The 56,921-nt window shown below is 71.8% G+C and carries 48 protein-coding genes (2 of these 48 running past the window's edge); 28 read left to right on the top strand and 20 right to left on the bottom strand.

Annotated elements, in window-relative coordinates:
• Positions 1-396, top strand: partial view of a hypothetical protein gene (locus ACWDLG_RS26095; protein ID WP_449924934.1) — the 3' portion only. It extends 150 nt beyond the left edge of the window; only the last 396 of its 546 coding nucleotides appear in the window; its start codon lies off the left edge, out of view; its stop codon occupies positions 394-396.
• Positions 397-544: 148 nt separating this feature from the next.
• Here ACWDLG_RS26095 and ACWDLG_RS26090 read toward each other — a convergent pair whose 3' ends face one another.
• From ACWDLG_RS26090 to ACWDLG_RS26070, 5 genes are all read right to left on the bottom strand, one after another.
• A complete protein-coding gene (locus ACWDLG_RS26090; protein WP_449924434.1) occupies positions 545-1,591 on the bottom strand; it encodes a protein-L-isoaspartate O-methyltransferase family protein in 1,047 nt (348 codons plus the stop codon).
• Positions 1,588-2,067, bottom strand: coding sequence for a lasso peptide biosynthesis B2 protein (locus ACWDLG_RS26085; protein ID WP_449924431.1), 480 nt, complete (start codon positions 2,065-2,067; stop codon positions 1,588-1,590). The genes ACWDLG_RS26090 and ACWDLG_RS26085 overlap by 4 nt, the downstream gene beginning before the upstream one ends.
• Entirely contained in the window at positions 2,058-2,354 is a 297-nt protein-coding gene (locus ACWDLG_RS26080) for a PqqD family peptide modification chaperone (protein WP_449924429.1), read from the bottom strand. The genes ACWDLG_RS26085 and ACWDLG_RS26080 overlap by 10 nt, the downstream gene beginning before the upstream one ends.
• The gene (locus tag ACWDLG_RS26075) at positions 2,351-4,150 is read right to left on the bottom strand and encodes an albusnodin/ikarugamycin family macrolactam cyclase (protein ID WP_449924426.1); all 1,800 of its coding nucleotides are present in this window, start codon (positions 4,148-4,150) and stop codon (positions 2,351-2,353) included. Before ACWDLG_RS26075 ends, ACWDLG_RS26080 begins: the two co-directional genes overlap by 4 nt.
• Before the next feature lie 74 nt (positions 4,151-4,224).
• On the bottom strand, positions 4,225-4,344 hold the full coding sequence (locus ACWDLG_RS26070) for a lasso RiPP family leader peptide-containing protein (RefSeq protein WP_449924424.1): 120 nt from the start codon (positions 4,342-4,344) through the stop codon (positions 4,225-4,227).
• Positions 4,345-4,691: 347 nt separating this feature from the next.
• On the opposite strand from ACWDLG_RS26070, the gene ACWDLG_RS26065 reads away from it, so the two are divergent.
• Positions 4,692-6,044: a helix-turn-helix domain-containing protein gene (locus ACWDLG_RS26065; protein ID WP_449924422.1), complete on the top strand. Its 1,353-nt coding sequence runs from the start codon at positions 4,692-4,694 to the stop codon at positions 6,042-6,044.
• A gap of 299 nt (positions 6,045-6,343) precedes the next feature.
• Complete coding sequence (locus tag ACWDLG_RS26060; RefSeq protein ID WP_449924419.1) at positions 6,344-6,643, top strand: hypothetical protein; 300 nt, start codon at positions 6,344-6,346, stop codon at positions 6,641-6,643.
• A gap of 71 nt (positions 6,644-6,714) precedes the next feature.
• On the opposite strand, the gene ACWDLG_RS26055 is transcribed toward ACWDLG_RS26060, so the two are convergent.
• Positions 6,715-8,778 carry a phosphocholine-specific phospholipase C gene (locus ACWDLG_RS26055; protein ID WP_449924417.1) on the bottom strand — a complete coding sequence of 688 codons (2,064 nt, stop codon included), beginning with the start codon at positions 8,776-8,778 and terminating at the stop codon, positions 6,715-6,717.
• 133 nt (positions 8,779-8,911) lie between these two features.
• Positions 8,912-9,928 carry a hypothetical protein gene (locus ACWDLG_RS26050; protein WP_449924414.1) on the bottom strand — a complete coding sequence of 339 codons (1,017 nt, stop codon included), beginning with the start codon at positions 9,926-9,928 and terminating at the stop codon, positions 8,912-8,914.
• Between the two features lie 78 nt (positions 9,929-10,006).
• On the opposite strand from ACWDLG_RS26050, the gene ACWDLG_RS26045 reads away from it, so the two are divergent.
• From ACWDLG_RS26045 to ACWDLG_RS26025, 5 genes are all read left to right on the top strand, one after another.
• The gene (locus ACWDLG_RS26045; protein ID WP_449924411.1) at positions 10,007-10,912 is read left to right on the top strand and encodes an LLM class F420-dependent oxidoreductase; all 906 of its coding nucleotides are present in this window, start codon (positions 10,007-10,009) and stop codon (positions 10,910-10,912) included.
• Positions 10,913-10,997: 85 nt separating this feature from the next.
• Positions 10,998-12,401: a 3' terminal RNA ribose 2'-O-methyltransferase Hen1 gene (locus ACWDLG_RS26040; protein WP_449924408.1), complete on the top strand. Its 1,404-nt coding sequence runs from the start codon at positions 10,998-11,000 to the stop codon at positions 12,399-12,401.
• The gene (locus ACWDLG_RS26035) at positions 12,391-14,889 is read left to right on the top strand and encodes a polynucleotide kinase-phosphatase (RefSeq protein WP_449924405.1); all 2,499 of its coding nucleotides are present in this window, start codon (positions 12,391-12,393) and stop codon (positions 14,887-14,889) included. Before ACWDLG_RS26040 ends, ACWDLG_RS26035 begins: the two co-directional genes overlap by 11 nt.
• 80 nt (positions 14,890-14,969) lie before the next feature.
• Complete coding sequence (locus ACWDLG_RS26030; RefSeq protein WP_449924402.1) at positions 14,970-16,373, top strand: sugar porter family MFS transporter; 1,404 nt, start codon at positions 14,970-14,972, stop codon at positions 16,371-16,373.
• 171 nt (positions 16,374-16,544) lie between these two features.
• Positions 16,545-17,120 (top strand): histidine phosphatase family protein, encoded by a 576-nt coding sequence (locus ACWDLG_RS26025; RefSeq protein ID WP_449924399.1) that lies wholly within the window; start codon positions 16,545-16,547, stop codon positions 17,118-17,120.
• 16 nt (positions 17,121-17,136) lie between these two features.
• Here the strand turns inward: ACWDLG_RS26025 and ACWDLG_RS26020 are convergent, their stop codons facing one another.
• Together ACWDLG_RS26020 and ACWDLG_RS26015 are read right to left on the bottom strand one after the other, a co-directional pair.
• A complete protein-coding gene (locus tag ACWDLG_RS26020) occupies positions 17,137-17,352 on the bottom strand; it encodes a hypothetical protein (RefSeq protein ID WP_449924396.1) in 216 nt (71 codons plus the stop codon).
• Between the two features lie 366 nt (positions 17,353-17,718).
• The gene (locus tag ACWDLG_RS26015; protein ID WP_449924394.1) at positions 17,719-18,066 is read right to left on the bottom strand and encodes a hypothetical protein; all 348 of its coding nucleotides are present in this window, start codon (positions 18,064-18,066) and stop codon (positions 17,719-17,721) included.
• A 524-nt stretch (positions 18,067-18,590) separates the two neighbouring features.
• Here ACWDLG_RS26015 and ACWDLG_RS26010 point away from each other — a divergent pair.
• Genes ACWDLG_RS26010 through ACWDLG_RS26000 form a run of 3 tightly spaced genes read left to right on the top strand, consistent with a single transcriptional unit; the run spans position 18,591 to position 20,401 of the window.
• Positions 18,591-18,776, top strand: a complete 186-nt coding sequence (locus ACWDLG_RS26010) for a hypothetical protein (RefSeq protein WP_449924391.1) — start codon at positions 18,591-18,593, stop codon at positions 18,774-18,776.
• A gap of 24 nt (positions 18,777-18,800) precedes the next feature.
• A complete protein-coding gene (locus ACWDLG_RS26005) occupies positions 18,801-19,775 on the top strand; it encodes a GlxA family transcriptional regulator (RefSeq protein ID WP_449924388.1) in 975 nt (324 codons plus the stop codon).
• A 2-nt stretch (positions 19,776-19,777) separates the two neighbouring features.
• On the top strand, positions 19,778-20,401 hold the full coding sequence (locus ACWDLG_RS26000; protein WP_449924385.1) for a DJ-1/PfpI family protein: 624 nt from the start codon (positions 19,778-19,780) through the stop codon (positions 20,399-20,401).
• 248 nt (positions 20,402-20,649) lie between these two features.
• Here ACWDLG_RS26000 and ACWDLG_RS25995 read toward each other — a convergent pair whose 3' ends face one another.
• From ACWDLG_RS25995 to ACWDLG_RS25985, 3 genes are all read right to left on the bottom strand, one after another.
• A complete protein-coding gene (locus ACWDLG_RS25995; RefSeq protein ID WP_449924383.1) occupies positions 20,650-21,846 on the bottom strand; it encodes a cytochrome P450 in 1,197 nt (398 codons plus the stop codon).
• Between the two features lie 183 nt (positions 21,847-22,029).
• Complete coding sequence (locus ACWDLG_RS25990; RefSeq protein WP_449924380.1) at positions 22,030-22,629, bottom strand: DUF1707 domain-containing protein; 600 nt, start codon at positions 22,627-22,629, stop codon at positions 22,030-22,032.
• 318 nt (positions 22,630-22,947) lie between these two features.
• Positions 22,948-23,682 carry a PadR family transcriptional regulator gene (locus ACWDLG_RS25985; protein ID WP_449924378.1) on the bottom strand — a complete coding sequence of 245 codons (735 nt, stop codon included), beginning with the start codon at positions 23,680-23,682 and terminating at the stop codon, positions 22,948-22,950.
• Between the two features lie 401 nt (positions 23,683-24,083).
• On the opposite strand from ACWDLG_RS25985, the gene ACWDLG_RS25980 reads away from it, so the two are divergent.
• Together ACWDLG_RS25980 and acnA are read left to right on the top strand one after the other, a co-directional pair.
• Positions 24,084-24,809, top strand: a complete 726-nt coding sequence (locus tag ACWDLG_RS25980) for a metal-dependent hydrolase (RefSeq protein WP_449924375.1) — start codon at positions 24,084-24,086, stop codon at positions 24,807-24,809.
• Between the two features lie 146 nt (positions 24,810-24,955).
• Positions 24,956-27,733, top strand: coding sequence for an aconitate hydratase AcnA (acnA, locus tag ACWDLG_RS25975; RefSeq protein ID WP_449924932.1), 2,778 nt, complete (start codon positions 24,956-24,958; stop codon positions 27,731-27,733).
• A gap of 441 nt (positions 27,734-28,174) precedes the next feature.
• Here acnA and ACWDLG_RS25970 read toward each other — a convergent pair whose 3' ends face one another.
• Entirely contained in the window at positions 28,175-28,900 is a 726-nt protein-coding gene (locus tag ACWDLG_RS25970; RefSeq protein ID WP_449924372.1) for a neutral zinc metallopeptidase, read from the bottom strand.
• Positions 28,901-29,118: 218 nt separating this feature from the next.
• Between ACWDLG_RS25970 and ACWDLG_RS25965 the strand changes: the two genes are divergently transcribed.
• The 5 genes from ACWDLG_RS25965 to ACWDLG_RS25945 all read left to right on the top strand — a co-directional run bounded on the left by ACWDLG_RS25965 (position 29,119) and on the right by ACWDLG_RS25945 (position 34,509).
• Positions 29,119-29,844, top strand: a complete 726-nt coding sequence (locus tag ACWDLG_RS25965; protein ID WP_449924369.1) for a TSUP family transporter — start codon at positions 29,119-29,121, stop codon at positions 29,842-29,844.
• Positions 29,845-30,021: 177 nt separating this feature from the next.
• Positions 30,022-31,149, top strand: a complete 1,128-nt coding sequence (locus ACWDLG_RS25960; protein WP_354904423.1) for a sugar ABC transporter substrate-binding protein — start codon at positions 30,022-30,024, stop codon at positions 31,147-31,149.
• A gap of 71 nt (positions 31,150-31,220) precedes the next feature.
• Positions 31,221-31,985 carry an ATP-binding cassette domain-containing protein gene (locus ACWDLG_RS25955; protein ID WP_354904420.1) on the top strand — a complete coding sequence of 255 codons (765 nt, stop codon included), beginning with the start codon at positions 31,221-31,223 and terminating at the stop codon, positions 31,983-31,985.
• Positions 31,982-33,256: a sugar ABC transporter permease gene (locus ACWDLG_RS25950; RefSeq protein ID WP_449924364.1), complete on the top strand. Its 1,275-nt coding sequence runs from the start codon at positions 31,982-31,984 to the stop codon at positions 33,254-33,256. The genes ACWDLG_RS25955 and ACWDLG_RS25950 overlap by 4 nt, the downstream gene beginning before the upstream one ends.
• A 35-nt stretch (positions 33,257-33,291) precedes the next feature.
• Positions 33,292-34,509: an ROK family transcriptional regulator gene (locus ACWDLG_RS25945; RefSeq protein WP_449924361.1), complete on the top strand. Its 1,218-nt coding sequence runs from the start codon at positions 33,292-33,294 to the stop codon at positions 34,507-34,509.
• A 113-nt stretch (positions 34,510-34,622) separates the two neighbouring features.
• Here ACWDLG_RS25945 and ACWDLG_RS25940 read toward each other — a convergent pair whose 3' ends face one another.
• Both ACWDLG_RS25940 and ACWDLG_RS25935 read right to left on the bottom strand, forming a co-directional pair.
• Entirely contained in the window at positions 34,623-35,393 is a 771-nt protein-coding gene (locus tag ACWDLG_RS25940; protein WP_354904413.1) for a neutral zinc metallopeptidase, read from the bottom strand.
• Positions 35,394-35,462: 69 nt separating this feature from the next.
• The gene (locus ACWDLG_RS25935; protein ID WP_449924357.1) at positions 35,463-36,269 is read right to left on the bottom strand and encodes a neutral zinc metallopeptidase; all 807 of its coding nucleotides are present in this window, start codon (positions 36,267-36,269) and stop codon (positions 35,463-35,465) included.
• Between the two features lie 154 nt (positions 36,270-36,423).
• Here ACWDLG_RS25935 and dxs point away from each other — a divergent pair, with 154 nt between their 5' ends.
• Entirely contained in the window at positions 36,424-38,313 is a 1,890-nt protein-coding gene (gene dxs, locus ACWDLG_RS25930; RefSeq protein WP_449924354.1) for a 1-deoxy-D-xylulose-5-phosphate synthase, read from the top strand.
• Here the strand turns inward: dxs and ACWDLG_RS25925 are convergent.
• On the bottom strand, positions 38,255-38,896 hold the full coding sequence (locus ACWDLG_RS25925; protein ID WP_449924351.1) for a DedA family protein: 642 nt from the start codon (positions 38,894-38,896) through the stop codon (positions 38,255-38,257). The genes dxs and ACWDLG_RS25925 overlap by 59 nt on opposite strands.
• A 205-nt stretch (positions 38,897-39,101) precedes the next feature.
• Here ACWDLG_RS25925 and ACWDLG_RS25920 point away from each other — a divergent pair, with 205 nt between their 5' ends.
• The 3 genes from ACWDLG_RS25920 (at position 39,102) to ACWDLG_RS25910 (ending at position 45,118) form a co-directional block, all read left to right on the top strand.
• On the top strand, positions 39,102-40,571 hold the full coding sequence (locus ACWDLG_RS25920; RefSeq protein WP_449924349.1) for an amino acid permease: 1,470 nt from the start codon (positions 39,102-39,104) through the stop codon (positions 40,569-40,571).
• Between the two features lie 129 nt (positions 40,572-40,700).
• Complete coding sequence (locus ACWDLG_RS25915) at positions 40,701-44,312, top strand: NPCBM/NEW2 domain-containing protein (RefSeq protein ID WP_449924346.1); 3,612 nt, start codon at positions 40,701-40,703, stop codon at positions 44,310-44,312.
• Positions 44,313-44,413: 101 nt separating this feature from the next.
• Positions 44,414-45,118 (top strand): hypothetical protein, encoded by a 705-nt coding sequence (locus ACWDLG_RS25910; RefSeq protein ID WP_449924343.1) that lies wholly within the window; start codon positions 44,414-44,416, stop codon positions 45,116-45,118.
• A gap of 24 nt (positions 45,119-45,142) precedes the next feature.
• Here ACWDLG_RS25910 and ACWDLG_RS25905 read toward each other — a convergent pair whose 3' ends face one another.
• The 4 genes from ACWDLG_RS25905 to ACWDLG_RS25890 are packed head-to-tail and all read right to left on the bottom strand — an operon-like array spanning position 45,143 to position 49,491.
• Positions 45,143-47,203, bottom strand: coding sequence for a 3-hydroxyacyl-CoA dehydrogenase NAD-binding domain-containing protein (locus tag ACWDLG_RS25905; protein ID WP_449924340.1), 2,061 nt, complete (start codon positions 47,201-47,203; stop codon positions 45,143-45,145).
• Complete coding sequence (locus ACWDLG_RS25900) at positions 47,200-48,423, bottom strand: thiolase family protein (RefSeq protein ID WP_449924338.1); 1,224 nt, start codon at positions 48,421-48,423, stop codon at positions 47,200-47,202. The genes ACWDLG_RS25905 and ACWDLG_RS25900 overlap by 4 nt, the downstream gene beginning before the upstream one ends.
• Position 48,424: 1 nt before the next feature.
• Positions 48,425-49,141 (bottom strand): hypothetical protein, encoded by a 717-nt coding sequence (locus tag ACWDLG_RS25895; protein WP_449924335.1) that lies wholly within the window; start codon positions 49,139-49,141, stop codon positions 48,425-48,427.
• A gap of 35 nt (positions 49,142-49,176) precedes the next feature.
• Positions 49,177-49,491 carry an ArsR/SmtB family transcription factor gene (locus ACWDLG_RS25890; RefSeq protein ID WP_354904395.1) on the bottom strand — a complete coding sequence of 105 codons (315 nt, stop codon included), beginning with the start codon at positions 49,489-49,491 and terminating at the stop codon, positions 49,177-49,179.
• A 157-nt stretch (positions 49,492-49,648) separates the two neighbouring features.
• Here ACWDLG_RS25890 and ACWDLG_RS25885 point away from each other — a divergent pair, with 157 nt between their 5' ends.
• The 6 genes from ACWDLG_RS25885 to ACWDLG_RS25860 form a co-directional block, all read left to right on the top strand.
• Positions 49,649-51,034 carry an FAD-dependent monooxygenase gene (locus ACWDLG_RS25885; protein ID WP_449924331.1) on the top strand — a complete coding sequence of 462 codons (1,386 nt, stop codon included), beginning with the start codon at positions 49,649-49,651 and terminating at the stop codon, positions 51,032-51,034.
• 72 nt (positions 51,035-51,106) lie between these two features.
• Positions 51,107-52,033, top strand: coding sequence for a hypothetical protein (locus ACWDLG_RS25880; protein WP_449924328.1), 927 nt, complete (start codon positions 51,107-51,109; stop codon positions 52,031-52,033).
• A 113-nt stretch (positions 52,034-52,146) separates the two neighbouring features.
• The gene (locus tag ACWDLG_RS25875; protein ID WP_449924325.1) at positions 52,147-53,139 is read left to right on the top strand and encodes a LacI family DNA-binding transcriptional regulator; all 993 of its coding nucleotides are present in this window, start codon (positions 52,147-52,149) and stop codon (positions 53,137-53,139) included.
• On the top strand, positions 53,136-53,924 hold the full coding sequence (locus ACWDLG_RS25870) for a sugar phosphate isomerase/epimerase family protein (protein ID WP_449924322.1): 789 nt from the start codon (positions 53,136-53,138) through the stop codon (positions 53,922-53,924). Before ACWDLG_RS25875 ends, ACWDLG_RS25870 begins: the two co-directional genes overlap by 4 nt.
• Positions 53,921-54,811, top strand: a complete 891-nt coding sequence (locus ACWDLG_RS25865; protein ID WP_449924319.1) for an alkaline phosphatase family protein — start codon at positions 53,921-53,923, stop codon at positions 54,809-54,811. The genes ACWDLG_RS25870 and ACWDLG_RS25865 overlap by 4 nt, the downstream gene beginning before the upstream one ends.
• 1,215 nt (positions 54,812-56,026) lie before the next feature.
• Positions 56,027-56,921, top strand: partial view of a PEP/pyruvate-binding domain-containing protein gene (locus tag ACWDLG_RS25860; RefSeq protein WP_449924316.1) — the 5' end (the start) only. The gene runs 1,760 nt beyond the window's last position; only the first 895 of its 2,655 coding nucleotides appear in the window; it begins with the start codon at positions 56,027-56,029; its stop codon lies beyond the right edge, outside the window.

Raw genomic sequence — 56,921 nt, 5'->3', positions numbered from 1 at the left:
CCCGCGTTTCCGGTGTGGGCCATGACCGGCGACGACGGCCAGGTAGTCGGGGTGACCAGCCTCTACGAGGAGAGTTCGCCACTGCTGTGGCCAGACCCGTCCGAGCGGTCAGAGCCGTCGCTGTTCCTGGCCACCACGATCACCGACCCGAGCCTGAACGGTCGGCGGCCCGGCAGCCTGATCGCGTGGTGGGCGCTGCACCGGGCCGCCGCCCAGGGCCGCACGTGGGTGAGACGCGGCACCGGCCCATACCCCGGCCTTGTGGCCTACTACCGCGACGTGCAGGGCTGGACCGTCGTCCGCACCGTCGAGCACCAGGGCGTGACCGCCTACGCCCTCCAGCGGCGCGCCAAACCGCAACTGCAGCTCGCCGAGCTCGGCCTGGCGCTCAGCTGAACGCCTACGCCGTCTGTTCGGCCGCCAGACCTCGAACAGCGAGCGCCGCACCGAGCCATGACCGCTGTCCAAGCCCTCGGTGAGTCAATCCGATGACGAAGAAGGAGGCCGCCCATAGGCAGCCCCCTTCTCCTGCAGCAGACGTCCTCTATGCATCCGTAGTGGGAAGCGCCGCGCGTGCCTCCCAGCCGTGGTCGCCGGGCACGAGCGTCACATCGAGGCGGTCCACCCCGGGCCGGCCAACTTCCTGCCAGACTGCCAGGTAGTCCCGAAGTTTCGCCAGCGCAGGCGAGTCGGGCCCGTTGGCGCGCATCTGCCAGGAGTCGGTCAGGACTGCGGCGTTACGGCCGCTGCTGAACCCGAAACCGCTCATCCAGTCCGGCGCGCCCGTGCCCCAGGTGGTGAGGTTGGAGGCGCCAGCCCCGTGGTCACGGGCCGCGCAGTACGCGCGGGCGTCGACCCACGCCTTGGCAGCTTCCGCCCCGTCCAGGCCCACGTCGAACGCCTCGACGTGGGCGGGGCTGTTGAGCAGGGCGAGCGCGGCTGCGGGGTCATCGCTGCCGCGCCAGGCGACCGACACATAGGAGGCGCCGTCGGTGGCGTCCACGTAGAACAAGGGCGTGCCGAGGGTGGTGTTCACCTCGCTGCCCATGTCGACATACACGGCGCTGCTGAGCGCCGCATCGGTCACCTGGTGGCGGTCGTCGACGGTGGCGCGCAGGTGCCCGACCACGCGGGCGACCGGCGCGATGTAGATCGGGGTTGAGATGATCCCGCCTGGGCGTACCTGCTTGAGCCACGCGCCGGGAAGGTGCGTCGGCGTGCACCAGCCGATGATCACGTCGAAGGGCGCCAGGTCGGGCGCTGCCGCGTGTCCGTCGCCGCACAGCACCTGAACGGGGCAGCCGCGCTCGGCGTGCAGGAGGCGGGCGCGTTCGACGAGGGCCGAGTCGATGTCGATCGACACGACATGCCCGGCCGGGCCGACGAGGGCGGCCAGCAGCGCGCCGGTGTAGCCGGTGCCGGTGCCCACCTCGAGGATCCGTTTGCCTGCGAGGTCGGTGCCGATGCGGAGGATGTCACGCTCGATCGCGGCCTGTGCGGTGGTCTGCGGCGGCCGGCCGTGCACGGGGTGGTCGGTGTAGAAGTCGCGCGGAACCGTGGCGACGGCGGCGGATAGAACGTCAGCGTTCATCGGTCTCCCAGGTTTTCGCAGTTCAACAGGTGTCCGACGGCCACGGTAGTGTGCAGTGGCCTGTCAGGCTGGATGGGTTCGCCAAGCAGACCCAAGCAGGTCTGGGTCCATGCGTGGCAGGCGGCCGGCGCGAACCGGCAGCCGATCCGCCAGCTGGCGTGGTAGCCGAGCACAGCGGCGGCCAGGTAGCTGGCGAGGCTGTTTTCCAGGCAGGCGGCACGCCCCGGCCACCGGGCCGTGGCCCAGTCACGGCCGGCGGCCAGCTGGGCGGCCGCTCCGGCGGCCGGGTGGCGGCGCATCAGCCTGGCCGCCGCGCGGGCGCAGGCCAGCACGGCGCGCAGCGGCAGAAGGCGTAGCAGCATGACGGCAGCGACCAGGCAGGCGGCCGCCAGCGCGAGATGGGCCGCTGCGCGGAAGGTGCGGGCGGTCTGCCGGTCGCCGACCGGCTGGATCATGCGGACGGTCGTCACCGCCACCACCACCTCCACCCGTGGCGGCGAGGCCGGACCAGGAGCCGGGCCGCGTCCAGCTGGCGGACGAGGCCGCCTACGTCGGCGTAAGCCTGCTTGGCCGGGATGCCCCAGCGGTGCATCAGCTCCTGGGTTGCTGCGTCGATGTCGCCGCGGGCCAGGTGGGGCCAGCAGGCCACGGCGGCCGGGGTGAGCACGTGCCAGCGACCTCGACGGCGCACGTCGAGCAGCATGCCGCCCTCCTCGGTGATGGTGGCGTGAACGTGGCTGGAAACGTGGAGGAGGCGTGTCATCGGGCCCCCTGGAGTACGGCGCTGCCGGGCGGCTGCAGCTGGTGGCGGGCGAGCCACAGCTCTGCCGACAGGAGCAGTTCGAGCGCCGCCATCCGGCCGGGCACGCCGGCGGCCAGCAGCGCCACGTCGGCGGCGGCTCGCCGGTGGTCGATCAGGCCGGCGTCGACGAGCCGGGAGGAGGCGAGCACGTCGCGGATGTTGTCGTGGTTGGTGGCCACCCCCGCGTAGGCGTTCTGGGCGAGGCTGCCTTTCGTGGCCCGGCTGAGGATCTCGGCCGGCACCATGCCGGTGAGGGCGGCGGCCAGCAGCGGCTTCGGGCTGGTGCGCGATAGCCGCTCCCAGGCGGGCCGTGCCAGCGCGGCGCGCACGACCTGGTTGTCCAGCATGGGCGCGTGCAGGTGGACGCCCGCCTGCCGTACCGCTTGAGCGTACTGGGCGTGGTAGCCGCCGTATTCGACGACGTCGCAGCGCAGCCGGTAGGCGGCCTGCGCGGCGCCGGACAGGCGCGGCGCGGCGTCGGCGGCCTGCATCAGCGCCTGGCCGACGTCGAGGGCGGCATCACGGGTGAACCAGGCAGCGATGCCAGGTGACAGCAGCCAGCCCGAATGGTGGCCCCGACGGCCGGACATCGCGTAGGAGCATTGAGCCGCGGAGACGATCGAGTGGCTGAGACGGCGCAGCGCGCCCGGGTAGCCGCAGGACGCGTCGGCCAGACCCGCCCGCACGGCAGCGGCGACGGGCCGGTGGCGGAGGCGGGCGCGGGCAGTGGTCTCGGCCAGCCACCACCGCCACTGCCCGGCTCGGGCGAGGTCGGCCAGCGCGTAGGCCGGCGGGGCGAACAGAGTGTCGCCGCCGCCGCCCGTCAGATGCGCGTCGGAGCCGTCGGCGGCGATCACCTGTAGGTATTCGGCGTGCACCGCCCAGCGGGCCGCGTCCGCGTACGGCAGGTCGGTGGCCGGCACCCGGTCCAGGTGGTCGAACCAGCGTGCGCTGCCGGGCACGACCCGGTGGAGGACGCCGGGCAGCGCGTCGACGGCGCGCTGTGCGTACATCAGGTCGTCGTTGTCGGCCAGGTACGGGTGATGGGTGAACGCGGGCAGGCGGCGCGGGCTGGCGTGCGCGGCAGCCGCCGCCACGCAGGTCGAGTCGACGCCCCCGGACAGGTCGGCGGACAGCCGCGGATGTGCGGCCGCACGGGCTTCGACGCTGCTGGTCAAGGCGTGCCGCAGCTCATACCGGGCGTCGGCGGGGTCGTGGCTGGCGCAAGTGGCCGGCTCGTAGTCGACGACCGCCCCGGTGGGAAGTTCAAGCAGCCGGCCGGCCGGCACCCGCGCCACGCCTCGGTACACGGTGGTGTGGCCGGCCAGTTCCGGCACGGTCGGCGCGGCCATCCACGCGATCACGCTGGTGAGGTCGATGTCGGCGCCGGTGTGGGCGGCGAGCAGGCCCGCCTCGGCGGCCCACACGATATCGTCGCCGCGCCGCGCGTAGTAGACGGGCCGGACGCCCGCCACATCGCCGATGACGACCGTCTTGACCCCGTCGGTCGCGGCCACCCAGTAGGAGCCGGGCCAGCCGGTCAGCTCACGCCACCGGCCCGCCCGTACCGCCACGAGCGCGGCGTCCAGCTGGCGTTGGCTGGCGTAGCAGTCGCCCGCCACCGCCAGCCACGTACGGCCCGCCTGCGCCGTACGGCACGTGCCGGGCCCATCGACCCATACCGGGTGAGGCGCCTCCCACAGCGATCGTCCCGACCCGGGCTTGTCCTGGCTGCCGCTCGTCCCGGCCAGCCCCATGTCTCCTCCTACGTCCCTCAGATAAGGGCGGGGGCGAGCTGCCCAACGACAGCCCGCCCCCTTGGGCTCGCTACCTAGGAGAAGTAGCGGTTGTTGTCCTGGCTGTCCTCGGCGTACTGGCCGAGCGTGACGGCCTGCACGTCACCGAGCTCGACGACGGCGGGCGGCTGGTAGGCCTGGTCGGTGGTCTGCATTCTGGTTCTCCCTTCGGTGTGGATCTTCCGGTGTGGCGGGGCCGGGCGAGGCTCAGCCGGTCACTTTCCGGTGTGGTTGGGGCACGGGACCTTGATCGGCTTGCCGTTCTCGTCGGTCGTGGTGATGAACCCCGAACCGTCGCAGGTCCTGCATGAAGACATGACGATCTCCACTTCTGTCGGGACATGGCGGAACGGTGATGTCGACGTGATCCGGGTGCGATCACTGACCGGCCGGTTTACGCTCCGGCTATCCGCCCGTACGGATCGTCACCTGGCGGGAGCCGGGCCGCCCAGAGGTCTGGTGTTGCCGCAACACCGCAGCAACACGGCGAGGAGCTGGTCAGATGGACGAGCACCACAGCATGACGGCACACATGTGGGGTACGGCGTTGCGGCACCTGCGCAACCAAGCCGGCCTGTCACAGCGGGAGCTGGGCAAGCTGGCGCTCTACGACCACACGCGCATCTCCCGGGCGGAGAAGGGCGAGATCCTCCCGCCGGCTGACCAGGTGCGCGCCCTCGATGCCGCGCTGGAAGCGGGAGGGATGCTATTGGCCCTCAGTGACGCCGCCCGGGGATGGCAGTGCCTCCCATTCGCCGCGAGCGCCGCTGGCATACACGACGGCGAACCGGTCATGCTGGACATGCAGACACCGGACGGAAGGAGCGTGCGGGTGACCCTCTCGCGACGCCAGTTCACCCAACTGCTCGCCAGCGGAGCGCTCGCCTCCGTTGTGCCAGGCCTCGGCGACCCTGACCAGACCCAGCGCATCGCCCGCGCGATCGAGCAGCCCGCCCGCGTCGACGGCGAGGTCATCGACTACTTCCGCCGCGTCCTCGCCGAGCACTACACCGCCGACAAGATACTCGGCCCCCGCTCACTTCTTCGGCCCGTGCTGGCCCAGATCGACGTGCTCGACGAGCTGCGCCGCGGTGCCGGCGCCCGGCACGCCGAACCGCTGCTGCAGGTCCTGGCCCAGTACGCCGAGATGGCCGGCTGGCTGCACCAGGATCTCGGAGAGCTCAACACCGCCATGGACTGGACCCGGCGGGCGGCCGAGTGGGCGCAGTGCGCTGGCGACACCCAGATGAGCGCCTACATGCTGGTCCGCCAGTCCAACATCTCCGTCCTGACCGACGACTACGCCGCCGTCGTCCACCTGGCGGCTGCCGCCCGCCGCCGCCCGGCTGAACTGGAACCCAAGTTGAACGCACTGGCCGCCCAGCAGCAGGCCCGCGGCCTGGTGATGCTCGGCGAGCACGACGACTGCTTCGCCCTGCTGGACGAGGCCGGCGAGACTCTGCGCGACCATCCACAGGTCACCCACCCGCACGTGCCCGTCTACCTGCACCACTACGACTGGGACACGCTGCAGGAGCAGTCCGCGGTCTGCTACCGGGCCGCCGGCCGCGCCGACACCGCCGTCACCATCCTCGAAGACCAGATCGGCAGGCTGCCCGCGACCCTCGCCCGCGACCGCGGTCACCTGACTGCGAAGCTGGCCGTCGCGGTCGCCCAGTCGGAGCAGGATCCGGGCCGGGCCGCGCACCTCGGGCACGAGGCGCTCGGCGTCGCCCGCCAGACCGGATCGGCGCGCATCCAGCGGGAGCTGCGCACCCTGGACGCCGAACTGCTGGAGCGGTGGCCGAACGATAGCCAGGCTGCCACCTTCCATGAGGCGCTCGTCAGCGCCTAACACCTGCGCCCCGCCGATCAGGGCGGGCGTTCCCTTCAGCAGGGAAGCCCTGAAGGCGACGAACGCCCCACCGGTCAGGGCAAGGCATTCGTATCTCAGCGCTCCAGGCATGCCCGCCGCCTCTCAGCGCAGGCTGCCACCTTCCATGAGGCGCTGGTCGGGCGGGAAACGTGGAAGGTGGCTCCCCCGTGGTACGGGTGGCACGCGAGGCGCGCGTTCCCTCGGTAAAGAGGCTGACCTGACGGAGGGTGGTCGTGTAATAACGGATGGTCAGGTTCTCCACGAAAGGATCCGCGACCATGCGCCTCATCGCCCTCGCCGCGTCCACCCTGCTCACCGCCGGCCTGCTGTGCCTTCCCGGTCCGGCGGCCGCGGCCGTCCCGTCCGGCAACGCGCCGTCCTGCGTCACCGTCTGGGAGCACGTCGGGCGCATCACCAAGACCGGCTACGCGCGCAACGACTGCCGCTCCACGCTGAACCTGAAGATCGTCTGGGCTCGGGGCACGGACGGCCCGTGCCGCAGCGTGCGCCCGGGGCAGACCATCAGCACGCAGGTGCCCCGCGGCGTCCGCTCGTTCGACGGCGCGAACCTGTGCTGACCTGACCGGCGGCACGGCAGCGGACGCCCGGCCGGGATACCCCGGCCGGGCGTCCGCCCGCGTTCAGGGCGTCAGCCGGTGACGCTGGCGCGGCCGTTCTCGACGTGGCCCATCAGGCGGCGAGCGTAGGAGGGGTCCTCCGCGCAGCTGATCTGCACGTCGTACCAGCCGTGGGACTCCTCGACGGGCCAGACGACCTGGCGGTACTGACCCGGTCGCAACGGCACCGCCTGCTCCTTGGTGCCGTAGGCGTTGGCCCGCACCGTGAGGGTCACGCGGTGGTCGCCGAGGTTGGTGATCTCGATGCGGACCTTGCGCGGATCGACATCGATCACCTGCTGCACCTGCACGCGCGCGGCCCGGCCGCCGAGCTCGCCGGCGAACTCCCGGCGGAAGCCGTTCGGCCCGGTCAGGACCAGGTCGTAGCGGTCCTTGACCGCGACGGTCCGGGTGGCGACGCCGAGCACGTCGAGGTGGAGCGGGCGCTCGAACTCGCCGGCGTAGGGGTAGAGCGTCAGGTGCGCGCTGTCGCTGCCGGCGTTGGCCAGGGTCAGCTCCAGGTCGCCGCCCAGCAGGCGGGCCCAGGCGTTGATCTGGTACGGCAGCGGCCGCGCGGGACGGACCCCGGGCTCCTGCACCGGCATGCGCTGCTCGGCCGGGGGAGCCGGGCGCCAGCGGCCGGTGAAGGCCGGGACCTGGGCGGGCGCGGTCGGGGTCGGCCGGGGACCGGCGGAGGCGAAGTCGAAGGCCGAGGTCAGGTCGCCGGAGACGGTGCGCCGCCAGGGGGAGACGTCGGGGAAGCGCACGCCCAGCCACGTCTCCAGGAACCGCACGGTCGAGGAGTGGTCGAAGATCTGCGAGCAGGTGTAGCCGCCGACGGTCCACGGCGAGACGACCGTCATGGGGACCCGGATGCCCAGCCCGATCGGGTTGCCGTTGTAGAACTCGTCGGTCAGCTCGGCGGGCGGCAGCGGCGGCGGCATGTGGTCGAAGAAGCCGTCGTTCTCGTCGTAGGTGATGAACAGCGCGGTCGACTGCCACACCTCGGGGGTGGAGGCGATCGCGTCGAGGATGTCGTAGGTGATCCGCGCGCTCTGGGCGGGGGACGAGGCCGAGGGGTGCTCGGAGTCGGCCGCCGACGGCACGATGTAGCTCACCTCGGGCAGCCTGCCCGCCTCGACGTCGGCGCGGAAGGTCTGGGCCAGCGTCTTGGACGGCGCGCGGCGCAGCGCGCGGTCGAACAGCGAGCGCTCCTGCGGCGTCAGCTGCGCCACTCCCTCCTCCAGGCGGGCCAGCAGCTGCTCCCGCTTGGCCGGGGCCGCCGACTGGACCGCGTCGTAGAAGGAGTCCATGCTCTTGTAGTCGCCGAGCAGCGCCTTGCGGGCGATCTGCCGGAAGCGGGCGAAGAACTCCAGGTTGTTGTCCTGGTAGTTGTCCCACTCGTGGTAGACCTGCCAGGACCGGCCGGCGGCCTCCAGGATCTCCCCGGCGTTGGACCAGGTGTAGCCGGCGTGGGTGTTCTCGCTGTAGGCGGAGTTGTCGATGGCCCGCTTGCTCGTGCCCGGCTCGAAGCCGGTGTGCCCGCTGACGTGGTAGTTGCGGTTCGGGCTGGTGGAGGAGAGCACCGAGCAGAAGTAGTGGTCGCAGAGGGTGAAGGTGTCGGCCAGCTCGTACTGGAGCGGGATGTCCTGCCGCTCGTAGTAGGCCATCGTGGCCGGCGACTTGGCCGGGATCCAGCCGTTGTGCCAGCCCTTGGCCGCCGCGGCCTGGCCGTCGTTCCAGCCGTGGGCCAGATCCGAGATCCACTGCAGGTCCTTGCCGACCAGGCCGGCCGCCTCGCGTACCGAGAAGGGAAGCACCCGGCCGGACGCCGAGGGCTGCTCGAAGACCGGCTTGCCGTCCGGCAGCCTGACGGCGTTGCGGTCGCCGTATCCGCGCACCCCGCGCAGCGTCCCGAAATAGTGGTCGAACGAGCGGTTCTCCTGCATCAGGAACACGACGTGCTTGATGGCGGACAGGCCGCCTGCCGGCACCGGCATCGCCATCGCGCGGTGTACCGAAGGCGGCAGCAGCGAGCTCGCCAGGACGCCGGCGCCGACCGTGAGGAACCGGCGGCGAGAGTGGCCGTGGGACATGGATCTTTCCTTCCAAGGGGGAACGGAGGAAGGAAATCAATGGATGGGAACCATACCTTTACCGCCGGGTGTCGAACAGATGACGGCGTCGGGGGTATTTGCCATGGGCTCCATCGACGGATGTCCGCCTGGCTCAGCCGCGCGGGCCGCGCAGCGCCCTGACGACGGTCGCGGACGGCGGGGCGCCACGGGCCGACAGCCAAGCCAGGTGGTGGCGGGCGGCGTACAACGACAGCTTGCGGGCGTCGAGCAGACCGAGGTCGCCGGAGCCGGCCAGCACGGCGGTGAGCGCGATCCGCCCCCACGCCGTCGCCTCGTCGATCCTGAGCGCCTCGCGCACCTGGCCGTGCGCGGCCCGCACGGCGGCGGCCAGGCGCCGCATGCGGCCCTCCGGAGCGGTGAGCGGCTCGATCGGGGCCAGCAGGTTGACCGTGCCCAGCTCCGCCCCCGCGGCCCTGGTCTGGCGGAGCATCTCCACGTCGGACGGCGCGAGGCCGGCCGGGCCCAGCGGCAGGCTGTAGATGACCGCGAGGTCCTGGTCGCGTTGCAGGTCGGCCAGCGCGCGGGCCCTGCGCCGTACGGCCGGCAGGTCGCCGCCGTCGCGGACGTCGAACTCCACGAACGAGGCGCCGAAGGCGCCGATCATCCTGCGGTAGGCGGAGGTGAGCGCGTCCTGGGCGACGCAGGCGCCGGCCAGCTCCGTGCCCGCGGGCCCGCCGAAGGCGAGACCGGCCTGGCCGCCGGCCGCGCGCAGCGACGGGATCCGGTTGGCGACGAGATCGAGGCCGGGCTCGAGCGTGCCGCCCCACCGGGGCGCGCAGCCGCTCGGTCCCGCCGTCACCCGGCCCAGCAGGAACCACCGCACCCCGGTACGGCGGGCGGCCTCGGCCGGGTCGAAGCGCGGGTTCTCGGCGGTGTCGACGAAGGCGACATAGCCGGAAGGACTCGCGGCGGCGCTCGCCGAGGGCGTGGCCGTGGTCGAGGGGAAGGCCGCGGCCGGCGGGCCCGCGGCGGTGAGGGGTGAGGGCCACTCGGGCGTGGCCTGGGCGGGCAGGAACCAGACCGCCACGCCGGTCACCCCCACCAGGACGAGCCCGGCCAGCACCACGAGGGCGCGCGGCGGGGTGCCCGGCTCTCTGTGACGCGCCATGCTCACCTACCGTGTCATGCCGATGACCGATGGTGAACGCTAGCAGGGGCGGCGCCGGGGTGACCTGATAATGGCCGCATGAAGCTAAGGATCTTCACCGAACCCCAGCAGGGTGCCACCTATGACGATCTGCTGGCCGTGGCGAAGGCCACCGAGCGGCTCGGGTTCGACGCGTTCTTCCGCTCCGACCACTACCAGCGCATCGGGCCCGGCGACCCCGGCCCCGGCTCGACCGACGCGTGGATCACCCTGGCGGGGCTGGCGAGGGAGACTTCGGCGATCAGGCTGGGCACGCTGGTGACGCCCGCGACCTTCCGCCTGCCGGGCCCGCTGGCCATCAGCGTCGCCCAGGTCGACCAGATGAGCGGCGGCAGGGTGGAACTGGGCTTCGGCACCGGCTGGTTCGACGGCGAGCACACCGCCTACGGCATCCCCTTCCCGCCGCTCGGCGAGCGGTTCGCCAGGTGGGAGGAGCAGTTGGAGATCATCACGGGGCTGTGGACGGCCGAGGAGGGCTACTCCTTCGAGGGCGCCTACTACCGCGTGGCCGACTCGCCCGCGCTGCCCAAGCCCGCCCAGCGTCCCGGCCCGCCGATCATCATCGGCGGGATCGGGGCCAAGCGGACCCCGCGCATGGCGGCCAGGTTCGCCGACGAGTACAACGTGCCCTTCCACTCCGTGGAGGAGACGAGGGCGGCCTTCGAGCGGGTCCGGCTGCTGGCCGAACGTCCGATGACCTACTCGGCCGCGCAGACCGTCTGCGTCGGCGCCGACGAGGCCGAGGTGGAGCGGCGGGCGGCGGCCATCGGCAACACTCCGGCCCGGCTGCGCCAGGAGGGCCTGGCGGGCACTCCCGCCGAGGTGCTCGACAAGATCGGCCGTTTCGCCGAGGCCGGCGCCGAGCGGATCTACCTGCAGGTCCTGGACCTGTCCGACCTGGAGCACCTGGAGCTGATCGCGGCTGAGGTACTGCCCCACGTGTGACGCGGCCCGTCCCGGCGACATCCCGGGACGGGTCCCACCGGGATATGCGATGGCATGACAAACCGGGCTACGGCACACTTGAGCCGTGCTGCTGACGATCTCGACCACCGCCGCACCGGCCACCGACCTGGGCTTTCTCCTGCACAAGCATCCCGACAGGGTGCAGGAGTTCGCCCAGTCCTTCGGGACGGCCACGGTGTTCTACCCGGAGGCGGGCGAGGAGCGGTGCACCGCGGCGCTGCTGCTCGACGTCGACCCCGTCGCGCTGGTCCGCTCCAAGGGCCGCACCTCGCCCGACTTCAGCCTGTCGCAGTACGTCAACGACCGGCCGTACGCGGCCTCCTCCCTCATGGCGGTGGCGATCGGCGACGTCTTCCGCACCGCGCGGAGCGGGCGCTGCAACGCCAGGCCCGAGCTGGCGGCGGCGCCGCTGCCGCTGGAGATCACACTGCCGGCGCTGCCCTGCAGGGGCGGCCCCGACCTGGCGCGCAGGCTGTTCGAGCCGCTCGGCTGGGTGACCGAGGCGCAGGCCGTCCCGCTGGACGAGGCCTTTCCCGCGTGGGGCGAGTCCCGGTACGTGCGGCTGCGGCTGCGCGGGCGGCTACGGCTGGCCGACGCGCTCAACCACCTGTACGTGCTGCTGCCGGTGCTCGACGACGGCAAGCACTACTGGATCGCGCCCGACGAGGTCGACAAGCTGATCCGCGCGGGCGAGGGCTGGCTGGCGCCGCATCCCGAGCGGACCCTGATCACCCGCCGCTACCTCGGACGGCGCAGAGCCCTGGAGCGTACGGCCTTCGCCAGGCTCGCCGAGCTGGGCGACGAGACCGAGGAGGCGCTCGAGCCGCGCATCGAGGAGGACAAGGGCGGACCGCTGGAGGACAAGGCCGTCCCGCTGAACACGCGGCGGCGCGAGGAGGTCGTCAGGACACTGGAGGAACTGGGCGCCGCCTCCGTCATCGATCTGGGCTGCGGCTCCGGCCAGCTGGTCGGCGCGCTGCTGGCGCTGCCGAGGTTCGCCAGGGTCACCGGCGTGGACGTCTCGACGCTCGCGCTGGCCATCGCCGCGCGCAAGCTCAAGCTCGACCGGATGCCCGACGCCAAGCGGGCCAGGCTCACCCTGTTCCAGGGCGCGCTCACCTACACCGACCCGCGCTTCGCCGGATACGACGCCGCCGTGCTCATGGAGGTGATCGAGCACGTCGACCCGCCCCGGCTGGCGGCGCTGGAGCGGGTGGTGTTCGGCCAGGCCGCGCCCCGGCACGTGATCGTCACCACGCCCAATTCCGAGTACAACGTCAACTACGAGTTCCTGACCGGGATGCGCCACCCCGACCACCGCTTCGAGTGGACCCGCGCCGAGTTCCAGGACTGGGCCACCCGTGTGGCAAGGGAACACCGCTACACCGTCGGCTTCAAGCCCGTCGGCGACGAGGACCCCGTCAGGGGCGCGCCGACCCAGATGGGAGTCTTCACCCGTGAGCACTGAGATCCGCATCCCCGAGCTGTCCCTCGTGGTGCTCGTCGGCGTCTCGGGCAGCGGGAAGTCGACGTTCGCCGCCCGCCACTTCAAGCCCACCCAGGTCATCTCCTCCGACTTCTGCCGCGGCCTGGTCTCCGACGACGAGAACGACCAGAGCGCCACCCACGCCGCCTTCGAGCTGCTCGACCACATCGTCGCGACCCGGCTCTCGCGCGGCCTGCTGACCGTGGTCGACGCCACCAGCGTGCAGTACGGCGCCCGCCAGAACCTCATCGCGCTGGCCAGGAAGCACGACGTGCTGTGCGACGCGATCGTGCTCGACGTGCCGGAGGAGGTGGCGATCGAGCGCAACGCGTCCCGTCCCGACCGCGACTTCGGCGCCGGTGTGGTGCTGAGGCAGCGCAAGGACCTGCGCCGCTCGCTCGGCGCGATCCACCGGGACGGCTTCCGCAAGGTCCACGTGCTGCGCGGCGTGGACGAGATCGACAACGCCACGATCGCCTACGACAGGGCCTGGAGCGACAGGAAGGACCTCACGGGGCCCTTCGACCTCATCGGCGACGTCCACGGCTGCCGGGCCGAGCTGGAGTCGCTGCTCACCGAGCTGGGCTGGGAGCTGACCCGCGTCGACGGCAAGGCGGTGGGCGCCACGCATCCTGAGGGTCGCACCGCGGTGTTCGTCGGCGACCTCGTCGACCGCGGCCCCGACTCGCCCGGCGTGGTCCGCCTGGTCATGGGCATGGTCGCGGCCGGCACCGCCCTCTGCGTGCGGGGCAACCACGAGGACAAGCTGGTCAAGGCGCTCAAGGGCCGCAAGGTGCGGGTGGCCCACGGCCTGGAGCGCTCGCTCGAGCAGTTCGCCGCCGAGAGCGAGGAGTTCACCCGCGAGGCGAGCGCGTTCCTCGACGGGCTCATCAGCCACTACCAGCTCGACGAGGGCCGCCTGGTGGTCGCGCACGCCGGGTTGAAGGAGGCCTACCACGGCCGCGCCTCCGGCAGGGTCCGCTCCTTCGCGCTGTACGGCGAGACCACCGGCGAGACCGACGAGTACGGCCTGCCCGTGCGCTACCCGTGGGCGCAGCAGTACCGGGGCCGCGCCATGGTCGTCTACGGCCACACCCCCACGACCAGGCCCGAGTGGATCAACAACACGATCTGCCTCGACACCGGCTGCGTGTTCGGCGGCCGGCTGACCGCGCTGCGCTACCCCTCGCGCGAGATCGTCTCGGTGCCGGCGGAGACCGTCTGGTACGAGCCGGTCAAGCCGCTCGGCGCCCCCGGCCACCGCGACGCCGTCACCCTCGACATCGACGACGTGCGGGGCACCCGGTACGTCGAGACGCGCTTCGGCGCCAAGGTCAAGATCATGGAGGAGAACGCGGCGGCCGCCCTGGAGGTGATGAGCCGCTTCGCCGTCGACCCGCGCTGGCTGGTCTACCTGCCGCCGACGATGGCCCCGCCGGAGACCTCCCGCCTGGACGGCTACCTGGAGCACCCGCACGAGGCGTTCGAGGAGTTCGCCGCCCACGGGGTGCGCGAGGTGGTGTGCGAGGAGAAGCACATGGGCTCGCGGGCCGTGGTGGTCCTGGCCAGGACCGCCGAGGTCGCGGCCGAGCGGTTCGGCGTGAGCGACGGCACCACCGGCGTGGTCTACACCCGCACCGGCCGGCCGTTCTTCGACGACCTGGCGCCGCTGGTCGACAGGCTGCGTCGGGCGTGCGAGCCGCTGTGGAGCGCGCTCGGCTCCGACTGGGTGGTGCTCGACTGCGAGCTGCTGCCGTGGTCGGCCAAGGCCGGGGAGCTGATCCGCACGCAGTACGCCTCCGTGGGCGCGGCCGCGCGGGCCGCGCTGCCGGCAGCGGTCGGCGCCCTGAACGCGGCGGCCGAGCGCGGGCTGGATGTGGGCGAGTTGTTGGCCCGCACCCGGCGTCGCGAGGACAACGCTGCCCGTTTTCGCGACGCCTATGCGCGCTACTGCTGGCCGGTCGACGGACTCGCGGGGATACGGCTGGCGCCGTTCCAGATCCTGGCGGCCGAGGGGCGCAACACCGCGCTCGAGCCGCACGCCTGGCACCTGGAGCGGCTCGCCCTCCTCGACGACCCGATCATCACGCCCACCCGGCACCTGTTCGTCGACCTGACCTCCGCCGAGTCGCGGGAGCGGGCGGTGGAGTGGTGGCAGGCGCTGACGGCCGAGGGCGGCGAGGGCATGGTCGTCAAGCCCGCCGTCCACCCCGAGGGCCGCGTCCAGCCGGGTGTGAAGGTGCGCGGGCGCGAGTACCTGCGGATCATCTACGGGCCCGACTACACCGAGTCGCTCGACACGCTGCGCCGCCGCTTCCTCGGCAAGAAGCGCTCCATGGCGCTGCGCGAGCACGCCCTCGGATTGGAGGCGCTGGCCCGGCTGGCCGACGGCGACTCACTGTGGCGGGTGCACGAGCCTGTCTTCGCCGTGCTGGCGATGGAGTCGGAGCCGGTCGACCCACGGTTGTGATCGCCGGATCTCGACCCAGGGCGGAGCCGTAGCCAGGCCTGTCGTGGGTAGTGGGCGCGACCGTGGGTAGTGGGCGCGACATGGTGCGCTCTGAGCATGTACGACAGGAAAACATCGGTCATGTCGTCTTCATCACGGCGGCCGCCGCCATCGGCGGCTTCCTGTTCGGCTACGACAGCTCGGTGATCAACGGCGCGGTCACCGGAATCCGGCACCACTTCCAGGTGGGCGCGGTCGAGACGGGCTTCGTCGTGGCCATCGCCCTGCTGGGGTCGGCGGCGGGCGCGTGGCTGGCCGGCGGGGTGGCCGACCGGTGGGGGCGCGTCAGGACCATGCAGCTGGCCGCGGGACTGTTCGCGGTCAGCTCGATCGGCCAGATGCTGCCCTTCGCCCTCTGGGACCTGGCCTTCTGGCGGGTGCTCGCCGGCGTGGCCATCGGCATGGCCTCCGTGATCGGCCCCGCCTACATCGCCGAGGTGGCCCCGCCCGCCTACCGCGGCCGGCTGGGCTCCTTCCAGCAGCTGGCCATCGTGCTCGGCATCGCGGTCTCCCAGCTGGTCAACTACATGATCGCGCGCCTGGCCGGCGGCAACGTCAACAACGAGCTGTGGGGTCTGCAGGCCTGGCAGTGGATGCTCGGCGCGTGCGTCGTGCCGGCCCTGCTGTACCTGCTGTTCGCCTCGGTGATCCCCGAGTCGCCGCGCTTCCTGGTCGCCGTCGGCCGTACCGAGGCGGCCAAGCGGGTGCTGGCCGAGGTCGAGGGAGAGAGCGCCGACCTGGACACCCGGCTGGAGGAGATCCGCAGCGTGCTGCGGACGGAGGAACGCACGCACCTGCGCGACCTGCGCGGCCCCGCGCTGGGGCTGCTGCCGATCGTGTGGATCGGCATCGTGCTGTCGGTCTTCCAGCAGTTCGTCGGCATCAACGTGATCTTCTACTACTCCTCCGTGCTGTGGCAGTCGGTCGGCGTCACCCAGAGCAACTCGCTGCTGATCAGCTTCTCCAGCTCGGTGATCAACATCATCGGCACGTTCATCGCCATCGCCCTGGTCGACAAGCTCGGCCGCAAGCCGTTGCTGCTGATCGGCTCGGCCGGCATGGCGATCTCGCTGGGCACCGCCGCGTGGGCGTTCAGCGCCGCCAAGTACGTCGGCCAGACGGTCACGATGCCCGACCCACAGGGCGCCGTCGCGCTGATCGCGGCCCACACGTTCGTGCTGTTCTTCGCCCTGTCATGGGGTGTGGTGGTGTGGGTCCTGCTGGGCGAGATGTTCCCCAACCGCATCCGCGCCGTCGCCCTGTCGGTCGCCGCGGCCGCCCAGTGGCTGGCCAACTGGGCGATCACCGTGACGTTCCCCAGCCTGGCGGAGTGGAACCTGCCGCTCACCTACGTCATGTACGCGTGCTTCGCGGCGCTGTCGTTCGTCTTCGTCACCAGGTGGATCAAGGAGACGCGGGGCCGCAAGCTGGAGGAGATGGGCTAGCACTCCAGCCGCGCGGCGATCCCGCTGGCGTGCCGGGTTACGGCCGCGGTGGTGATGCGGTGGTGATGCGGTGGTTGGCGGCCACCGCATGATTGTCGTTTGCTGGATGATCGCGGTGGTCGCGGGTGTTCTGCCTGCCCACCACACCGCCCTTGTGAAGGAGGACGCCCCATGCGTTGGCTGGACGTGCGCCGGCACAGCCTGACCAAGAAGGGCGCGATGCGTGGCCGGGGGTCCCATCTGTCGGCTGAAGGCATCGCCCTGGCCCGTTTCATCGGTTCCGGAGCCGGCCCGTACGAGCGCGTCGTCACCAGTTCGGTCCCTCGGGCGGTCGAGACCGCCGTCGCGATGGGTTTCGCCGTCGACGACACCATGGAGATGCCGTCGGGCTACGTATCCGGAGAGATCCCCCGGCATGCCCAGTGGAACTGGGCGCAGCCGTACAGGCGACTCGCGGACGTCATCCGGAAGGGTCATGCCGCGGCGGCGGTGGCCCAGACCCATCGCGCGATCTGGGCGGACACGGTGGCTGGTGTCCCCGAGGGCGGGTCGGCGCTGCTGATCGGGCACGGAGGGGCGATCGAGCTGGCGTTGGTGGCGTGTTTGCCGGATGCCTCGCACGACACATGGGGGACGCCGTTCGCCCACTGCGATGGCGTGCGCCTCGGCTTCACCGAAGGTCACTTCGTCGGCGTCGAGTTCCACCGGGCCCCGCAGAGCCTCTCCAGCCGAACTGAAGATCGCTGAAGTACGAGACTAGAGATCAACGAGGAGTCCAGACTCTCCCGGCGCCGCCCAGGCCGAGCGACCGGCGCTCCCTCGCCCGGCGGGCGGCGGCCTCACGCAGGTCCGTGCGCAGGTCCGGCAGGTGCCGGGCGACCTCGGCGCGCCCGGCGTCGGGCAGGATGATCACGAGGTCGGCCAGACCGCGGGTGTCGCGGGCGGTGATGTGGTCGCGGACCCGCGCCCAGGCGGTCACGAGGCGGCCTTTGCGGAAGTAGATCTGGTCGCCTCCCGCCCTGGGGGCTCGTCAATCGGTGCCCGCAGGGGCTGTGCTTTCGAATGTGGGCGCGTCGGTGCCGGGTTCAATACAAAGCACGCGGGTTCGTCGCGGCCCGACGAATCACTGGGACAATTCATCGGTCGTACCGCGACGAACCCGCGCCGCACTTCACGGGAATCGGATCGACCCGCCGTCATCGGAAAGCGTTGAATAATCGATCCGCGAAAAAACTCTGTCGTTCTGACGGTTCAATTTATTGAGCGGTGATAAACCCCTTGCGGTTCGCGTTCGGCTCGCGTGAGCGCGGGCCGGCGAAGCCGGCCCGCGCCATCAGGTCAGGACTCAGGTGTTCGCACCGTCCCAGTGCCTGTCGCGCTCGACCTCGGCCTCGTTGTTGTTGTTGTTGGTGTTCGTGTTGTTGGTGTTGACGTGGTTGTTGATGTTGATCCTGAGACGGCCGTGGCCGCCCCGGTTGTGGCAGCGACGGCCCCAGCCGCCGCCCCAGCCGCCCCAGCCCCTGAAGCCGCAGCGACGGAAGCCACCGCAGCCCCAGCCGCCCCAGCCCGTCGTGACGGCCGAAGCAGTGGTGGCGGCGGATGCCGCGGTGGTGGTGGCGCCGACGGCGACGAAGCCGCCGCTCACGGCGGTGGTGAGTGCGAGGCCTGCGATGACTCGCTTGAAGCTGGTCATTGGGTTTCCTCCTGAAAGGATTGACTGCCCGTGAATGACGAATTCAGGGTGGTTGAAATGTTCTCTATGGTCACGAGCGACCATCCCTGCATTCTCTTGATTGCCGGGCCGCATGCCAGACAAACGGGACATCACCCCATTTTGCTGTACATTAACGTTGCTATTGCTCTACTTAAAGATCTATCAGTCGATATAGCCCGATTTGGGCCGTTATAACGGGGGTGAATGGCCATTTTTCCCAAACCCCCACTAATCGGTATAAATTCGGACATATCGCCCAGGCTGGCTGTGCGTGCACCCGCCGTTCGCCGCCCGGCACGGGCCCCCGACCGTGCACGGCGACCCGTGTCCTGCGAGAAGCGGGCCCTCGAAGGAGGGGCGGGTCCTGCCCTTCCGTACGGCACGCCCCCTGGACGCCGACCGGCCGTACGTCATCAGCGAGCACGCCGACCCGCAGGGCGCGGTGCGCGAGAAGGTGTCCTGGCCGGGGCCGGATCGCCCGCCACTCCGACACCCAGGACACGGTGCTGTTCGCCACGGCCTTCAAGGACCGTGACCCGGTGGCCGGGCAGCGGCACGAGCTCCGCCCGGCCGCCTTCGTCGGCCCGGGTGGCGGCGGGATGTTCAGGACCGCCGGCAGGGGCGGGTACGGGCACCTGGGCCTCGACCTCGGGCGGGCGTGGCAGGATATGCAATCTTCCTGTCATTGACGCCATCGTGTGACGCTGACCAGCATGAAAAGCATGCAGCGGCGCGTCGTGATCGTGGTCTTCGAGGGGTTCCAACTGCTCGACATGGCCGGTCCCGCCGACGTGTTCGCTCTGGCGGGCATGCTGGCCGGCGAAGGCGGTTACCAGGTGGAGGTGACCGCCGTCCGCGTCGGCGACGTGGCCGCCCTCAACGGGGTCGCGACGGTCGTGCGAACCCCGCTGGCGGACGTCGGCGGGCCGGTCGACACGCTGGTGGTCGCCGGCGGGCTGACCACCTTGGACCTCCTGCCGGACCGGGAGCTGATCGACGGCATCACGCGCCTGGCCGGGATGTCGCGCAGGGTCACCTCGGTGTGCGGCGGCGCGCTGCTCCTGGCCGAGGCGGGCCTGCTGGACGGCAGGCGGGCGACCACCCACTGGCTGGCCGCCGACGGGCTGCGCGCCAGGTACCCGCTGGTCGAGGTGGACGCCGATCCGATCTACATCAAGGACGGCACCGTGTGGACCTCGGCGGGCGTGACGGCGGGCATCGACCTCGCGCTCGCGCTGGTGGCCGAGGACCACGGGCACGCCCTGGCCAGGGACGTGGCCTGCGGGCTGGTGGTCTACCTGCAACGGCCCGGCGGGCAGAGCCAGTTCAGCACGCCGATGAGCGCGCTGACTCCGCGCAGCGAGCCGTTGCGCGAGCTCCAGACGTACATCGACGCCAATCCCGCAGGCGACCTGAGCGTGCCCGCCCTGGCCCGCCACGCGGGGATGAGCGAGCGGCACTTCTCCCGCGTCTTCACCGCGCAGGCCGGCCTGTCACCCGGCCGGTACGTCGAGCGCAGCAGGGCCGACGCCGCGCGGCGGCTGCTGGAGCTCACCGACCACCCGCTCGAGCGGGTGGCCAGGGAGGCGGGGCTGGGCACACCGGAGACCCTCCACCGCGTCTTCCACCGCCACTGGCGGATCTCACCCGGCGACTACCGTCGCCGCTTCCAGAAGAAGGAGCACTGACCATGCAGGTCGCCATCCCGCTCTACCGGCGCTTCACCGCGCTCGACGCCGTCGGCCCCTATACCGTGATGGCCTTCGCGCCCGGTTGCACCGTCACGTTCGTCGCCGCCGAGCCGGGCCCCGTCACCGACGACCGCGGCAGCCTCACTTTGCAGGCCACGGCGGGCTACGCCGACCTTCCCCGTCCCGACGTGGTCATCGTGCCTGGCGGCGCGGGGACCTTCGACGCGCTGCACGACCAGGCCCTCGTCGACTGGATCGCCGAAGCGCACGCCCACACCCGGTGGACGACGTCGGTCTGCAGCGGATCGCTCCTGCTGGGCGCCGCGGGGCTGCTGCGGGGCACGAAGGCCACCACGCACTGGGCCATCCTCGACATGCTGGCCCAGTACGGCGCCGAGCCGGTGAGCGAGCGGGTGGTCACGCAGGGCAAGATCGTGACAGCGGCGGGCGTGTCGGCCGGGATCGACATGGCGCTCACCCTGCTGGCCGGCGCCATCGACGTGGAGACCGCGCAGGCCGTACAGCTGGCCATCGAGTACGACCCGCAGCCGCCTTTCAACGCGGGCTCGCCGAAGACCGCGCCCGAGGGACTGGTGGAGCGGACGCTGGCGCTGCTCACCTAGCGGCATCCTGTCCGCGGTCGGCCTTTTCTCGCAGGTCGGCCCGGCTCCCGGGCACTACCGGCCGCTGCTCGACCACCTGGCGCGCGCTCGACGCCCGCCCGGGGGAGCGGGTGCTCGAGTTCTCCACCGTCTCCGCACCTGGTTGGCGGTATCTCCGAGGTACGGCAGGCGGAGGACCCCGGGGGGTACGGCGCGGCTGACGGCGTCCGCGGAGAGGGGATCGCCGAGGGCCCGCCGCGCCTGTCCCGTCAGGTCCCGCCTGTCTTGCGGACGGGCAGCCGCACGGGGCGGTGGACCAGGTTCCCCGTGGTCCACGGCAGGGTGTCGGCGGGTTCGGTGAGCGTCAGCCCCGGCAGCCGGTCGACCAGCACGCCCAGGATCTCCTGCAGCTCCATCCTGGCCAGGTTCGCGCCGAGGCAGAAGTGCGCGCCGCGGCCGAACGTGATGTGCTGCGGCCCCCTCCTGTCCAGGACCATGGTGCGCGGCTCGGGGAAGACGGACGGGTCGTTGTTCGCGCCGACGAAGGCGGCGATGATCCCTTCCCCCTTGCCGACCGTGCCCGAGGGCAGCTCGATGTCCTCGGTGGCCACTCTGATCATCGTGCCCTCGCCCGGCGTCTCCAGCCGCAGCAGCTCCTCGACGGCCGTGGGGATCAGCTCGGGCGCGGCGACGAGCCGCTCGTAGCTCTCCCGCGGATCGAGCAGCCTGAGCATCGACCTGGCCAGCACGGAGCCCGTCGTCTCGTGCCCGGCCAGGAAGAGCCCCACGGTCATCCGGACGAGCTCGTCCTGGCTCAGCCGGTCGCCTTCGTCCCTCGCCTCGATCATCGCGGCGAGCAGGCCGTCACCCGGGTCCTCGCGGTGGGCGGCGATGAGGTCGGCGGCGTAGGTGTAGAACTCGGTGGCCGCCGCGAGCTTCTCCTCCGAGGTGAGGCTCGACGTCGACAGCATCGCGTCCGACCAGCCGCGCACGCGCTCGGTGTCGATGCCCGCCACGCCCATCACGTCGCAGATCATCTGGACCGGCAGCGGGAAGGCCAGGTCGGCGACGAGGTCGAAGCCGGCGGGCAGCCGGTCGATCAGCTCGTGCGTGAGCGCGCGCAGCCGCGGCCGCCAGGTGGAGACCTGGCGCGGGGTGAAGGTGCCCGACAGCAGCCTGCGCAGCCTGGTGTGCTCGGGCGGGTCGGTGTTCATCAGGCTGCCGGGGGAGTCGGCGATGTTGTAGCCCTCGAACATCCGCGGCGCGCCGGGGTAGTGCAGGTTCCGGCTGAAGCGGGGGTCGCTCAGCACCGCGACGACGTCGTCGTACCTGGTGGCCAGCGTGACCACGTCGCCGCTGGGCAGCCTGACCCGGCCGAGCGGATCGCTGTCGCGCCGTTGGGCGTAGCGCTCGTGCGGGCATCCACGGGGGCCGGTCAGGAAGGGAAAACTCTCGAGTTCGGCCATGGTTCGGACGGTACCCAGCGATCCGCGGGCTGCCTAGCCCTCAGTACGGCCCCGCATCCCTCACCCCGGTGCCCGGGTCTGCGGCCGTGCCTCGTTCCGGTGTCATGGGCCTGCGGGGCTGCTGCGGCCGTCCCTCGGTCCTGGCTGCGACTGGCCCTCGGCCGCGTGTCACCGGCCCGCGGGTCAGCGGCCGAGGCGGGCCAGGTGCGACCGGCGGTGCGCGAACCCGAACACCATCGCGGCCACCCACACGAAGAACAGCACCTTCAGCACCGAGAACCCGCTCACCGCCAGGCCGATGACCAGCGCCACGAGCAGGACGGGGGCGAGCGGGCCCGGGCCCCGGTGGCGGCGCCCCAGGTGGGCGTGGCGCATCCGGTGCGCGTGCATGCGCCGCAGGTGCCGGGCCCTTCTCGACCCGCCGTGCCCGTACTCCTCGGCCCACCGGGCCGCTCCCGCCCAGGCGGCCTCCGGCCAGCCGCCCGGCCACGCGTCCTGCCCGCGCCGGGCTTCCGGCCACGGGGCCCGCTCCCGCCAGGCGTCCGGCCAGGCGCCCGGCCCGTTCCAGACGGCGGCGCCCCGTGTGGGGGAGTGGCGGCCGGGGCCCGGCAGGTCGGCGTGGACGCGGGCCAGGTCGCCGGCCGTACGGGCCGACAGCGCGAGGTCGAGCCGCTCGTCGAGCTCCTCGCGGGTCAGCCGGCCCTGCGCGAAGTGCTCGCGCAGCGCCGCCATCGTCTCGTCGCGCTCGGCGTCGCCGATGCGCAGCTGGTCGTCGGTGCTCATTGCGTGGCTCCTCTCGGGAGCCCCGTCCAGGGCTCCCGGCCTGCGCTCTGTCGTGATCGGGTCAGGGGCCGCGGCGCGCCGTGCGGCGACCGCGTCAGGGTCGGGTACGCCATCGGGCACCCACGGGGAAAGCGGGTCGGGTACGCCATCCGGGCATCCCACGGGGAGGCGAGTCGGGTACGCCATCCGGGCGCCCATGGGGAAGCGGGTCGGGTACACGATCCGGGCACCCACGGGGAAGCGGGTCGGGTACGCCATCCGGGCACTCTCGGGGAGGGCGGATGGCGTGCCGCGGGGGGGTGCCGGGCATGCCGGGGGTCACTCCTCCTCGGGGTCGCCGTCGGCCAGGATCTGGTAGAGCTTGCGGCGCGTCTCGATGAGCGCCTTGCGGGCCTCGCGGACCTGCGCCTCGGTGCCGCTGTGCAGGATCTGCATCATCGCGAACGCCGACTGCTTGGCGATGTCCATCAGTTCGGCCGAGTTGTCGTCGATGTCGGGACGCATCTCGTCCCAGGGCGCCCGCACCTCGTCGGCGTGCTCGGTGATGTAGGCGCGGCCGGCCTCGGTGAGGCGGAAGGTCTTGCGGCCCTCGCTCTCCTCCGAGACGACCAGGCCCTCGTCGGTGAGCTGCTGCAGCGCCGGGTAGACGGCGCCGGGGCTGGGCTTCCAGCCGCCTTCGCTGCGCTCGGCGATCTCCTGGATGATCTGGTAGCCGTTGCGCGGCTCCTCGGCGAGCAGCGCGAGGATCGCGGCGCGGACGTCGCCCCGCTTGGCCTTGCGTCCCCTGCCGCCGAACCCGTGGCGGCCGAAGGGCCCCCCGGGGCCGCCCCACGGGCCCCTGCCGAAGTCGAAGGGGAACGGCCCCGGCCGGCCCCTGCCGCGCTGCCTGTGATCGTGCGGGCCGCCCTCGGGCTGGGGGCCGCGCCTGTGGTGGTGATGCCCGCCGTGCTGCTGCCACGCCTCGGCCATCGTCCGGAACGCCTCGCGCGCGGCTCGCTTCATCTCCCTGGCGTCGGCCCACTGGCCGCCGCTCGCCGCCTGTGCGGAAGTCATGTGTCTTCTCCTTCTTGTTCACGATCGACCTTCGATCGTTCTCGATGCTTCGACGATATATCGGTAACGTGTCGATAGCAACCGATCTTTCGCGATCAATCCTGAGATGGGCGACAGAGTGAGCTAGATCACGAAAAAGTCGCGGAAATCGGGAACATGCATGGGGATGGAGGCCGTTAACTAGAGCAGACGAGGTCGTTCCGCGTCGGCAGGGCTGGGGGGTGCTGTCGCCGCGGTAACGGCCTCGTCTTCGTTTGCGGGCCCCTGTCGTCCGGGCCGCAGCCCCCTGCGCTCCTGGAGCCGGGCGCCGCTCGCGTGCGGATGTCCGGCGGGCGTGGCGGAACGCCCATACGAGGGCTTGGTGCGCGCTTTGCCGTACGATGACGTAGCGTGATCTTGACATGATGGGGCACACGCACGCGATGTCGGGAGCCGCCGCCTGGCTGGGCCTCGCGCCCCCGCTGGCCATGCTCCCGCTGCTGAACGAGTCGAGCAGGTTCATCGAGACCGGCATCATGGCGGGCGCGCTGACCCCCGCCGAGATCATCGCGGGAGCGCTGGTGTGCGCGGGCGCGGCGATGCTGCCCGACCTCGACCACCCGAGCGCCACGATCGCGCAGACCTTCGGGCCCGTCACCTGGCTGCTCAGCAAGGGGGTCTCATGGCTGGCGGGCGGGCACAGGGGGGCGACGCACTCCCTGGCCTTCGCGGTGGCGGCCGGGTTCGGGACGCACTGGCTGGCCGGCAGCTACCCGATCGGCAGGGACGTCGTGGTGGTGCTGCTCGTCGGGCTGGCATTACGCGCGATAGGCATCGGCATCCCCGGCAACAAGCTGGGCTCGGCGATGGTCAACATCGGCCTGACCGCCGGCCTGTACGTGGTCTTCAGATCGCTGGAGGTGGGCTACGCCTGGCTGGGCCTGGCGGTCGCGCTCGGCTGTCTCATCCACGTGGTGGGCGACTGCATGACCGAACGCGGCTGCCCGGTGCTGTGGCCGATGGCCTACAAGTTCATGCTGCCTTGGAAGATCGGCATCAAGACCGGGAAGAAGTTCGAGCAGAAGATTCTCGCGCCGGTACTTTCTGTCGCGATTATCGGCCTGCTGTACTGGAGACTTGCCTACTAGCCGGTAACTTGATGTCGAGATACTTGCCGAGATATCTTGACGTCGAGAGACCTGCCGCCACCTGCGAGTTAGGGTGACCTAACGTCGTGACAGGTGCTGAAGTGCGGCAGGATCTGTGACGGAGAACTTGTCTAACGAGGAGGCGAATCACCGTGTCCGCGAACAGCTTCGGCAGCCGTGACACGCTACGCGTCGGCGACGCGTCTTACGAGATCTTCCGGCTGGATGCAGTCGAGGGCGCTGCCCGCCTCCCGTACAGCCTGAAGATCCTGCTGGAGAACCTCCTGCGCACCGAGGACGGCGCCAACATCACCGCCGACCACATCCGCGCACTGGGCCAGTGGGACCCGAACGCCGCCCCTAGCGTCGAGATCCAGTTCACCCCCGCCCGCGTCATCATGCAGGACTTCACCGGTGTGCCGTGCGTGGTCGACCTGGCCACCATGCGCGAGGCCGTACGCGACCTCGGCGGCGACCCCGCCCGCATCAACCCGCTGGCGCCCGCCGAGATGGTCATCGACCACTCGGTCATCGTCGACTACTTCGGCCACCCCGACGCCTTCCAGCGCAACGTGGAGCGGGAGTACGAGCGCAACCGCGAGCGCTACCAGTTCCTGCGCTGGGGCCAGACGGCCTTCGACGAGTTCAAGGTGGTCCCGCCCGGCACCGGCATCGTCCACCAGGTCAACATCGAGCACCTGGCCCGCGTCGTCATGATCCGCGACGGCAAGGCCTACCCCGACACCTGCGTCGGCACCGACTCCCACACCACGATGGAGAACGGCATCGGCGTGCTCGGCTGGGGCGTCGGCGGCATCGAGGCCGAGGCCGCGATGCTCGGCCAGCCCATCTCGATGTTGATCCCGCGAGTGGTCGGCTTCAAGCTGACGGGCAAGCTCCCGGCCGGCGCGACCGCCACCGACCTGGTGCTGACCATCACCGAGATGCTGCGCAAGCACGGCGTGGTCGGCAAGTTCGTCGAGTTCTACGGCGAGGGCGTCTCCTCGGTGCCGCTGGCCAACCGGGCCACGATCGGCAACATGAGCCCCGAGTTCGGCTCCACCTGCGCGATCTTCCCGATCGACGGCCAGACCGTCGACTACCTGCGCCTGACCGGCCGCTCCGAGGAGCAGGTCGCGCTCGTCGAGGCGTACGCCAAGGAGCAGGGACTCTGGCTCGACCCGTCGGCGCCCGAGCCGGCCTTCTCCGAGTACATCGAGCTCGACCTGGCCACCGTCGTCCCGTCGATCGCCGGCCCCAAGCGCCCGCAGGACCGCATCGCGCTCAACGACGCCAAGCGGGCCTGGCGCGCCGCCGTCAAGGACTACGCCGCCGAGGAGGACTTCGGGCCGATCGACGAGGCCGGGGCCGAGTCCTTCCCCGCCTCCGACGCGCCCGCCGTCGACCACGACGGCGACCGCGACCAGCCGCACACGCCCGCGCTCAACGGCGAGCGGCCGCACAAGAAGGTGCCCGTCACCCTGGCCGACGGCACCAGCTTCGAGATCGACCACGGCGTGGTCACCATCGCCGCGATCACCTCGTGCACCAACACCTCCAACCCCTACGTCATGCTGGGCGCCGCCCTGCTGGCGCGCAACGCGGTGGAGAAGGGCCTGACCCGCAAGCCGTGGGTCAAGACGTCGCTGGCGCCCGGCTCCCAGGTCGTCACCGGCTACTTCGAGCGTTCGGGGCTCCAGCCGTACCTCGACAAGATCGGGTTCAACCTGGTCGGCTACGGCTGCACCACCTGCATCGGCAACTCGGGCCCGCTGCCCGAGGAGATCTCGGCCGCCATCCAGGAGAACGACCTGGCCGTCACCGCGGTCCTGTCCGGCAACCGCAACTTCGAGGGCCGCATCAACCCCGACGTCAAGATGAACTACCTGGCCTCGCCGCCGCTGGTGGTCGCCTACGCGCTGGCCGGCACGATGGACATCGACCTCGACACCGAGCCGCTCGGCGAGGGCGCCGACGGGCAGCCGGTGTTCCTCAAGGACATCTGGCCCTCGCCCGACGAGGTCGCCGAGGTCGTCAGCTCCTCCATCGGCCGCGAGATGTTCGAGCGCGACTACGCCGACGTCTTCAAGGGCGACGAGACCTGGCAGTCGCTGCCGATCCCGACCGGCGACACCTTCGAGTGGGACCCCGCCTCCACCTACGTGCGCAAGGCCCCCTACTTCGACGGCATGCCGGAGAAGCCGGAGCCCGTCACCGACATCGCCGGCGCCCGCGTCCTGGTCAAGGTCGGCGACTCCGTCACCACCGACCACATCTCGCCCGCCAGCTCCATCAAGGTCGGCACGCCCGCCGCTCAGTACCTGCAGGCCAACGGCGTCGAGGTCAAGGACTTCAACTCCTACGGCTCGCGGCGCGGCAACCACGAGGTGATGATCCGCGGCACGTTCGCCAACATCCGCCTGCGCAACCAGATCGCGCCGGGCACCGAAGGCGGCTACACCCGCGACTTCACCCAGCCCGACGGGCCCGTGTCGTTCATCTACGACGCCTCGGTCAACTACGCCGCGGCCGGCACGCCGCTGGTCGTCCTGGCGGGCAAGGAGTACGGCTCCGGCTCCTCGCGCGACTGGGCGGCCAAGGGCACGGCGCTGCTGGGCGTCAAGGCCGTCATCGCCGAGTCCTACGAGCGCATCCACCGCTCCAACCTGATCGGCATGGGCGTCCTGCCGCTGCAGTTCCCCGAGGGGCAGAGCGCCGCCTCGCTGGGGCTGACCGGCGAGGAGACCTTCGACATCACCGGCGTCGAGGAGCTCAACCAGGGCACCATCCCCGGCACCGTCCACGTGAAGGCGGGCGACGTCGAGTTCGACGCGGTGGTCCGCATCGACACGCCGGGCGAGGCCGACTACTACCGGCACGGCGGCATCATGCAGTACGTGCTGCGGTCGCTGCTGGCCAAGTAGTCGCCTGCCAAGCAGGCACGAACGTCCCGCACCCGCGACCCGGCCATCCGCCGGGCCGCGGGCGGCGGGAGCCCGGCCACCGGCCGGGCGGGCGCGACCCTGAACGCGCCCAACTCGGGGGAACCACCCGACCTGACCGCCGCCCGTCGCACCACCCCGCGCCGGGCGGCGGCGCCATTCCAGGGCCGCATCCATCGCATCTGCTGTGGGGTGGTGTCGCTCCTATCCCCGTACGGCAAGCCGTCCCCAGGCCACCGTGGTCACCGGCGCCCGCCCGTCCATCACGCATACTCCAGCGGGACTCCGGTCCCCGCCGCTACGCCGTCCCCCAGCCCGCACACGGGATTCCACCTGCGGCCACCCCGGACGGATCCAGGCGGACGGGCGGCCGCGGAACGCGCCTGAGCAGGCCGTCAGGTGGTGTTGAGGGGCGCGGGTGCCTCAGGACACCTTCGACGCCGGTGCCGACCATGTGTCGCACGCCGACGGCGACACCGCCGCGTAGCCCCGCTTGAGCCACGACACGCGGCTGGACCCCGACCCGTGGCTGCGCCGCCCGTCCGGCTCGTCCCCACTGGCTTTGACCGCGTCGAGCAGCGCCGTCCAGTGCTCCGCCGAGCGGCCGAGCGAGCGCCAGACGCTGCCCGCGAAGACCCCGGCCAGGCAGTCGGCCTGCAACTCGTAGCGGCGGCCCAGCTCCGCCTGGTCGCCCGTGCGGGCGCGCACCAGCTTCTCGTAGGCGGCCCTGATGCCTGCCTGCTGCTGGACGTGGTGACCGTACTCGTGCGCGGCGACCTTCAGCGGGTACAGGTCGGTGCGTCCCTCGATCCACTGTCCTTCGAGGGGGAAGACGAGGGTGGCCTGGCCGGTGCAGTAGAACGCCGCGGCCCCGCCCGGCCACCGCACACCGCAGATCCGCTCGGTGGGCGCGTCGACGTAGCGGACCTTCGGCTGCCGGAAAGGCAGCTTCGCCTTGGTGAAGTGCGCTGACCAGCCCCGGTTCAGGCAGGTCATGATCGCGCCCAGGTACTCCTTCGCGCGCGGAATCCCACCCGAGACGAGCGGCGGCTCCGGACAGGAGGCGACGGGCAGCCTGCCCGTCTTGTAGAGCGCCCCCGGCGTTCCCCGCACACCGGCTGCCCAGCCCCGCAGCATGCCAGAAGGCATCGACCCGGCGAAGGCAAGCCCAGGGGAGGGCGAGGTCGGCGAGGGCAGTCCGGGGGCGGGCGAAGCAGACGAGTGTGACGCGAAGGAGAGCGGCCCGCGGAAGAGCGGGTCAGCGGGGGACGCCTGGGCTGCGGGCGTGGTGGCCGGGAGGAGGACGAGCGCGGCGCACGTGGGGATGGAGAGAAGGGGGAGTCGCACGGTCCTGCAGCATAGAGCCCATGACTTCCGAGGCCGTGATCGTGATATTGGCAGGTTCGGCGGTGCTGGTCGGCGCGATCGTCCAAGGCGGTGTCGGCTTCGGGCTCGGCCTGGTCGCCGCCCCGGTCGTGACGATGCTCGACCCCACTCTCATGCCCGGCGCCATCCAGGTGGTCAACGCCACCCTGCCGCTGTTCACGCTGGCCGCCGAGTGGCGCAGGATCGACTGGCGTGGTCTCGGGTTCGCAGTGGTCGGCCGGTTGCCGGGCAGCGCGGTCGGGGCTCTCGTCGTCGTCCATGTCTCCACTCAGACGCTCGGCGTTTTCGTCGGCGTCATGGTCCTGGTCGCCGTCGCGCTGACCGCCCGGGCCGTCGCCGTCCCCAGGAACGGGTGGACGACCACGACGGCGGGTTTCGCCTCCGGCATCACCGGTACTGCCACCGGCATCGGCGGTCCGCCGGTCGCGCTGGTCTACCAGAGCGCCAAGGGCCCGCAGATCCGTGCCACGCTGGCGGCCTTCTTCTTCCTCAGCGCCTCCCAGTCGCTGCTCATCCTCTGGTTCGTCGACCGCCTGCCCGCCAGGGCGCTGGCGACGGGAGGGCTGCTCGTGCCGTTCGTGATCGGGGGTTTCCTCGCCTCCGGGCCGCTGCGGCGCCATCTCGACGGCAAGGGGGTGAGGGGCGCGGTCCTCACGGTGGCCGTGTTCTCGGCGCTGGCGCTGATCACGCAGAGCGTGATCGGTTGAGCGGGGTGTTTCTGGATTGTTACCCGCCACAACAAACTCAGCCGGATGAGGGTCTTCCAAAGCAGGCCGCGGCGGAATACGTTGCCGCAGACAACATTCACCGCGTACGGCAAGGCGCCGCCGTACGACCGGTGGAACCCCCACCCCCCGTCCATCCCCCAGAAAGGACCTTGCACCATGCGCAAGGGGATCCTCAGCCTGACCGCCGTGGCAGCGGCGACGACCCTCGGTCTCACCGCGTGCGGGGGCGACAGCGGTGGCACCACCCAGGCCGGTACTGCCCAGTCCAGCGCGGCGCCCGCCTCCAGCGCGGCCGCCACGGGCAAGATCGGCGTCATCCTTCCCGACAGCAAGTCCTCGGCCAGGTGGGAGACCGCGGACCGCAAGTACCTCGAGGAGGCGTTCAAGGCCGCGGGCGTCGCCTACGACATCCAGAACGCCCAAGGCGACAAGAACGCCTTCCAGACCATCGCCGACCAGATGATCACCAACGGCGCGACCGTGCTGATGATCGTGAACCTGGACTCCGGCACCGGCAAGGCCGTGCTGAGCAAGGCCAAGTCGCAGGGCGTGGCCACGATCGACTACGACCGGCTCACGCTGGGCGGCGGCGCGGCCTACTACGTCAGCTTCGACAACACCAAGGTCGGCACCCTGCAGGGCGAGGGACTGGCCAGGTGCCTGGCCGACAAGAAGGCCGCCAAGCCCATCGTCGCCTACCTCAACGGCTCGCCGACCGACAACAACGCCACGCTGTTCAAGCAGGGCTACGACGGCGTGCTCAAGCCGAAGTTCGACTCCGGCGAGTTCGTGAAGGGCCCGGACGAGTCGGTTCCCGAGTGGGACAACGCCAAGGCCGGCACGATCTTCGAGCAGATGCTCACCGGCGAGTCGAAGATCGCCGGCGTGCTCGCGGCCAACGACGGCCTCGGCAACGCCGCCATCACCGTGCTGAAGAAGAACAACCTCAACGGCAAGGTGCCGGTCACCGGCCAGGACGCGACCGTCCAGGGCCTGCAGAACATCCTCGCCGGCGACCAGTGCATGACCGTCTACAAGGCGATCAAGAAGGAGGCCGACGCGGCCTCCGCGCTGGCGGTCGCGCTGGCCAAGGGCGAGAAGCCCGCGGCCACCGGCAGCGTCAAGGACACCGAGAGCGGCCAGGACGTGCCCGCCGTCCTGCTCGACCCCCAGGCGATCTTCTTCGACAGCGTCAAGGACGTCGTGGCCGACGGCTTCGTCGCCAAGGAAGAGCTGTGCACGGGCGAGTTCGCCGCCAAGTGCACCGAAGCCGGAATCCAGTAGGCCGGGAATCCCGTGATCGCGGCCGGGGGTACGGCTGGCGGCAGCCGTACCCCCGGTGGAGGACGCAGCATATGAACCCCGTTCTTGAAGTCCGAGGGATCGACAAGAGTTTCGGTCCCGTGCAGGTCCTGCACGACGTCGCCTTCTCCGCCTACGCGGGCGAGGTGACCGCGCTGGTCGGCGACAACGGCGCAGGAAAGTCCACCCTGGTCAAGTGCATCGGCGGCATCCACCCGATCGACGCCGGCGACTACTTCTTCGACGGCAGGCAGGTCCAGGTCAACGGGCCCCGCGACGCGGGCGAGCTGGGCATCGAGATCGTCTACCAGGACCTCGCGCTCTGCGACAACCTCGACATCGTCCAGAACATGTTCCTGGGCAGGGAGCGCAGGAGCGGCCTGGTGCTCGACGAGGCCACGATGGAGGAGATGGCCCAGCAGACGCTCTCCGGCCTGTCGGTCAGGACCGTCAAGTCCATCAGGCAGAAGGTCTCCAGCCTGTCCGGCGGCCAGCGGCAGACCGTCGCCATCGCCAAGGCCGTGCTGTGGAACAGCAAGGTCGTCATCCTCGACGAGCCCACCGCCGCGCTCGGCGTCGCGCAGACCGGTCAGGTGCTCGAACTGGTCCGCAGGCTCGCCGACAAGGGCCTCGCGGTCGTGCTGATCTCGCACAACATGAACGACGTCTTCGCCGTCTCCGACCGGATCGCGGCCCTCTACCTCGGGCGGATGGCCGCCCAGGTCAAGACCTCCGACGTGACCCACGCGCAGGTCGTCGAACTGATCACCGCGGGGCGCAGCGGAGACCTGGGTCTCAGGAACGGGGTCTCGGCATGAGCGGCAGGATTCTCACCAGCGACCCCGCCGAGGACGGGGCGATCGTCACCGCGGCCCGCCGGCCCTCGGTCGGCAACAGTGCCCGCGCCTACCTGGAGCGGGTCCGGGGCGGCGACATGGGCGCGCTGCCCGCCGTGCTCGGCCTGGTCGTCCTGTGCACGGTGTTCGCCGTGCTCAAGCCGGTGTTCCTGACCCCGGTCAACTTCGCCAACCTCTTCCAGCAGGGCGGGCAGGTCACCGTCATCGCGATGGGGCTGGTCTTCGTCCTGCTGATCGGCGAGATCGACCTGTCGGCGGGTTTCGCCAGCGGCCTGTGCGCGGCCGTGCTGGCGGTCACGCTGACCGGCATGGGCCTGCCCTGGTACGTGTGCGTCCTGGCGGCCATCCTCACCGGCGTCGTCATCGGCCTCGTGCTCGGCGTGCTGGTGGCCAAGCTCGGCATCCCCTCCTTCATCGTCACGCTCGCCGGTTTCCTCGCCTTCCAGGGCGTCCTGCTGGCGATCCTCGAGGAGGGGACCAACATCTCCATCCGCGACGAGACCATCCTCGCCATCGCCAACAAGAACCTGCCCGCCGCGCTGGGCTGGGCGCTGTGGCTGGTCGGCGTGGGCGGCTACGCGGCCGTCCAGATCACCAGGTCGGTCAAGCGGAGCGGGCGCGGCCTGGTCGCCGATCCGGTCTCGCTGATCGCCGCGAGGGTCGGCACGCTGGCCGTGCTCACGGGTGTGGCCGTCTTCGTGCTCAACCTGGAGCGCAGCCGCAACCCCGCGGTGGCGTCGCTGAGCGGCGTGCCCGTCGTCGTCCCGATCGTGCTGGCCCTGCTGGTCGTCTGGACGTTCGTGCTCGGCAGGACCCGCTTCGGCCGCCACCTCTACGCGGTCGGCGGCAACGCCGAGGCTTCGCGCCGGGCGGGCATCAACGTCGACCGGATCAAGGTGAGCGCCTTCGTCATCTGCTCGGCGATCGCCGCCGTCGGCGGGATCATCGCCGCCTCGCGCGGCGCGTCCGTCGACCCGAACACCGGCGGCAGCCAGGTCCTCCTCTACGCCGTGGGCGCGGCCGTCATCGGCGGGACGAGCCTGTTCGGCGGCAAGGGCAGGGTGCTGGACGCCGTCCTCGGCGGAGCCGTCATCGCGGTCATCGACAACGGCATGGGCCTGCTGGGCTTCGCCTCCAGCGAGAAGTTCATGGTGACCGGATCGGTGCTGCTGCTGGCGGCGGGCGTGGACGCCCTCGCCCGTCGTAGGGCAGCGGCCGCTGGTCTAAGGTGATCAGCGAATTCGGCACTTCAAAGGATCCACGAACGATGCGAGCGGGCCCGTCCCAGGAGGAGATCAGGCGCCACAACCTGGGCGCGCTGCTTCGTCACGTCCATCTCGGCGGGCCCACCTCGCGGGCCGAGCTGACCTCCAGGATGGGCCTGAACCGCAGCACGATCATGGCCCTGACCTCCGACCTGACCGCGGCGGGCCTGGTGCGCGAGGAACTTCCGCGCGAGACCGGCCGCGCGGGGCGGCCCTCCCTGGTGGTGCGGCCGGAGTCGTCGCGGGTCTACGTCTTCGCCTTCGACCTGGGCCCCGACCGGCTGGTCGTGGCCCGCGTCGGCCTCGGCGGGGTGATCCTCGACCGGCGCGAGACGGTACGGCGGCGCGGCGCCTTCGACCTGGACGAGGTCGTCGGCGCGCTGTCCGGCTTCGCCAGGCAGATGCACCGCAAGACCCGCGCCGACACCGTCTGCGTCGGCGCGGCGGCCGCGGTCGCCGGCGGGGTGCGCAGGAGCGATGGCGTCCTCAAGTACGCGCCCAACCTGCTGGCCGAGGACGTGCCGTTCGGCGAGGCGCTGAGCCGGAAGCTGGCCCTCGGCCTGCCGGTCAGCGTCGGCAACGACGCCAACCTGGGGGCGCTGGCCGAGCACACCCGTGGCGTGGGCGCCGCCGTGCGGGACCTCATCTACCTGCACGGCGACGTCGGCGTCGGCGGCGGCGTCATCGCCGGCGGCCACCTGCTCGGCGGGCACGACGGCTTCGGCGGCGAGCTCGGCCACATGGTCGTCCACCCGGGTGGCCGCCTGTGCGGGTGCGGCTCCCACGGCTGCCTCGAGGCGGAGGTGGGGGAGCGGGCGCTGCTGGAGGCGGCGGGCCGGGCGCCGGCAGGGCGCGTCGAGGGGCCGCTGGGCCGCGACGCGGTCAGGGCCGTCGTCGACGCCGCCGACCGGGGCGACATCGTCGCGCAGGACGCGCTCAGCCGCGTGGGCGACTGGCTCGGCCTGGGCGTGGCCAACCTGGTCAACATCTTCAACCCGGAGATGGTCGTGTTCGGCGGGATGCTGCGGGAGATCTACCTCGGCGCGGCCGCCCAGGTGCGCAGCCGCCTGGCCGTCGACGCGCTGCCCGCCCACCGGGAGAAGCTGCGCCTGCGCACCTCGGCGCTGGGCGACGACGCCACGCTGGTCGGCGCGGCCGAGCTGGCCTTCGCGAACGTGCTGGCCGATCCGCTGGAGGCCCTGGCCCGAGCGGGCGGCTGAGGCGAACCCCGCGCCCGGCAGGCCGTCCCCCGCAAGGGGCCCGCAAGACGACGGTGTCCGCGATCGGAGCGATCGCGGACACCGTGGGGTAGGTGGGGTAGCGGGACAGGACGTCAGGAGACGCGCGCCTTGGGGGCGCCGAAGGTGTTGCAGGCGTTCGGCGACTCGGCGTCGAAGCCGCGCTTGAGCCAGTAGGCGATGTTGGCGGGCTTGCCGTGGATGCCGTCGTCGAACCCGGCCTGGGCGACCTTCAGGATGTACTTGAAGTCGAAGTCACGCCGGCCGAGCGAGTGCCACACGCTGCCGATGAAGGCGCCGGAGAAGCACTCGGCCTGCAGCTCGATCCTGCGGGCCTCGTCGTAGATGCGCTTCTTGCTCTTGCCCTTGACCCGGTCGACGACGTCGATCATGCCGGTCAGCTCCTGGATGTGGTGACCGTACTCGTGGGCCACGACCTCCATCAGGAACAGCTCGGTCGGCTCGGACAGGATGGCGGGGTCCAGCAGGACCGTCATCTTGCGCTCGGGCGGGCAGTAGAGCGCCTGCGCGCCCAGGGGGAACTTGCCGCACTTGCCCACCGGCTGACCCGGCTTGCTCACGACGCCGAACTTCGGCTTGACGAAGGGGATCTTCGCCTTGGCCAGCTGGCGGCTCCACGAGTCGTTGAGACAGTCGAGCACGAACTCCAGGTAGACCTTGGCCCCGTCGAGCGAGTCACGCTGGACCGGCTGCTCCTCACACTCCTTGAGCTCCATCGCCCCGGTCTTGTAGACCCTGTTGTCGGTCAGGACCCGCGGGAAGCCGGTGGTTCCTGCGGCGGCCGTACCGGCGAACAACAGGCTCGCCAGAACGCCGGAAAGCACGGCGAATAAGGGGGAACGCATAGTCACAGGACTTTAGACCACACAACGGCCGCGCCGGAAGGCGCGGCCGTCGTGTCCGGAGATCATGAACTACGAGACGTACCTGGCGGGAGAGGTCCAGGTGTTGCACGCGGCGGGGGCCCCGTAGTCCCACCCGCGCTGCATCCAGCGGGCCTGGTTGGCGCTGGAGCCGTGGTCGTTCTGCGGCCAGATGGAGGCGCCCTTCTCACCGAACCAGTCGATGATCTGCTGGTAGTAGGCCTCGTCGACCGGCAGGGTGTCCTTCACCGACTTCATGAAGACCGCCGACATGCACTCGGCCTGCAGCTCGAGGCGGCGGGAGTAGGCGAGCTTGGCGGACTTGCTCGCGCGCCAGCTGGCCTGGGCGTACCAGGGCATGATGCCGGCGATCTGCTGCACGTGGTGGCCGTATTCGTGGGCCATCAGCCGGCCGATGCCGACCGGCGACGGGTTACGCAGCTCCGTCTTGGTGATCAGCATGTACATGGTCCTGTCGGCGGAGCAGTAGACGCCGGAGGCGCCCGTCAGCCACCTGCCACAGGCGGTGTTGCGCTTGGAGGTGATGATCCGCAACCTGGGCTTGGCGAACGGCAGCCTGGCCTGCTTGAACTCCGATGCCCACGCGCGGTTGAGACAATTGGTGAACGCCTGGAGGAAGTGCTTGTAGGCCGCCGTGCTGCCACGCTGGATCTCTCCCGGCGCGCAGTTGGAGCGGGCGAGCGTCCCGGTCTTGTACAGCGGGCTGCTCGTCGCCGCGGCCTTCCCTCTCGGAGGCGCCGCCTGGGCGGCCGCGGCCTCCTGGGTGGTCGCGGTCGACGCCTCCGCGACGCCTGCCGTACCCACGCCCATCAGGGCAAGAACCAGCCCAGCCGACACAAGTGACGAGAGTTTCCTAAGGGGGACAGTGTTCATAGTGGGTCAACCCTAGGCCAAGATCGGACAAATCAGGGTGCATTTGACTCCATGGAGTCATCTTCTGCTTCACGAACTAGACTTCGATCCGTTGGCGAGTGGATGAGGGGATGATTCCGTGAGCGGGCTGCTGGCCTCGATCAAGGGACCGCACGACGTCAAACGGCTTGCGGTGGAGGAGTTGCCGCGGCTCGCCCAGGAGGTTCGCGACCTCCTCGTCGAGTCCTGCGCGAGGAACGGCGGGCACCTCGGCCCCAACCTGGGCGTCGTCGAGTTGACCATCGCGCTTCACCGGGTGTTCGACTCGCCGAGTGATCCGATCATCTGGGACACCGGCCACCAGTCCTACGTGCACAAGATGCTCACCGGCCGGGCGGGCGGCTTCGACGCGCTCAAGCAAGAGGGCGGGCTGTCCGGCTACCCGAGCCAGGCCGAGTCCCCGCACGACTTCGTGGAGAACTCCCACGCCTCGACCGCGCTGTCCTACGCCGACGGCCTGGCCAAGGCGTTCAAGCTGCGCGGCGAGCGCGAGCGGGTGGCGGTCGCGGTCATCGGCGACGGCGCGCTGACCGGCGGCATGGCATGGGAGGCGCTCAACAACATCGCGGCCGTCAAGGACCTGCCGTGCGTGATCGTGGTCAACGACAACGGGCGCTCCTACTCGCCGACCATCGGCGGCCTGGCCACGCACCTGGCCAAGCTCAGGGTCGACCGCCGCTACGAGGACCTGCTCGAGTTCGTCAAGAACAAGATCGGCAACGTGCCCGTCGTCTACGACGCCCTCCACGGCATCAAGAAGGGCGTCAAGGACGTCCTGGCGCCGCAGGTGATGTTCGAGGACCTCGGCCTGAAGTACGTCGGCCCCATCGACGGCCATGACGAGCAGGCCGTGGAGGAGGCCCTGCGCAAGGCGCGCGGCTTCGGCGGCCCCGTCATCGTCCACGTCCTCACCCAGAAGGGCCGCGGCTACGCGCCCGCCGAGAACCACGACGAGGACCAGTTCCACTCGCCCGGCGCCTTCGACAGGGACACCGGCGTGGAGAAGCCCAAGGGCCGCATCTGGACCAACGTGTTCAGCGAGGAGCTGGTCGAGCTCGGCAAGGAGCGCGACGACCTGGTCGCCATCACCGCGGCCATGCTGCACCCGACCGGGCTCAACGCCTTCGCCGACGCCTTCCCCGACCGCACCTACGACGTCGGCATCGCCGAGCAGCACGCGCTGACCAGCGCGGCCGGGCTCGCGCTCGGCGGGCTGCACCCCGTCGTCGCCGTCTACGCCACCTTCCTCAACCGGGCCTTCGACCAGCTGCTGATGGACGTCGCCCTGCACAAGCTGCCCGTCACCGTCGTCCTCGACCGGGCGGGCGTCACCGGTGACGACGGCGCCAGCCACAACGGCATGTGGGACCTGTCGATCCTGCAGGTCGTGCCCGAGCTGCGGATCGCGGTGCCGCGCGACGGCGAGCGGCTGACCGAGCTGCTGCGCGAGGCCGTCGCCGTCGACGACGCGCCGACCGTGCTGCGCTTCCCCAAGGGGCCCGTCGCCGAGACCGTCGAGGCGATCGGAAAGCTCGGCGAGATGGACGTGCTGCGCGCGGGCGAGCCCGACGTGCTCCTGGTCGCCGTCGGCCCCATGGCCCACGCCGCGCTGGAGGCCGCCGTGCTCCTCGACGCGCAGGGCATCTCCGCCACCGTCGTCGACCCGCGCTGGGTCAAGCCGCTCGACGAGGCGCTGGTGCTGGCCGCCGCCGCGCACAAGCTCGTGGCGGTCGTCGAGGACAACGGCAGGGTCGGCGGCGTCGGCGACGCGGTCGCCCGGCTGCTGCGCGACAACGACGTCGACGTGCCGGTGCGCACGTTCGGCATCCCGCAGCGCTTCCTCGACCACGCCAAGCGGCCCAAGATCCTCGGCTACGCGGGCCTGACCGGCCAGGACCTCGCCCGCGACATCACCGAGGCGGTCGCGAAGCGCGGCTCGGCTCTGGAGCGGCAGCCCGCCCAGCAGTGACCGTCCGGCGCACCACGGCGGACAGCGTCACGATGACGAGCGCCGCCACGGCCGCCACCGGCAGCAGCAGTTCGGCGTGCTCGCGGACGACCCCGCCCGCGAGCGCGCCGACCGTCACGTAGGCGCTCACCCACGCGGTGCCGCCGATCAGCGCCCACGGCATGAACCTCCGGTACGGCACGCCGAGCGCCCCGGCCACCGCCGGGGTGAGCGCGTGCACCACCGGCAGGAAGTAGGCCAGGGCCAGCGCCCACCCGCTGCGCTCGAACAGCTCCTCGGCGCGCTGCCAGCGTTCCTCGCCCACCCGGCGGCCCAGGCGACCGTGGCGCAGGCGGGAACCGAACGTCCTGCCCGTCCAGTGGCCGCCGGAGGCGCCCGTCACGCAGGCCAGCACGCCGGCCGCGACGAGCGCGGCGGCCTCGGCCGGTGTGTCGGCGGTCGTGCCCGCGACGATGAGCAGCGCGTCGCCGGGGACGACGAGGCCGACGCCGACGGAGGCGTCCAGGGTGAGGAAGGTCAGCATGAGGGGCCACACCAGGAGCAGATCCTGGGCGGCGAGCGCGTCGAGCAGGTCCCCGAACATGCCCCCAGCCTGGCGGCGGGCCGGCCGGCACCCATCGGGGCCCGACCCCGGGCCGACCCGGAGGTCGTCCGGCCACTCGGAGGAGGGGCCGCCGCCCTTCCGGCCGGGTCCCGTCGGGCCCCGCTCATCGGGGAAAACGACCGTGGCGCGGGACCGGGGTCGCTGACCTGCGAATGGTCACCGGTCGTGTGGGAAAACTCACAAAATGGAGATCTTCCGCACCAAGAGTGTCGAACAGTCGATCAGAGACACCGAGGAACCCGAGCACCAGCTCAAGAAGCGTTTGTCGGCCGTCGATCTGACCGTCTTCGGCATCGGCGTGATCGTCGGCACCGGCATCTTCGTGCTGACCGGACAGGTGGCGAGGGACACGGCGGGCCCGGCCGTCGCACTGTCGTTCGTGGTCGCGGGCGTCGTGTGCGCCCTGGCCGCACTGTGCTACGCCGAGTTCGCCTCGACGATCCCCGTCGCGGGCTCGGCCTACACCTTCTCCTTCGCCACGCTGGGCGAGTTCCCCGCCTGGATCATCGGCTGGGACCTGATGCTCGAGATGGCGCTGGCCGGGGCGGTGGTGGCGGTCGGCTGGTCAGGCTACTTCACCTCGCTGCTGAACACCGTCGGCGTGCATCTCCCCACGCTCACGGTGTTCGGCCTCGAGGTCAACTATCCGGCCATGGCGATCGTCGCGCTCCTGACCGTGATCCTGGTGCTGGGCATCAAGCTGTCGTCCCGGGTGAACCTCGTGATCGTGATCATCAAGGTGGCGGTCATCCTGCTGGTGATCGTCGCCGGCCTGTTCTACGTCACCGCCCAGAACTACACGCCGTTCATCCCGGCCCCCAAGTCCAGCCCGGCCGTCCAGGGGCTCGGCGCGCCGCTGATCCAGGTGCTGTTCGGCATCACGCCCGTCGCCTACGGCGTGATCGGCATCTTCTCCGCCGCCGCGATCGTCTTCTTCGCCTTCATCGGCTTCGACATCGTGGCCACGGCCGCGGAGGAGACCGTCAACCCGCAGCGCGACCTGCCGCGCGGCATCATCGGCTCGCTGGCCATCTGCACCTTCCTCTACGTCGCCGTCTCCCTCGTCGTGGTCGGCATGCAGCCCTACAGCCGGCTCAGCGTGGACGCCCCGCTGGCCGACGCCTTCCGCGCGGTCGGCCAGCCGTGGATCGCCGGCCTGATCAGCATCGGCGCCATCGCGGGCCTCACCACCGTGGTCATGATCCTCATGCTCGGCCAGACCCGGGTGCTGTTCGCCATGTGCCGCGACGGGCTGCTGCCGCGTGTGCTGTCCAAGGTCCACCCGAAGTACGGCACGCCCGCGCGCATCACCGTCATCGTCGGCTTCGTCACCATGGTGCTGGCGGGGCTGATCTCGCTGAGCGCGCTGGCCGAACTGGTCAACATCGGCACCCTGTTCGCCTTCGTCGTGGTGTCGGTGGGAGTGATCATCCTGCGGCGGACCCGGCCGGACCTGCACCGTGCCTTCCGCGCGCCGATGGTGCCGCTGCTGCCGATCCTGTCCGTGCTGGCCTGCTTCTACCTGATGCTGAACCTGCCGGTGGAGACGTGGCTGCGGTTCTTCGCCTGGCTGATCATCGGTGCGGTGATCTACTTCCTGTACAGCTACCGCCACAGCATGGTCGCCCGCTCCCGCAGCGGCGCACCCCGGTAACCCCCGGGACGGCCGGGCGCGCGTCCCCGCCGGGCGCGCGGGTCCGCACGCATGAGCATCTTGTAGAAAGCTGCATAAGGAGCTTACGGTGTGCGCAGAATTGCGCAGACCCCCCGGAGGCTCATGCCCATGCGCAGCATCACGTGCTGGTTAGCGACCGCCGCGCTCGTCACCCTCGGCGTGGTGGCGACACCCGCCACGGCGCACGCCGACACCCTCGAACCGATCACCGCGCTCGCCGCCGACAACGGCGTCTACACCGCGCAGGCGGGCGCCGCCAGGCTCCGCGTCACCTTCCAGCGGGACGACGTCTTCCGCCTCGAACTCGCCCCTGACGGCACCTTCACCGACCCCGCCAACACCGGCCAGGGCGCGAAGATCGTCGTCAAGACCGACTACCCGGCGGTGCCCTCCACATGGAAGGAGCTCGCCGACCGCTACGAGATCAGCACGGGCGCGCTGACCGTCAAGATCGGCAAGAGCCCGGCGCTGGTCAGCGTCTTCCGCGCCGACGGCAGCCAGGTGCTCGCCGAGAGCGCCCCGCTGTCCTGGGACGCCGCCGGCACCCGGCAGACCCTCGCCCCCGTCGCCAAGGAGCAGTTCTTCGGCGGCGGCATGCAGAACGGCCGCCTCAACCACACCGGCCAGATCGTCAACGTCGCCGCCAACCACGACTGGGACGACGAGGGCTACCCCAACGCGGTGCCGTACTACGTCAGCACCGCCGGGTACGGCGTGCTGCGCGACACCTTCGCGCCCGGCAGCTACGCCTTCAAGCAGCCGCTGGTCGCCACCCACAAGGAGCAGCGCTTCGACGCCTACTACTTCGTCGGCCGGCCGTACGACCTGAAGACGCCGCTCGACCGCTACACCGAGCTGACCGGACGGCCGCTGATGCCGCCGATCTACGGCCTGGAGATGGGCGACGCCGACTGCTACAACCACTCCAGCCCGACCTACACCGGCGGCAAGAACCCGAAGAAGTGGACGACACCCAGCGCCGCCACGGTCGCGCAGGGCTACGTCGACAACGACATGCCGCGCGGCTGGATGCTGGTCAACGACGGCTACGGCTGCGAGTACACCGACCTGCCGGAGGCGGGCCGGCTGCTGCGCCAGCGCGGCGTCGAACTGGGCCTGTGGACCGAGCGCGCGCTGACCAACCAGGAGTCCGAGGTCAGGGACGCGGGCGTGCGGGTCCGCAAGCTGGACGTCGCCTGGGTCGGCGCGGGCTACCGGCACGCGCTGACCGGATGCGAGGAAGCCGCCGGCGGCATCGAGAGGTACTCCGACGCCCGCCGCTTCGTCTGGATGGTCGAGGGTTGGGCGGGTTCGCAGCGCTGCGCCGTGCAGTGGACCGGCGACCACTACGGCACGCTCGACGCCATCCGCTGGCAGGTCCCGGCCATCACCGGCGCCGGCCTTTCCGGCATGCCGTTCACGGCGGGCGACATCGACGGCATCTTCGGCGGCAGCGGCGAGTCGTACGTGCGTGACCTGCAGTGGAAGGCGTTCACGCCGGTGCTGATGTCGATGTCGGGCTGGGCCTCCCATGACAAGCAGCCGTGGACGCGCGGCGAGCCGTACACCTCCATCAACCGCAAGTACCTCAAGCTGCGCGAACGGCTGCTGCCCTACCTGTACACCCACGCCGCCGAGGCGCACCGCACCGGCGTCCCCGTCAACCGGGCGCTGGTGATGGAGTATCCGCGCGACGAGACCGCCTGGCAGGTCAAGGACGAGTTCCTGGCGGGCAGGGACTTCCTGGTCGCGCCCGTCCACACCGCGGGGGACGTCCGCACCGGCATCTACCTGCCCGAGGGCCGCTGGGTCGACTACTGGAGCGGCGAGGTGCACAACGGCCCCAAGACGCTCGGCGGCTACAGCGCGCCGCTGGACCGGCTGCCGCTGTTCGTCCGGGCCGGCGCGATCGTTCCCATGTACCGCGAGGGCGTCAACAACCACGCCGAGCACCGGCCGGCCGACCCGCTGACGCTGGACCTCTACCCGAGCGGCGAGTCGACCTTCGCCATGTACGCCGACGACGGCAGGACCCGCGCGTTCGCCACCGGCCAGTCGGCCACCCAGACCTTCACCGTCAAGGCGCCGCGGGACGGCTCGGGCGTGATCACCGTGGGGATCGGCGCGCTCGAGGGCGAGTACGCCGGCAAGCCCGCCGCCCGGCCGTACGAGCTGGTCGTGCACCTTGGCGGCGCACCCCACCAGGTGCGCTACGGCAAGCAGAAGCTGCCCGAGATCACCGCCGAGCGGTACGCGGCCGGCGAGAGCGGCTGGTACGCCGACGGCGCCACCGTCAGGGCGCGCGTCCCGGCCCTGTCCACCGCCGGGAGCGCGGAGCTCAGGCTGACCGGTGCCACCGTGCTCGGCGGCAGGCACCCCGGCGACACCGACGTCGCCGTCGCCGCCGAGCTGCCCGCCATGCTGACCCCCGGCGCGACGGTCGAGGTGCCCGTCTCCGTCACCAACACCACCGGCGGCACGATCCGCGACGTCGAGCTCGGCGTCCGCGTGCCCGAGGGCTGGAGCGCGCCGGCTCCCGTCCCGGCGGGAAGCGTCGCCGACGGCCGGCGCGTGGACAAGACCGTCGCCGTCGCCGTCCCCGCCGACGCCAGGGCCGGTACGGTCACCCTCACCGTCACCGCCGCCTACCGGGCGCACCAGGAGCGCCACACCGCCACGGCGGCGACCGCGGCCAAGGTGCCGCACGCCTCGCTCGCGGCCGCCTTCGCCAACATCGGCGTCACCGACGACGCCGACCCTGGCAAGGGCAACATCGACGGGGGCGGCGGCAGCTTCTCCTACCAGCGCCTGGCCGCGACGGGCGTCACCCCCGGCGCGTCGCTGACCGTGCAGGGCGTGCCGTTCACCTGGCCCTCCATCCGGCCGGGGCAGCCCGACAACGTGGCGGCGGCCGCCCAGACGATCGCGCTGCAGGGGCAGGGCAACACCCTGGCCTTCCTCGGCACCGGCACCAGCACGCAGGCCAGGGGCCCGCTGACCGTCCACTACGACGACGGCACCAGCGACACCGGCACGCTCGGCTTCGCCAACTGGTGCTGCGTCGACCCGGGCTCGCACGGCTCCAAGCCCGCCTTCTCGCACAAGGGCAAGAACCTGCCCGCGGGCGCGAACCAGTTCCCGACCGTCGACTACCGCGTCTTCTACAACCAGGTCAGGGTGAACCCGGCCAAGAAGATCGTCGCGGTCACGCTGCCCGACAACGCCGCCGTCCACGTCTTCGCCGCCACGGTGGCGACCACGAAGCTGCCCGACCCGCCCAAGGGCCAGGCGTGGGCGTCGGAGGTGACCTGGCTGTCGGCCGACAACGGCTGGGGGCCGGTGGAGAAGGACCGCAGCAACGGCGAGAGCGGCGCCGGCGACGGCCGGCCGATCACGCTCGGCGGTACCGTCCACGCCAAGGGGCTCGGGGCGCACGCCCCCTCCAGGGTCTCCTACCACACGGGCGGCGCGTGCTCGGCGTTCACCGCCACGGTGGGCGTGGACGACGAGGTGCAGGCCGGGTCGGTCACCTTCGCGGTGCTGGCCGACGGGAAGGAGGTCTACCGGTCGCCCACCCTGACGGGGGCGGCGCAACCGCTGGAGATCGCGGCCGACATCAAGGGTGCCACCTACGTCGACCTGGTCGTGGGCGACGCGGGTGACGGCAACGGGGCCGACCACGCCGACTGGGCCTCGGCCGCGTTCACCTGCGCCCCCTGACAGCCTGGCCCGCGCCTGGCCGGACCCGCCACCGGAGCACACCGGTGGGGCCGGCCGGGCGCGGGCGGGAACCCCGAGGGGCGGGGCGGTGTATCGGGAGCATGAGACGCATCGTGCTGGTCCTGGCCCTCCTGCTGCCCGCCCTGGCCACCGCGGCCCCCGCGCGGGCGGGCGGCTGGGCCGCCACCTACCTCGACCCTGTCCCCGCGACCTTCTCCCCGGACGCCACCTACACCGTCGGCTTCTGGATGCTGCAGCACGGCACCCACCCCTACGAGGTGGCCAGGAAGCTCGGCACGGTGGGCCTGAAGTTCACCAGCGGTGCCAGGAGCCTGGAGTTCACCGGCGTGCCGCTGAAGGAGAAGGGCCACTACGCCGCCGCGATCGCCCTGCCCGCGGGCCACTGGCGGGTCGAGGCGATCCAGGGCTGGTTCGCGCCCTACGACGTCGGCACGCTCACGGTGCCCGGCCCCCTGGCGGTCAGGCCGATCGACCCCGAGCTCAAGCGCATGATCGCCGGCTACCTGTCCATGAACGGCGGCAAGGACCCGTGGGGCGCGGTGCGCCCTCCGGGCTTCGTCAGGCAGGGCGCGCCGGCCACACCCGCCGCGGCGGCGCTGCCCGCCGCTTCAGCTCCCGCCGCCGCTGCCACTCCCGGTCCGGCCACCGGCCAGGGCGGCCGTCCGGGCGCTGAACCCGGCCCGGTCCCGGCCGGCGGGCCGTGGCCGTACTGGCTCGGGCTGGGCGTGGCCGCCGCGGCGGGCCTCACCCTCGTCGTGGTCAGGCGGCGGCGCGTCAGAGCGTGAAGACGGCCCCGCCCGCCGCCTTCATCAGGCCGGAACCGAGGCCACCCCAGGCTCGAGGAAGCGCGGGGCCGACACGCCCGCCCTGTCCAGGTACGGCGTGACGCCGCCGAGGTGGAAGGGCCAGCCCGCGCCGAGGATCATGCACAGGTCGATATCCTGCGCGGCGGCCACCACGCCCTCGTCGAGCATGATGCGGATCTCCTCGGCCAGCGCCCGCAGCACCCGCTCGCGGACCTGCTCGGCCGTCGAGGGCGACGTGCCGCCCGCGAACATGGCCACGACCTCCGGGTCGAGCGAGAAGTCGGCGGCGTAGACGCCCGGCTTGCCCGAGGCGACCAGCTTGGCCATGTTGTCGGACACGCCGAAGCGCGACGGGAAGGCCGCGTGCAGGGTCTCCGACACGTGGTGGCCGACGGCCGGGCCGACGAGCTGCAGCAGCGCGAACGGCGTCATCGGCAGGCCCAGGTCGTCGAGCGCGTGCTCGGCCACCTCGAGCGGCGTGCCCTCGTCGACGGCGGCGAAGACCTCGCCCATGAACCTGGTGAGCAGCCGGTTGACCACGAACGCGGGCGCGTCCTTGACCAGCACCGCCGACTTCTTCAGCGACCTGGCCACCGTGAACGCCGTCGCCAGCGTCGCGTCGTCGGTCGAGGCGCCCTTGATGATCTCCAGCAGCGGCATCACGGCGACCGGGTTGAAGAAGTGGAAGCCGACCAGCCGCTCCGGGTGCCTCAGCTCGGCGCCCATCTCGCTGAGCGACAGCGAGGAGGTGTTGGTGGCCAGCACGCACTCGGCCGAGACGTGCTCCTCGACCTCGGCGAAGACCTTCTTCTTGACGCCCATGTCCTCGAAGACGGCCTCGATGACGAAGTCGGCGTCGGCGAAGGCGTCCTTGGTCAGCGAGCCGGTGACCAGGGCCTTGAGCCGGTTGGCCTGGTCCTGGCTGACCCGGCCCTTGGACAGGAGCTTGTCCACCTCGGCGTGCACGTAGCCGACGCCCTTGTCCAGGCGCGCCTGGTCCAGGTCGGTCAGCACGACCGGCACCTCGAGCCGGCGGGCGAACAGCAGCGCCATCTGCGAGGCCATCAGGCCCGCGCCGACCACGCCGACCTTGGTGACCTTGCGGGCCAGCGCCTTGTCGGGCGCGCCCGCCGGCCGCTTGGCCCGGCGCTGCACCAGGTCGAATGCGTAGAGCCCGGCGCGCAGCTCGTCGCCCATGAGCAGGTCGGCCAGCGCCTCGTCCTCGGCGGCGAAGCCGGCGTCGCGGGTGGCGTCCTTGGCCGCGGCGATGAGATCGAGCGCCCGGTAGGGGGCCGGCGCCGCGCCGCGCAGCTTCATGTCGACCAGGAAGCGGGCATCAGCCACGGCCTTGTCCCAGTCCTCCTCGATCGCGGGCCGCTCGACCGTGACCGCGCCGGTCAGCACCTGGGCGGCCCAGCGCAGCGACTCCTCCAGGAAGTCGGCCGGCTCGAACATGGCGTCGGCGACCCCGAGCGCGAACGCGTCGCCACCCTTGATCATGCGGTTCTGCGACAGCGGGTTCTCGATGATCAGCTTGATCGCCTTGGCCGGGCCGACGAGGCGGGGCAGCAGCTGCGTGCCGCCCCACCCCGGCACCAGGCCGAGGAAGCACTCCGGCAGCGCCACGGCGGGCACGCCCGAGGAGATCGTCCGGTAGGTGCAGTGCAGCGCGATCTCCAGGCCGCCGCCCATGGCCGCGCCGTTGACGAACGCGAAGGAGGGGACGTCCAGCTCGCCGAGGCGGCGGAAGACGTCGTGGCCGAGCCTGCCGATCTCCAGCGCCTCCTCGCGGGTGCGCACCAGGGCCGCGCCCTTGAGGTCGGCGCCGACGGCGAAGATGAACGGCTTGCCCGTGACGCCGACGGCCGCCAGGTCGCTCCGGGCCGCGATGGCGTCGACGGCCTCGTTCAGCAGGGTCAGCCCGCCGGGGCCGAAGGTGTTCGGCTTGGTGTGGTCGAACCCGTTGTCCAGGGTGATCAGCGCCATCGTGCCCGCGCCGTGCGGCAGCTCGACGTCGCGCACCAGCGCCTTGGTGACTACCTCGTCCTTGAACAGGTCGCTCATGCCAGGTTCTCCCAAATGACCGTGCCGCCCATGCCCATGCCGACGCACATGGTGGTGATGCCGTACCGAACGTCGGGCCGCTCGCCGAACTGGCGGGCCAGCTGCGTCATCAGCCGGACGCCCGAGGAGGCCAGCGGGTGGCCGAAGGCGATCGCCCCGCCGTACGGGTTGACCCTGGGGTCGTCGTCGGCGATGCCGAAGTGCTCCAGGAAGGCCAGCACCTGGACGGCGAACGCCTCGTTGATCTCGAACAGGCCGATGTCCTCGATGGACAGGCCGGCCAGGCGCAGCGCCCGCTCGGTCGACGGGATCGGGCCCACGCCCATGACCTCGGGGTCGACGCCGGCGAAGGCGTAGGAGACCAGGCGCATCTTCGGAGCGAGACCGAGCTCGGCGGCCACGTCGGCGGCGGCCACGATGCAGCCGGTCGCGCCGTCGTTGATGCCGGAGGAGTTGCCCGCGGTGACGCGGCCGTGCGCGCGGAAGGGGGTCTTCAGCCCCGCCAGGCCCTCGACGGTCGTGCCCGGTCGCGGCGCCTCATCGGTTACCGCCAGCCCCCAGCCCTTCTCGGCGGTCCTGACGGCCGTGGGCACCAGGTCGGGCTGGATCTTGCCGTCGGCGTAGGCCTTGGCGACCTTCTCCTGCGAGAGCGCGGCGTAGGAGTCGGCCCGCTCCTTGGTGATGGTGGGGTAGCGGTCGTGCAGGTTCTCGGCGGTCATGCCCATGACCAGCGCGCTGCCGTCGACCAGCTTCTCCGACAGGAACCTGGGGTTGGGGTCGACGCCCTCGCCCATCGGGTGGCGGCCCATGTGCTCGACGCCGCCGGCGATGGCCACGTCGTAGGCGCCGAAGGCGATGCCGCCCGCGACGGTGGTCACCGCGGTCATCGCGCCCGCGCACATGCGGTCGATGGCGTAGCCGGGCACGGTCTTGGGCAGCCCCGCCAGCACCGCGGCCGAACGCCCGATGGTCAGGCCCTGGTCGCCGATCTGGGTGGTGGCCGCGACCGCGACCTCGTCCACCCGCTCGGGCGGCAGCGCCGGATTGCGCCTCATCAGCTCGCGGATGACGCGGACGACCAGGTCGTCGGCTCGGGTCTCCGCGTACAGGCCCTTCGGCCCCGACTTGCCGAACGGCGTGCGAACGCCGTCGACGAAAACGACGTCACGAGAGGAAGGCACGGATTCGCTCCTCGTTGCAGGACTGGTTCGGCCCACCATGCTACTCGCGAGTAACTACAACTGAGACGAGGGCCGCCGCCATCAGCGCGCACACCAGCCAGCCGGCCGGTTCCCACAGGTGGGCCCGCGCCGCGACCAGCGCCGCCGTCGTCACCGTGGCGCCCGCCCACGCGGCCGGTCTGCCCGCTCTCGCCTGACCGGGATCCCACGGGTCGTGCGGAGACCCGGTACGGCCGGCCAGCGCCTCACGCGTCCACCACAGCGCGAAGCAGACGCCCGCCGCCAGGCAGGCGGGCGCCGCGACCTCCAGCGCCCCGGCCAGCGAGTCGGCCAGGCCGTACAGCGCCGACTCCTGGAACAGCCGCGGCACCGTGACGCCGAGCAGCAGCGTCACCGCCCAGCCACCGGCCACGGCGAGCCGGCCGGCCGACTGGCGCGGACCGGCCGAAGGGCGTCCGTAGAGGGCGTGCTCGCGCCGCCGCACCCGCCGGGCCCGTGCCGCCCAGACCGCCTGCGTCGCCGCGAGCACGGGGACGGCCAGCGCGAAGGCCGCCAGCGCCAGCCAGGCCAGCGGCCTGGTGCCCTCCCTCGTCGGCGCCCGCTCGGCCAGCAGCTGCGTGGTGGCCAGCGCGGAGATCGCCACGGTGAGTGCGACCAGGGCGGAGCGGCGCGCCGACCTGGCGCGGCCGCGCAGGCCGGCGAGCGCGGTGGCGCCGGGAAGGGACCCCGCGGCGGGGTCGGGAAGGGGGGTGACCATGGGGCCATCTTCGTCGGCGATGGCTCCCGGTTCGCTCACATCGCGCCGGATTCCTGGGCCACCAGGTCGAGAAGGCCGGGGAAGCGGGCGTCCAGGTCGGCGCGGCGCAGCGTGATGAACAGCTTGCGGCCCTCCGGCCGCTGGCAGATCACTCCCGCCTCGCGCAGCACCCGCCAGTGGTGGGTGAGCGTGGACTTGGGCACGTCGGACAGGACGGACCCGCAGAACATCTCCTCGTCCGCCCCCCGCTCCCAGAGCCTGCGGACGATCTGGGCCCGCACGGGGTGGCCGAGCGCGGCCATGACCTCGATGAGCTGGATCTGCTCCCGCGTGGGATGAAGCGCCACCATCGGACCAGTGTACGAAACTGTCGAACTTGACGTGGTCGGACTACTGTACGAACATCTCGTACTGTTCGTTGATCCCGGACATATGAATGGACTGCCAGGCGCAACCTCCGCGCCCTCGCCGGTGTTCACCGTCCAGTCCCTACCGAAAGGTCGCCACATGTTCGATGTAGCTGTCGTCGGGGGCGGACCCGTCGGCATGCTGCTCGCCGCCGAGCTCGCCCTCCAGGAGGTCGACGTCGTGGTGGTCGAGCGGCGTGCCGTACCGCTCACCGAGTCCAAGGCGGGCACCCTGCACGCCCGCACCGCGCAGAGCCTCGACCGGCGGGGGCTGCTGACCGCGGTCGGCCACCCGACTTGGGGGAGCGTCAGGTTCCACTTCTCCGGGATGTTCGGCCTCGACCTGGGCGCGGTCACCGATGGCGGCCCGTCCATCGTCGGCAGCCCGCAGGCCTGGGCCGAGCACGTCTTCGCCGAGCGGGCGCAGGCGCTCGGCGCGACGATCATGCGCGGGCAGGAGGTCACCGGGCTGGACCAGCGCGACGACCACGTGCTGCTGTCCAACGGCGTGACGGCCCGCTACGTGGTCGGCGCCGACGGCGCCCGCAGCGCCGTCCGCAAGGCCGCGGGCATCCCGTTCGACGGCACGGGGGCGCGCGTGGCCGCCCTCATGGGCGAGGTACGGCTCCCGCCCGGCCTGCCGGGCGGCTACCACAGGACCCCTCGCGGCTGGCTCATCGTCTGGCCCGGCGGCCGGATCACCACCTACGACTTCCGGGGACCGCACGCCGACAGGGAGGCGCCCGTCACCCTGGAGGAGCTTCAGGAGGTGGCCGAGTACATCGCGGGCTTCCCGATCCCGATGTCCGACCCGCGCAGCCTGACCAGGTACGGCGACGCGGCGCTGCAGGCGCGGGCCTACCGCAGCGGCCGGGTGCTGCTGGCGGGCGACGCCGCCCACGTGCACTTCCCGTGGGGCGGGCAGGGGCTCAACACCGGCCTGGAGGACGCCGTCAACCTGGGCTGGAAGCTGGCCATGCAGGTGAAGGGCAGGGCGCCGGACGGTCTGCTCGACACCTACCACTCCGAGCGGCACCCCGTGGCGGCCAGGGTGCTGTGGAACGTCAGGGCGCAGAACGCGCTGGCCGATCCCGATCCGCGGATGGACCCGCTGCGGGAGCTGTTCGCCGAGCTGATGCGCTTCGACGAGGTCAACGCCTACCTCAGCGGCATGATCAGCGGCGTGGACACCGTCTACGACGTCGGCGTGCCCGGCGCCGGCTGGATGGCCCCCGACCTGACCATCACCACTGACCGCGGCCAGGTCACCCTTGTCGAGCTGCTGCGGGCGGCCCGCCCGCTGTTCCTCGACCTCGACGGCCGGAGCGACCTCGTTCGTGCCGTCGGGACCCGCGCGCGGGTGGTCAGCGGGAAGGCCGACAGCCCCTTCCAGGCCCTGCTCGTCCGCCCGGACGGGTACGTCGCGTGGACCTCGGAGGCGGGGGACGAGACCCTGCGTGGAGCACTGGATCGCTGGTTCTTGTGAAATATCCAGACAAACTGTGGCGGCTTCTGTTAGGAAGGTGCGCGATCACGTAAGCACTAGAGAGGTTCCACCGTGGCGCGCGACGAGAACGACAGCCCTGACTTGACCGGTGACGTGCTGTCGGACCGCTGGACCCCCGAGTCGGCTGACACCGACGAGCAGCCCGCCGTCGTCGCGGAGGACAAGCCCCCCGCTCCCGCGCCTGCCGCTGCGCCGGCCACCGCCCCCGCACCCGCCTCCGCCCCCGCTCCCGCCGTGGAGGCGGATGAGGTGCCCCTGGTGACCGTCCTGGACGCGCCCCCCGTGGTCGCGATGGAGGTGCCCGAGACCGAGGCCCAGTACCTCCCCCTCGACCAGGGCTTCGACTCCGCGGGCGAGTCGTCCCCCCGTGGCTTCCTCGGCTCCGGCTGGACTGAGGACGGCGACGCGCCCGAGCGGGAGGTGCGCAGGCGCACCAGGCTCCTGCTGGCGGGGGCCGCGGCCGTCGTGGTGGTCGGCGCGGCCGGCGGCTGGATGCTGATCGGCTCCGGCGGCGAGGCCTGCGCGGGCGGGTCCTGCGCCTCCAGCCGCTCGGTGGCCCCCGCCGTCACCGTGTCGCCGGTCGAGGAGCCGGCGTCGAGCGAGCCCGCCGTCGAGCCGGTCACCGACCCCTCGCAGACGCCCGAGTCGTCCGCGACGGTCAGCGCCACCCCCGAGCCGCCCACGCGCGTACGGCAGAGCAAGGCGCCCCAGACGCCCAGGCCCACGGCCACCCGTCTCGGCACCCCCACCACCAAGCCCAGCTCCAGGCCGGTCCGCACGCTCAACGACGAGACCGTCAAGGAGCGGACGAACAAGAACGAGCCTGCCACCGAGCCGACCGCCGAGCCGACCACCCAGGCCCCGCCGGCGACCGGCACCGAGGCGCCCGCTCCCGCCACGGAGGCGCCCGCGCCCGTCCAGCAGCCGCCCTCGGACGACAGGCGTTCCGGGGGGCTCCTGGACTGGCTGTTCGGCTAGGACCCCTCGACCGCGGCCGCCTTCCCCGGGGAGGGCGGCCGCGGCGTCGTTGCCGTACCATCGCGCGAAGGCCGCCGGTCTGACAGACTGGAAATCGCTTTCCGGGAGGGGTCATGGTCACGCTCGAGGACGTCGCCAAGCAGGCGGGCGTCTCCCTCGCCACCGCCTCGCGCGTGCTGAACGGCAGCACCCGCCAGGTCGGCGTCTCCCTGCGCGCGAAGGTCGAGCGGGCCGCGGTCGAGCTGGGCTACCGCCCCAACCTGGCGGCCCAGACGCTGGCGCGCGGCGCGAGCAACGTCATCGGCATCGTCGTGCACGACCTCACCGACCCCTACTTCGCCGCGCTGGCCGACGGCGCCATGCGGGTGGCCGCCGACCAGGGACTGCTGGTCATGGTCGGCGCCACGCACCGCGACCCGGAACAGGAGATCGCCTACGTCGCCTCGCTGAACGCCCAGCGGGTGCGGGCGGTGCTGCTGGCCGGCTCGCGGGTCGACGACCCCCATGTCACCCGGCGGCTGCGCGAGGAGGTCGCCCGCTACCGTGCCGGCGGCGGCAGGGTGGCCTGCGTCGGCCAGGACCTGCTCGAGGTCGACACCGTCGCGCCCGCCAACCGGGAGGGCGCCGCCGACCTGGCCCGTTCGCTGGCGGCGCTCGGCCACAGCCGCTTCGCCGTCCTGGCCGGGCCCGCCGGGCTGCTGACGGCCGCCGACAGGTGCGCGGGCTTCACCGACGCACTGGCCGCCCTCGGTCTGCCCGCGCCCCTGGTGATCCACGGCGCCTTCGACCGCGACGGCGGCCACGCGGCCGCGCGCGAGACCGGCGACGCCACGTGCGTGTTCGCCGTCAACGACGTGATGGCGGTCGGCGCGCTCGCCTCCTACCGCGAGCGCGGGATCCGGGTGCCCGACGACGTGTCGGTGGCCGGGTTCGACGACATCACGACCCTTCGCGACCACGTCCCCGCCCTGACCACGGTACGGCTGCCGCTGGCCGACATGGGGGCGAAGGCGCTGACCCTGGCGCTGGAGGCCGGCGAGCGGACCCGCGTGGAGCGGGTCGCCGGCGAGGTGGTTCTCAGACAGAGCGTACGGAGGCACGAGTGAAGCTGGCGGTCAGCACGCTGGGAATGCCGGGAGAGGGCCTGGAGTCGGCGATCGCGGTCGCCGCCGCGGGCGGCTGTCACGGGCTGGAGCTGCGGCTGCACCCCGACACGGGCGTGCACGCGGGGCTGCCCCCCGCCGATCGTGCCGCGGCGCGCGAGAAGATCGCCGACGCGGGCCTGTCCATCGCCGCCCTGGCGGGATATGTCGGCATCTGCGATCCCGCGCCGGCCGACGACACCGTCGTCGGCGACCTGCTGGCCGACCTCCGGCTCGCCGCCGACCTGGGCGCGCCGGGCGTGCGGGTCTTCCCGCGCGGCGACGACCCCGCCGTCGGCGCCCGCCGCCTGCGGGCCGTCGCCGACACCGCCGCCGCGCTCGGCGTGCGCGTGTTCGTCGAGACTCACGACAAGATGCCGACGGGCGCCGCCGTCGCCGCGCTGCTGTCGGCCACGGGACGGCCCGACGCCGCGGTCGCGCTGTGGGACCTGCTGCATCCCTGGCGCCACGGCGAACCCCTTGAGGAGACGCTCGGGGCGCTGGCGCCGTACCTGGCCTACGTCCAGGTGAAGGACGCCGTGTCCGCGACCGACACCACCCCCGTCCCGCTGTGGTCGGGCGCGGTGCCGCTCGACGCGGCAGGTGAGCTGCTACGCGCGCACGGCTACGACGGGTGGGTCTCGCTGGAGTGGGAGCGCACCTGGTACCCGCAGGTCGCCCCGGTGCAGGACGTCCTGCCCGGCGCGGCCGACTGGGTGCGCCGCTTCTCCGCCCCGGCCGCGGCGTGACGCCGACGGCCAAGGTGCTCGTCGTCGGGATGGACGGGCTCAGGTTCGACCGCGTGCCGGCCGCCAGGCCGCCGGTGCTGCTCGGGCTGATGGCGGCGGGAACCCACGGCACCGCCCTGCTCCCGTACGGCGAGGCCGTCGCGCCGCGCACCGGGTCGCCGGGCGAGGTGGTGCCCGGCAGCCGGGCGGGCGTCACGGCCAGGACGGACTCCGGGCCCGGCTGGTCGTCGATCGCGACGGGCGTGTGGCCCGACAAGCACGGCGTGGTGGACAACAGCTTCGCCGCCGCCAACTTCACGAAATATCCTGACTTCCTCACGCGGGCGAAGGCGGCCCGCCCCGACCTGTCCACCTACGCGATCTTCTCGTGGGCCGCGCTCGCCGAGCACGGCGCGTTCGGCGAGGCCATCGACGTGCGGATCGCGCTCGACGGCTACGCCGACACCTTCGCCGCCTGCGACGCCCGCGTCGCCGACGCGGCCGCCCGGCACCTGGCGGCGCAGGACCCCGACCTGGCCTTCGTCTACTTCGGCGACACCGACGAGGTCGCCCACGACCTCGGGCCGCTGTGCCAGGAGTACACCGACGCCCTGCTGCTGCAGGACGCCTTCCTCGGCCGGCTGCTCGCCGCGGTCAGGAGCCGCGCGAGCTACCCGGGCGAACGGTGGACCGTGATCGTCACCACCGACCACGGGCACGTCGACTCCGGCGGGCACGGCGGCGTCTCCGACGAGGAGCGCACCACCTTCGTGGTCCTGTGCGAGCTCGACCGCCCGACGCGGCCGGTGCGCGCCCCCCGCCTGGTCGACATCGCCCCGACGGTCCTGTCGCGCCTCGGCATCCCCGTCGACCCCGCCTGGAACCTCGACGGCCACCCCCTCCCCTGACCCCGTCCGTCCTCGCTCCCAGGCATCTCCCACCGGGGGGCCACCACGTCGTGTCTCCCACCCACAGGGCCACCCCGGCGCGTCTCCCACCGGCGGGGGCCGCCCTGTCGCGTCTCCCACCGGCGGGGCCACCCTGTCGCGTCTCCACCCACAGGGCCACCTCGTCGCGTTCTCCCACCAGCGGGGGCCGCCCTGTCGTATCTCCCACCGGGGCTGCCCTGACGTGTCTCCCGCCCGCGACTCCCGTCGTCTCCATCGCCCCGGTCGGCCCTCGCCCATCCTGTCCACTCCTTTCCGCGGGCCCGGCCGTCTCCTTCGGCCCCTGCTTTCCCTGGCCCGGCCGCTTTCCCTGGCCCGGCCGCTCCTGCGGTCCCGTTCTCCATGCATAGCCGTCCGCGACTCGCGGCCCCTCGACCCTCGGGCCGTTCCTCGCCTCCTCCCGCGCTCCCTCACGCCTGCGGTTCCCGTCGGCTCGACCGCTCCGGCGCCGGACCGCGTCGAACGCCTCAGGGCGGCCGCGCCAGGGGTCCGGTGCGCGGCGCAAGACCGACCCCGACGCCCACCGCCACCGGATCCGGCACCCGCCGACCGCCCACCGCCGGCCGCCCCTCTCCGGCCACTCGCCCGCCAGCCCGCTTGCCGTTGGCCGCGCCCTGGTTGGCCGTGTCCCGGTTGGCCGTGTCCCGGTTGGCCGCGCCCCGGTTAGCCGCCCCGGTCGGCCGCGCCTGGGCCGGCTGCTCCGGTCGGCTGCTCTCCGCCGATCGCTCGTCGTCGCCCGCCCAGTCATCGCCATCCGCAGGCCGGTCGCGTGCTGGCGTCGTCCGACGCTGCCGGGATCCCAGTGCCCAGCGGCCGGTCCCGCCTGCCGTACGCCCTGGAACGCCTCGGGCCGGCCGGTCTGCCGTACCTCCTCGAGCCCGCCTGACGTATTCCCTGGAACGCCTCGGGCCGGCCTGCCGTACCTCCCGGAAGACCTCGGGTCCGCCTGACGTACGCGCCAGAACGCCTCGGGCCGGCCTGCCGTACACCCCGGAAGACCTCGGGTCCGCCTGACGTCCGGAACGTTCTGGCTCGCCGTCCCAGGTAGCCGGCCGAGAGAGAAGTTCATCACTTGATGAATTTTTTCACAGAAAGGCATTCCATCGCCGCTCTCCGCGATGCACACTGCTGGCAAACAGGGATGAGAAGTACAGCCGACCGCAAGGGGAACACCGGATGAAGACCGCACGCGAACCACTCGCCCTCCCGTTCGCGGACATCGACGCGGGCATGCTGGCCCAGGTCGGCGGTAAGGCCGCCAACCTGGGCGAGATGACCGCCGCTGGTCTCCCCGTGCCGCCCGGCTGCTGCCTGACCACCGAGGCCTACCACCGGGTCGCGGAGGGCACCGCGCTGAAGGACGTCATCGCCGAGCTGGCCACCACCGAGTCCGCCGACGCCGCCCGGCTCGCCGAGCTGGCGGGCAGGGCCAGGGCGCTGCTCCTCGAGGCGCCGGTTCCCGAGGAGGTGCGCGAGGCGGTCGACGACTCCTACGCGCGCCTCGGCGACCGGGTGCCCGTGGCCGTGCGGTCGTCGGCGACGGCCGAGGACCTGCCGTACGCCAGCTTCGCCGGCCAGCAGGACACCTACCTCAACGTCGTGGGCCCCGAGGCGGTGCGCGACGCGGTCCGCCGGTGCTGGGCCTCGCTGTGGACGGACCGGGCGGTGGCCTACCGGGCGGCCAACGGGATCGACCACGCGGCCGTCCGGCTCGCGGTGGTGCTGCAGCGGATGGTCGCCGCCGAGGTGGCCGGCGTGATGTTCACGGCCAACCCGGTGACGGGCCGCCGCCACGAGGCGGTCATCGACGCGGCCCCCGGCCTGGGCGAGGCGGTGGTGTCGGGCGCGGTCAACCCCGACAGGTTCGTCGTCGACATGGCAGGCGGCCGGATCACCGAGCGCGGGATCGGCGACAAGCGGGTGTCGATCCGCCCGCTGCCCGGCGGCGGCACCGAGCGCGCCGACCTGGACGGCACGCGGGAGGCGTGTCTCACCGACCGGCAGGTGCGCGACCTGGCCGCGCTCGGGCGCAGGGTGGAGGACCACTACGGGGCGCCGCAGGACACCGAGT

The sequence above is a fragment of the Nonomuraea sp. NPDC003727 genome (assembly GCF_053586935.1).
Note: the sequence above shows the minus strand (reverse complement) of the source record. Positions and strands in the feature narration are given on the sequence as shown.

What these genes read in the sequence shown, in the direction of transcription:
- ACWDLG_RS26090 (WP_449924434.1), bottom strand. Translation starts at nt 1,591, where the DNA reads ATGAACGCTGACGTTCTATCCGCCGCCGTCGCCACGGTTCCGCGCGAC.
- ACWDLG_RS26080 (WP_449924429.1), bottom strand. Translation starts at nt 2,354, where the DNA reads ATGACACGCCTCCTCCACGTTTCCAGCCACGTTCACGCCACCATCACC.
- ACWDLG_RS26075 (WP_449924426.1), bottom strand. Translation starts at nt 4,150, where the DNA reads ATGGGGCTGGCCGGGACGAGCGGCAGCCAGGACAAGCCCGGGTCGGGA.
- ACWDLG_RS26070 (WP_449924424.1), bottom strand. Translation starts at nt 4,344, where the DNA reads ATGCAGACCACCGACCAGGCCTACCAGCCGCCCGCCGTCGTCGAGCTC.
- ACWDLG_RS26065 (WP_449924422.1), top strand. Translation starts at nt 4,692, where the DNA reads ATGGACGAGCACCACAGCATGACGGCACACATGTGGGGTACGGCGTTG.
- ACWDLG_RS26060 (WP_449924419.1), top strand. Translation starts at nt 6,344, where the DNA reads ATGCGCCTCATCGCCCTCGCCGCGTCCACCCTGCTCACCGCCGGCCTG.
- ACWDLG_RS26055 (WP_449924417.1), bottom strand. Translation starts at nt 8,778, where the DNA reads ATGTCCCACGGCCACTCTCGCCGCCGGTTCCTCACGGTCGGCGCCGGC.
- ACWDLG_RS26050 (WP_449924414.1), bottom strand. Translation starts at nt 9,928, where the DNA reads ATGGCGCGTCACAGAGAGCCGGGCACCCCGCCGCGCGCCCTCGTGGTG.
- ACWDLG_RS26045 (WP_449924411.1), top strand. Translation starts at nt 10,007, where the DNA reads ATGAAGCTAAGGATCTTCACCGAACCCCAGCAGGGTGCCACCTATGAC.
- ACWDLG_RS26030 (WP_449924402.1), top strand. Translation starts at nt 14,970, where the DNA reads ATGGTGCGCTCTGAGCATGTACGACAGGAAAACATCGGTCATGTCGTC.
- ACWDLG_RS26025 (WP_449924399.1), top strand. Translation starts at nt 16,545, where the DNA reads ATGCGTTGGCTGGACGTGCGCCGGCACAGCCTGACCAAGAAGGGCGCG.
- ACWDLG_RS26015 (WP_449924394.1), bottom strand. Translation starts at nt 18,066, where the DNA reads ATGACCAGCTTCAAGCGAGTCATCGCAGGCCTCGCACTCACCACCGCC.
- ACWDLG_RS26005 (WP_449924388.1), top strand. Translation starts at nt 18,801, where the DNA reads ATGAAAAGCATGCAGCGGCGCGTCGTGATCGTGGTCTTCGAGGGGTTC.
- ACWDLG_RS26000 (WP_449924385.1), top strand. Translation starts at nt 19,778, where the DNA reads ATGCAGGTCGCCATCCCGCTCTACCGGCGCTTCACCGCGCTCGACGCC.
- ACWDLG_RS25995 (WP_449924383.1), bottom strand. Translation starts at nt 21,846, where the DNA reads ATGGCCGAACTCGAGAGTTTTCCCTTCCTGACCGGCCCCCGTGGATGC.
- ACWDLG_RS25990 (WP_449924380.1), bottom strand. Translation starts at nt 22,629, where the DNA reads ATGAGCACCGACGACCAGCTGCGCATCGGCGACGCCGAGCGCGACGAG.
- ACWDLG_RS25985 (WP_449924378.1), bottom strand. Translation starts at nt 23,682, where the DNA reads ATGACTTCCGCACAGGCGGCGAGCGGCGGCCAGTGGGCCGACGCCAGG.
- ACWDLG_RS25980 (WP_449924375.1), top strand. Translation starts at nt 24,084, where the DNA reads ATGATGGGGCACACGCACGCGATGTCGGGAGCCGCCGCCTGGCTGGGC.
- ACWDLG_RS25970 (WP_449924372.1), bottom strand. Translation starts at nt 28,900, where the DNA reads ATGCCTTCTGGCATGCTGCGGGGCTGGGCAGCCGGTGTGCGGGGAACG.
- ACWDLG_RS25965 (WP_449924369.1), top strand. Translation starts at nt 29,119, where the DNA reads ATGACTTCCGAGGCCGTGATCGTGATATTGGCAGGTTCGGCGGTGCTG.
- ACWDLG_RS25960 (WP_354904423.1), top strand. Translation starts at nt 30,022, where the DNA reads ATGCGCAAGGGGATCCTCAGCCTGACCGCCGTGGCAGCGGCGACGACC.
- ACWDLG_RS25955 (WP_354904420.1), top strand. Translation starts at nt 31,221, where the DNA reads ATGAACCCCGTTCTTGAAGTCCGAGGGATCGACAAGAGTTTCGGTCCC.
- ACWDLG_RS25950 (WP_449924364.1), top strand. Translation starts at nt 31,982, where the DNA reads ATGAGCGGCAGGATTCTCACCAGCGACCCCGCCGAGGACGGGGCGATC.
- ACWDLG_RS25945 (WP_449924361.1), top strand. Translation starts at nt 33,292, where the DNA reads ATGCGAGCGGGCCCGTCCCAGGAGGAGATCAGGCGCCACAACCTGGGC.
- ACWDLG_RS25940 (WP_354904413.1), bottom strand. Translation starts at nt 35,393, where the DNA reads ATGCGTTCCCCCTTATTCGCCGTGCTTTCCGGCGTTCTGGCGAGCCTG.
- ACWDLG_RS25925 (WP_449924351.1), bottom strand. Translation starts at nt 38,896, where the DNA reads ATGTTCGGGGACCTGCTCGACGCGCTCGCCGCCCAGGATCTGCTCCTG.
- ACWDLG_RS25920 (WP_449924349.1), top strand. Translation starts at nt 39,102, where the DNA reads ATGGAGATCTTCCGCACCAAGAGTGTCGAACAGTCGATCAGAGACACC.
- ACWDLG_RS25915 (WP_449924346.1), top strand. Translation starts at nt 40,701, where the DNA reads ATGCGCAGCATCACGTGCTGGTTAGCGACCGCCGCGCTCGTCACCCTC.
- ACWDLG_RS25910 (WP_449924343.1), top strand. Translation starts at nt 44,414, where the DNA reads ATGAGACGCATCGTGCTGGTCCTGGCCCTCCTGCTGCCCGCCCTGGCC.
- ACWDLG_RS25905 (WP_449924340.1), bottom strand. Translation starts at nt 47,203, where the DNA reads ATGAGCGACCTGTTCAAGGACGAGGTAGTCACCAAGGCGCTGGTGCGC.
- ACWDLG_RS25900 (WP_449924338.1), bottom strand. Translation starts at nt 48,423, where the DNA reads ATGGTGGGCCGAACCAGTCCTGCAACGAGGAGCGAATCCGTGCCTTCC.
- ACWDLG_RS25895 (WP_449924335.1), bottom strand. Translation starts at nt 49,141, where the DNA reads ATGGTCACCCCCCTTCCCGACCCCGCCGCGGGGTCCCTTCCCGGCGCC.
- ACWDLG_RS25890 (WP_354904395.1), bottom strand. Translation starts at nt 49,491, where the DNA reads ATGGTGGCGCTTCATCCCACGCGGGAGCAGATCCAGCTCATCGAGGTC.
- ACWDLG_RS25885 (WP_449924331.1), top strand. Translation starts at nt 49,649, where the DNA reads ATGTTCGATGTAGCTGTCGTCGGGGGCGGACCCGTCGGCATGCTGCTC.
- ACWDLG_RS25875 (WP_449924325.1), top strand. Translation starts at nt 52,147, where the DNA reads ATGGTCACGCTCGAGGACGTCGCCAAGCAGGCGGGCGTCTCCCTCGCC.